The organism is Streptomyces boninensis (assembly GCF_048572725.1).
GTDB classification, from domain to species: domain Bacteria; phylum Actinomycetota; class Actinomycetes; order Streptomycetales; family Streptomycetaceae; genus Streptomyces; species Streptomyces boninensis.
This window is the reverse complement of the sequence record NZ_CP183837.1, coordinates 7,047,689-7,103,249: the sequence shown is the minus strand read 5'-3', so window position 1 is coordinate 7,103,249 and position 55,561 is coordinate 7,047,689. Positions and strand designations below refer to the sequence as shown.

Here is a 55,561-nt window from a genome sequence, read left to right as displayed (position 1 = left end):
CGTGCCCGGCCCGTACGGAACCGGTGATGGAGGCCATGGCGGGGACGGGGTGCTCGACCATGAGGCGGCCGGTGTCGCGGTCGCCGCAGACGACGTTGAAGACGCCCTTGGGGACGATCGAGCCGATGATGTCGGCGAGCACCAGGGCGGTGGAGGCCGGGGTGGTGTCGGACGGCTTGAGCACGACGGTGTTGCCCGCGGCGAGCGCCGGGGCGAACTTCCACACGGCCATCATCATCGGGTAGTTCCACGGCGCCACCTGCGCGCAGACGCCGATCGGCTCGCGGCGGACGAAGGACGTGAGGCCGTCCATGTACTCCCCCGCGGACTTGCCGTCGAGCATCCGGGCGGCGCCCGCGAAGAAGCGGATCTGGTCCAGCATCATCGGGAGCTCTTCGGAGCGGGTGAGCTCCAGCGGCTTGCCCGTATCGCGGCACTCCACCTCGAGGAGCTCGTCGGCGCGCGCCTCGAAGGCGTCGGCGATCTTCAGCAGGGCCAGCTGACGGGTGCCGGGGGTGGCGTCGCGCCAGCCCGGGAAGGCGGCCTTGGCGGCCTCCATGGCGGCGTCGACGTCGGCGGCGCCGGACAGCGGGGAGGTGGCATAGACCTCCCCGGTCGTCGGGTCGACCACATCGAGGGTGCGCCCGTCGGCGGCGTCCCGGAACTCCCCGGCGATGTAGTTGCGCAGGCGGCGCGGCTCGGTCACTTCGGACCCCTCCAAGGTTCGTGTCGCTCGTTGTGGCTCACCCTAACCGCCGGACAATCTCCCGTCACCAGGCAAAATCACCGGAAAATCTACGGGGTCCAGGCTCACCGCTCCAGGGCCTCCATCATACGGATTCCATCGAAAACTGTTGCCTCAACGACGGAATCAGTGTCAAAGTACGGGCGTGGCTAACAAGGACACGAATTCGCGACCCCAGCAGATCGACGACGTATCCCGGGCGATCATCGAGCAGCTCCAGGAGGACGGCCGCCGCCCGTACGCCGCGATCGGCAAGGCCGTGGGCCTGTCCGAGGCCGCCGTCCGGCAGCGGGTGCAGAAGCTGCTCGAACAAGGCGTGATGCAGATCGTCGCCGTCACCGACCCCCTCACCGTCGGCTTTATGCGCCAGGCGATGATCGGGATCACGGCGGAGGGCGACGTGGAGCAGATCGCCGACGCGCTCGCCGAGATCGACGAGTGCGAGTACGTCGTCGTCACCGCAGGCTCCTTCGACCTCCTGGTCGAGGTGGTCACGCACGACGACGACCACCTGCTCGAGCTGCTCAACAAGCGCATCCGCGCCCTGCCGGGCGTCCGCACCACCGAGAGCTTCGTCTATCTCAAGCTGCGCAAGCAGACCTACGCGTGGGGAGCCGATAACCGTGGGCACTGATTCTTCGAAAACTGCCTACGACCACCTCTGGATGCACTTCACCCGCATGTCGTCGTACGCGGACAGCCCCGTCCCGACGATCGTGCGCGGCGAAGGCGCCTACATCTACGACGACACCGGCAAGCGCTACCTCGACGGCCTCTCCGGCCTCTTCGTGGTCAACGCGGGCCACGGCCGCGCCGAACTGGCCGAAGCCGCGGCCAAGCAGGCGCAGCAGCTGGCGTACTTCCCGATCTGGTCGTACGCCCACCCGAGCGCGATCGAGCTGGCCGAGCGGCTCGCAGGCCACGCCCCCGGCGACCTCAACAAGGTCTTCTTCACCACCGGCGGCGGCGAGGCGGTCGAGACCGCCTGGAAGCTCGCCAAGCAGTACTTCAAGCTCCAGGGCAAGCCCGGCAAGCACAAGGTGATCTCCCGCGCGGTCGCGTACCACGGCACCCCGCAGGGCGCCCTGTCCATCACCGGCCTCCCGGCCCTGAAGGCCCCCTTCGAGCCGCTGGTCCCCGGCGCCCACAAGGTCCCGAATACCAACTTCTACCGCGCCCCGGAGCACGAAGACGACCTGGAGGCCTTCGGCCGCTGGGCCGCCGACCGGATCGAGGAGCAGATCCTCTTCGAGGGCCCGGACACGGTCGCCGCGGTCTTCCTGGAGCCGGTGCAGAACGCCGGCGGCTGCTTCCCGCCCCCGCCCGGCTACTTCCAGCGGGTCCGGGAGATCTGCGACCGCCACGACGTCCTCCTGGTCTCGGACGAGGTCATCTGCGCCTTCGGCCGCCTCGGCCACATGTTCGCGTGCGACAAGTTCGACTACGTACCGGACATGATCACCTGCGCGAAGGGCATGACCTCCGGCTACTCCCCCATCGGCGCCTGCATCATCTCCGACCGCCTGGCCGCCCCCTTCTACGAGGACGGCGTCTCCTTCCCGCACGGCTACACCTTCGGCGGCCACCCGGTCTCCGCGGCGGTGGCCCTGGCCAACCTGGACATCTTCGAGCGCGAGGGCCTCAACGCCCGCGTACTCGAACACGAGAAGTCCTTCTACGGCACCCTGCAGAAGCTCCAGGACCTGCCGATCGTCGGCGACGTCCGCGGCGACGGCTTCTTCTACGGCATCGAGCTGGTCAAGGACAAGGCGACCAAGGAGACCTTCACCGACGAGGAGTGCGAGCGCATCCTCTACGGCCACGTCTCCAAGGAGCTGTACGCGGCCGGCCTCTACTGCCGCGCCGACGACCGCGGCGACCCGGTGGTCCAGCTGGCCCCGCCGCTGATCTCGGGACAGGAGCAGTTCGACGAGGCCGAGCAGATCCTCCGCGGCGTGCTGAGCGAGGCCTGGAAGCTGCTGTAGCCCGTACGAGCGGACCCCCGGGCGAGTCCCCGCCCAGCGCACTCCGGCCTTCTTATCGTGCGAAGTGACCGAATCACTCCGCCGTCGTTCACCTCACAAGGTGAACAACCAGGTAAGACGAGGTGCTCGCGATGCTCCGCGAAGCTGATCCGCCGGACGGGGACCTGCTCGGGGGCAGGGGCCTGCACTACTCCCATGGCCCGACCCCGGCGCTCGTCGGCGTGTCCGTGGGCGCCGCCGCCAAGGAGATCGTCGCGATCACGGGCCCGCGCGGCAGCGGCAAGACCACGCTGCTGCGCTGCCTGTCCGGGCAGCTCACGCCGGACGAGGGCGAGGTGCGCTATGACGACGGCGATGTGTACGCCCTCCCGGCGGCCCGCCGGGAGCGGCTGCGGCTCGAATACTTCGGCTGGATCGACCCGAAGCCCGAGCTCGTCCCCGAGCTGTCGGTCTGGGAGAACGCCGCCCTGCCGCTCCTGCTGACCGGCGCCCCGCACCGCGAGTGCAAGCGCCGCGCGAGCGAGTGGCTGGACCGCCTCGACGCGGGCGACCTGGTCCGCGCCCGCCCGCGCTCGCTCACCACGGCGCAGGCGCAGCGGGTGTGCATCGCCCGGGCGCTGGTCATGGAGCCCGCCGTGCTCTTCGCCGACGAGCCGACCGCGGCACTGCACCGGGCCGAGGGCGTACGGGTGCTGCGCACGCTGGTGGCCGCCGCCAGGTCGCACGCCATCACCACGGTGCTGGCCAGCCATGACGCGGAGGCGCAGGAGCTGGCGGACCGCACGGTCACGCTGCTCGACGGGCGCCGTACCGGCACGGGGGTGCCGACTCCAGCGGAGTCGGCGGAGGGGTCCACCGACGGGGGCTCGACCGAGACGGAGGACTCGTGCTCGCTCTCCGTCTAGCCCGCGGCACCCGCCCCCTGGCCGCCCTGCGCCGACTGATGGTGGCCACCGCCTCAGCGGGCGTCGGCTTCCTGCTGCTGACGGCCCTGGGCCACGCTTCCGTACCCCAACTCCTCTGGTGCGCCGTCCCGATACTGGCCACGGTGCACCTGGCGGTGGCCGTCGCGCGTACGGACCCCAGCGCCAGGCCGTCGCCGGGGCTGGCGTCGGCGGGCTTCGGCCCGGTGCGCGTACCGGTCCTGGCGGCCCTGTCGACGGCGCTCACCTGCCTGCTCGGCAGCGCGGTCGCGCTGCTGGCGTTTCTGCACCTGCGCGGCGGAGTCGGGCTGCTCAGCCATCTCCCGTACGCGGGCGAGGCCGCCCGGCTGCTCGGCGGCACCCCTCCCAACGCGGCCGCCGTACCACCGGTCGGCGCGCTGACCCTGCTGATCAGCCTGCCGCTGGTGGCCGCCGCCGCGAGCGCGGTGAGCCTGCGCCCGCGGCGGGCGCTGCCCGGCAGCGCGGCGGAGTCGGCGGCGGCGGAGGCCGCGGCGCGCGCGACGACGCTGCGCGGGCAGGCGGCGGCGCCCGGGGTCCCGGCGCCGTCCGACCTCCCCTGGGGCACGGCGCTGGTGGCGACGGGCCTCGCCCTCGGCGCGTACGCCGGCGAATTCGCCGACCAGGGCAAGCTCATGAAGCTCACGCTTCCCTTCGGCATCGGCCATGCGTCACCTCCGGTGGTGGCGAGCTGGGGCGTGATCGCGATCGGCCTGGTGCTGGCGGGGCCCGGCCTGACCCACCTCTGCGGCCGCGTGCTGTCCGCCTTGCGCCCCGGCCCGCTGCGTCTGCTCGCAGGAAGGGTCCTGCAGGAGGAGTCCCGCCGGATCGGCCGCCCGCTGGGCGCTCTGTGCGCGGTGCTTGCGGGCATCCTGGTCGCCCTGACCTTGCCGGAGCAGGCCTCCGGCCGGGTGGCGCTGGGCCCGATCACGGCGCTGGGGGCGGGCTTGGTGGTGGCCTGCGCGGTGGCCACGGTGGTGACGGCGTCCCTGGAGACGAAGAAGGCCCGCGAGCATACGACGGCGGCGCTGCTGCGCTTGGGCGCCTCCCCCCGCGTCCTACGAGGTGCGGCCGCCCTGCGAGCAGCCGCGCTCCTGACCGTCTTCGCCCCGCTGTCCGCGCTCGTCGCTCAACTGGCAGCCCTGCCGCTGCGCTGACGCGGCAAGTCCCGCTCGGAGCAAGCCGCGTCGGCGGCCGCCGGAAACGTCCGGGCCCACCCGTCCCGCCATGCGGGACGCCTGCCCCCGAGAGGGGCCCCTTATGGTGGGCGGCGTGCCTACTTCACCTGACGAGATCGAGACGCTCGACGAGTTCGACCAGGTCATCAAGGACCGGTCCCTGCGCGGCTTCCGCCTCCAAGGGCTGGACCTGACGGACCCCGCGCGCACCGACGCCCTGCTCACCGCCGACGCCACCGACGCCGTCTTCCTGGGTTGCCGGCTGCAGCCCAAGGCCGCCGCCCACATCCGCGCCCAGGGCGCCCTCGTCTTCCCGCCAGTGCCGCATCTGCCGTTCGACCCGTATCGCGGCCTGCTCTACACCCCGGAAGAGCTCTTCGAAGGCCTCGGCACCGGCTACGGATCGACCCCGGACTCGCTCTCGTATTCCTGGTTCCAGCAGACCAAGCACGACGGCGACATCTTCGCGTCGATGCTGCGTTCCATCCACGACGACCACATGTCCGACGCCCTGGGTGAACTCCTCGACGGCAAGCGCGTCGTGGGCGTCATGGGCGGCCACGCCCTGAAGCGCGGCACGGAGGCGTACGCCGCCGCCGTCCGCCTCGGCCGCCAGCTCGCCCGCGAGGGCTACACCGTCGCCACCGGCGGCGGGCCCGGCGCGATGGAGGCGGCGAACCTCGGCGCATACGCCGCCCCCTTCGACGACGAGATGCTCGACGACGCCCTCGCCCTCGTAGGCAAGGTCCCCGGCTTTGACCCGAGCATCAGCGACTGGGCGCACGCCGCCTTCGCCGTCCGCGAGCGCTGGCCCGGCGGCGGCGACTCGGTCGGCATCCCGACGTGGTTCTACGGACATGAGCCGCCGAACGCCTTCGCGGGCCACATCGCCAAGTACTTCGCCAACGCCACCCGCGAAGACGGCCTGCTGGCCCGCTCCAACGCGGGCGTCGTCTTCCTCCCCGGCGCGGCAGGCACCGTCCAGGAGATCTTCGACGCGGCGACGCCGAACTACTACGAGTCCCGCGGCGAACCGGTCCCCATGATCCTGGTCGACCGCGAGCACTGGACGGAGCGGCTCCCCGCCTGGCAGCTCCTCACGTCGCTGGCGAGGGGCCGCTCGATGGAGCACCGGATCGCGCTCGTGGACGAGGTCCGCGAGGTCCCGGCGGCGCTGGCGAGGTTGTCAGCGGCGGGCTGAGCGGCAGACGGCCCCACCCGCTCCCGGCGCACCAGGCCGCGCACGGTCGCGTACCCCGCCGCCGCCACGAACACCACCGCCCCGCAGGCCCCCGCCGCCGCGGACTGGAACCACAGCAGCAGCATGACCGCCCCCACGGCGAGCACCGCCTTTGCGACGCCCGGCAGCAGTCCTGACATGGTCCTGGTCCCTTCCATCGGCGAAGACCCGGCAAGCATGCGCCATCGGGGCGTTCCTTTTTGTTAAGCCGATCGCGGCCACGCCCGACCAGAGGGCATGACCGCGACCGGTGCTGCTGCGGTAGATCAGGACTGGACGAACTGCCACATCTGCATCGGGCTGCCCTCGAAGGGCATGTTGATGAGCTGCGCGCCGGCCTTGGGCTCCGACACCGACACCACGCCGTCCGCGTACGGGAAGGCGATGCGGAACTGCCCTTCACCCACCGGCTCTATCGACCACGGCAGCGGCGTCGGCTGGACCGCGATCCGCGGCGGGAAGATGCGGATGATGCTGAGGCCGAGGAAGGCCGCGTCGCTCACCGAGCTGTTGATGATGAACTCGTTGAGGCCGTTGACCGTCGCGAACCGCCACTTCTGGTTGGGCTCCTTGGTCAGCGGAAAGCTGACGATCGGGGAGTTCGGCTCGGTACTGGAGTTGAACAGATCGACGTAGAGGTCCGCCTCGGGGTTCTTGATCAGGTATTCGCCGTCGTTCAGGATCGCCATGAAATCTCCAGGTGAGAACGGTTGTGTGGGGATTCGTTCTAGTGGAGCGCCCTCACACTAGGCGGCTTCAGATCACCTCGTAACAGACCTTTTTGGTCTTCTCAGGCTTAGGCGATATGGCCGATAAAGAGGCGAACTAGCTTGGCGATTAGGATGAGATCAGGCCAATCATGTCTATAACGGCCATGGTCGTGTCCGCAGTCGCACGATGCCTGTCAAGCCGCGCCCTGCTGCCTCAGGCCGCCCCAACGGCCGTGGCCCCGGCCGAAATCAGGTCAGGGCGCGGCGGCAGGCAGACCGTCACCACCAGCCCGCCGCCGGTCCGCGGCAGCGCGGTCACATCGCCGTCGTGGGCGCGGGCCACCGCCCGTACGATCGACAGGCCGAGCCCCGCGCCCTTGGTCGTCAGCGGCCGGTCAGGGGCGAGCCGGCGGAAGGGCTCAAAGAGCGCCGGGACCTCGTACGGCGGCACCACCCGGCCGGAGTTGGTGACCCGCAGCTCCGCGGCGCCGTCCGGACGGACGCCCGTGGTCACCTCGACCCAGCCGGCGTCGCCGCCGGTGTTGTGGCGGATGCCGTTCTCCACGAGGTTGTGCACCAGACGCTCAAGGAGCAGCGCGTCGCCCGTCGTCGGCGCCTCGCCCGCCTTCGCGGTGACCGCGACCCCCGCCGCCCGCGCCTCGGCCGCGGCCTGCCCGGCCACGTGCTCCGCCACGTCCGCGAGGTCGACCGGGCGGCGCTCGGTGACCTCGTTCTCGGAGGTGGCCAGGAGCAGCAGGCCAGTGATCAGCCGCTCGTGCCGGGAGTTGATCTGCATCAGGCCCTCGCCGAGCTGCTTGACGTCGTCGGACGCCGAGCGGCGGTTCATCGCCAGCTCCACCATGGCGCGGCCGACCGTGAGTGGCGTACGGAGCTCGTGCGAGGCATTGGCGATGAAGCGGCGCTGGCCGTCGAAGGAGTGGTCAAGCCGCTCGACCATCGTGTCGAAGGAGTCGGCGAGCTCTTTGACCTCGTCCTTCGGGCCCTTCAGGGCGATACGTTCGTGCAGCCCCCGATCGGCGGCGGGGGCTGCGGCTATGCGGCGGGCCGTGTCCGTAACGCGATGCATCGGCGCCAGCACCCGCCCCGCGACCAGCCAGCCGAACCCGGCCGCGGCCGCGCCCACCACCAGCAGCGCGAGGCCGCCCTGGGTGATGAGGGACGTGGTGGCGGCGTCGCGGACGTCGTCGCGGGCCGCCTCGAAGACCTTCTTCTGGACCCCCTCCACCTGCGGCTTGCCCGGCTCGTCGGTGGGGGCGGCGCCGATGTGGGTGGACTCGATCGAGCCGGACTTCCCGGCCTCCAGCTGCTGACTGAACAGCGCGTACGTCACGGCGAGCAGCACGACCCCGGCGGCCAGGAAGAGGCCGCCGTAGATCAGCGTCAGGCGGGTGCGCAGGCTCATGCGATCCGGTACCCCACTCCCGTGACGGTCTCCACGACCGGCGGCTCGCCGAGTTTGCGGCGCAGCTTCAGCACCGCGAGCCGGACGGCGCCGGTGAAGGGGTCGGCGTGCTCGTCCCACGCCTTCTCCAGCAGCTGCTCGGCGGATACGGCGGCCCCGCCGGCCCGCAGCAGCTCGGCGAGCACCGCGAACTCCTTGCGGGACAGCGGCACATACGCCCCTTCGCGGAAGACCTCCCGGCGGGCGGGGTCGAGCGTGATGCCGGCGCGGGTGAGCACGGGCGGCGCGGCCGGGCGGGCGCGGCGGCCGAGGGCGAGGACCCGGGCGGCCAGCTCGGGGAAGGCGAACGGCTTGGTGAGGTAGTCGTCCGCGCCCAGCGTCAGCCCCGCGACCCGGTCGGTGACGGCGGCCGCGGCCGTCAGCATCAGCACGCGCGCCTCGGCGCCCGCGGCGGCGAGCTCGCGGCATACGTCGTCGCCGTGGATGCCCGGCAGATCGCGGTCGAGCACGACGACGTCGTAGTCGTTCACTCCGGTACGTTCCAGGGCTGCCGTCCCGTCGTACGCCACATCCACGGCGTGCGTCTCGTCCCGCAGCCACTCCGCGATCGCATCGGCGAGCAGCGGCTCGTCCTCCACCACCAGCACGCGCATGGCGGCCTCCTTCCCCCTCGGCTGCAGCGTGCCGCAGCGGTCGTTTCCTCGCCGTAAGGGCTCGGCGGAAACGGCCGGGAAACGCCGCGCGGCGTTGCATCGGCTCGTACGCGAGACAAAGGAGCTGAAGCGATGACCGCGTGGAGAACTTCCGGCGCGCTGCTCGCCCTGGCCGTCGTATTGGCCGGCTGCGGGGGCGGTGGCGGCGGCAGCAACGGCGTGGCCTCCGCCGGTGACGGCAAGGGCGGCGGCGAGAGCGCGTCCCCGAGCAAGGACCCGGACGAGATGGCGCAGGCCTTCGCCAAGTGCCTGCGCAAGCACGGCCTCGACGTCGACGACCCGAAACCCGGCGAGGGCGTGAAGCTCGACATCAAAGCGGGCCCCGGCATGAAGCTGACCAAGGCCGATGTCGACAAGGCGATGGCGGCGTGCCGCAAGTACGACCCCGGCGCCCAGGGCGGGCGGCCCACGATGGACCCCAAGGCGGAGGCCCAGATGCGCAAGTACTCGCAGTGCATGCGCAAGAACGGCGTCGAGGCCTTCCCCGACCCGAAGGGCAACGGCCTGCAGATCCGCGGCGAGATCATGGAGGACCCCGACTTCAAGTCCGCCGAGAAGAAGTGCGCCCATCTGCAGGGCAAGGGCGGCGAGCTGAACTCGGAACCCGGCTGATGGCCGGACGCGCGGCCAAGGCCGCGATGACGGTGGCGGTGCTGGTGACGGGCGGCGCCGTCACCGCCGCCACCCTCGGACTGGGCGGCAGCTCCCCCGGCACGGCGGGGACCGGGGACGCGCTGCCGCCCGCCACCGCCACGGTCGCACGGCAGACCCTCAAGGACACCGAGACCGCCGACGGCGAACTCGGCTACGGCACCGCCACCGAGCTCGCCGCCCGCCGCCCCGGCACCCTCACGGCGCTGCCGGCCGCGGGCGACCGGGTACGGCGCGGCCAGGCCCTGTTCCGGGCGGACGACGAGCCGGTGCTGCTGCTGTACGGGTCCACGCCCGCGTACCGCGCCCTGAAGACGGGCAGCGAGGGCCGGGACGTGCGGCAGCTGGAGTCGAATCTGCGGACCCTCGGCTATACGGGCTTCACGGTCGACGACGAGTACTCCACCGCCACGGCCACGGCGGTGAAGTCCTGGCAGGAGGACCTCGGTCTGAAGGAGACCGGGACGGTGGACCTGGGCCGGGTGGTGTTCGCGCCGGGCGAGGTCCGTATCGACAGCGTGGCGGGGACGGCGGGCGGGGCCACCGCCCCCGGCCAGAAGGTGCTGTCCTACACCGGCACCGCGAAAGCCGTCACCGTCGAGCTGGACACCGACGACCAGCGGCTGGCGAAGAAGGGCAAAGAGGTGGAGGTGCGGCTGCCGGACGGCCGCACCGTGACCGGGAAGATCGCGAAGGTGTCCACGGTGCTGGAGCCGGCGGAGGGCGAGCGCCCGGCGGAGACGAAGGTGAAGGTGGAGGTCGCGCTGCCGGGCAAGGCGGCCCGTAAGGCGGCTGCCGGATACGGACAGGCCGCGGTGGACGTCGCCTTCACGGCCGGCACCCGCAAGGACGTCCTCACCGTCCCCGTCGCGGCGCTGGTCGCGCTGGCGGAAGGCGGCTTCGGGGTGGAGGTCGTCAAGGGCGGCGAGTCGCGGTATGTGCCCGTCACGCCGGGCCTGTTCGCGGACGGCCGGGTGGAGATATCCGGGGACGGCCTCGCCGAGGGCATGAAGGTGGGGACGCCGAAGTGATCGCGCTGCGGGATGTGACGAAGACGTATCCGGGCGGGGTGACGGCGCTCGATGCCGTATCGCTGGAGATTGAGCGCGGCGAACTGGTGGGCATTACGGGCCCGTCGGGGTCGGGGAAGTCGACGATGCTGCACGTACTCGGCACGCTGGACCGGCCGACTGCGGGCCGGGTCCGTATCGAGGGATGCGAGGTCGGGTCGCTCTCGGACGCGAAGCTGTCGGCGCTGCGGGCGCGGCGGATCGGCTTCGTCTTCCAGCAGTTCCACCTGGCGGCGGGGACGTCGGCGGTGGACAACGTCGCCGACGGCCTGCTCTATACGGGCCTGCGGGCCGCGGAGCGAAGGCGGCGGGCGGAGAGCGTGCTGCGCCGGGTCGGGCTCGGGCCGCGGATGGCGCACCGACCGCACGAGCTGTCCGGCGGCGAGCGGCAGCGGGTGGCGATCGCGCGGGCGGTGGCAGGGGATCCGCCGCTGCTGCTCGCGGACGAGCCGACGGGGGCGCTGGACTCGGCGTCCGGGGCGGAGGTGCTGGATCTGCTGCTGGAGCTGCACGCAGGCGGCACGACGGTCGTGATCATCACCCACGAGCGGGAGCTGGCGGCGAGCCTGCCGCGGCAGGTGCGGATGCGGGACGGGCGGGTGGCGGAGTGATGTCGGCTACGGACCTGAAGCCGGACCTCAAGCATCTGCGCCCCGCCCGGCTGCGCCCGGCCGACGTCCTGAAGACCGGCGCGGTGGGCCTGCGCACGCGCCCGCTGCGAGCCGTGCTGTCGGCGCTCGGGATCGCGATCGGCATCGCGGCGATGGTGGCGGTGGTCGGCATCTCGTCGTCCTCGCGGGCGGATCTGGACCGGGCGCTGGACGCGCTGGGCACCAACCTGCTGACGGTGACGCCCGGTTCGACACTCGGCGGCGATACGGCGCAGCTGCCGGCGCGTGCGGAGTCGATGGTGGGGCGGATCGGCCCGGTGCGGTCCGTATCGGCGGTGGGAAAGCTGGACGACGCGAACGTCTACCGCAACGACCGCATCCCGGAGGCCGAGACGGGCGGCATCACGGTGTACGCGGCCCGCACGGACCTGCGCGGGGCGGTGGGCGCGGGGATGCGCTCGGGGGCGTGGCTGAACGGGGCGACGAGCCGCTATCCAGCGGTGGTGCTGGGGGCGTCGGCGGCGGAGCGGCTGGGGGTGGGGCGGGCCGACGGGCAGGTGCGGGTGCTGATCGACGGCGAGTGGTTCACCGTGATCGGCGTACTGGAAAAGGCCCCGCTCGCCCCGGAGTTGGATACGGCCGCCCTGGTCGGCTGGACGGCGGCGAAGGACCGCCTGGGCTTCGACGGCCACGCCACGACGATCTACACCAGGTCGTTGGACACCCAGGTCCCCGCAGTCCAGTCGGTCCTGGGCGCGACGGCGAACCCAGAGGCCCCGAACGAGGTCGAGGTCTCGCGGCCCTCGGACGCCCTGGCGGCAAAGAAGGCCGCGGGCGAGGCCTTCACGGGCCTGCTGCTGGGCCTGGGCGCGGTGGCGCTGCTGGTGGGCGGCGTAGGGGTGGCGAACACGATGGTGATCTCAGTCCTCGAACGCCGCCCGGAAATCGGCCTCCGCAGGTCGCTGGGCGCGACGAGGGGCCAGATCCGCCTCCAGTTCCTGTCGGAGTCGCTCCTGCTGTCCGCACTGGGCGGCCTGGGCGGCGCAGTCCTGGGCACGGCGGTAACGGCGTCGTACGCCCTGTACCAGTCCTGGCCGACGGTGGTCCCGCCCTGGGCGGCGGCGGGCGGCGTGGGGGCGACGCTGCTGATCGGCGCGCTGGCGGGGCTGTATCCGGCGATACGGGCGGCGAGGCTGTCACCGACGGAGGCGTTGTCGACACCCTGACCGCGCAGCGACGGCGAAACTGTCGTGCTCAGCCAGGGGCAGTGCTCAGCGCCACCACGTCCGCCGCCGAGAAGCCGACCGACACCGTCTCCCCCACCTCCGGGGCATCCCGGAGCGCGCACGCCGCCTCCAGCGGCGGGCCGTGTTCCGGGCGGAGGAGGACGACCACGTGGTCGCCGCGGAAAGTGCGGCCCTCGACGGTGCACTTGAGTCCTTCGTCGGGAGCGGCGTCCAGATACACGCCCGTGGGGCGGATCAGGAGCGGCGCCTCGCCCTGCACCGCCCCAGCCGGCACCGGGACCTTCCCCCACTCCGTATCCGCCACGTCCCCGTGGATCGTCGCCGGTACGACATTCGCGAAGCCCAGGAAACGGGCCACGAATTCGTCCGCCGGACGCTCCCACACCTCCACCGGCGTCCCCTGCTGCGCGATGCGCCCGTCGCGCATCACCACCACCCGGTCCGCCAGCGCGAAGGCCTCCCCCTGGTCGTGCGTGACCGCCAGCACCGTCGTCCCCAGCCGGGCGAAGAGCTGCCGCAGCTCCACCACCAGGCGCTCCCGCAGCGAGCGGTCCAGCTGTCCCAGGGGCTCGTCGAGCATCAGCAGGCGCGGGCCCGGGGCCAGGGCGCGGGCGAGGGCGACGCGCTGCTGTTCGCCGCCGGAGAGGGTGGCGATCGCGCGTCGGCCCGCGCCGGGGAGGCCGACCAAGTCGAGGAGTTCGGCGACCCGTTCCGCGGCCGCCTTACGGGCCGTCCCGTGCATCTCGAGCCCGAAGGCCACATTCCCCGCCACATCCCGCTGCGGGAAGAGCTGGTGGTCCTGGAACATCAGCCCCACCTCCCGCCGGTGCACCGGCACCCCGGCCAGGTCACGGCCCTCCAGCCGCACCCGCCCCGCGTCGACCGGCTGCAGCCCCGCCACCACCCGCAGCAGCGTCGACTTCCCGCTCCCGGACGGCCCGAGCACGCACACCGTCTCGTGCTCCGCCACCTCCAGCGATACGGAATCCAGCGCCCGGTGGTCCCCGAAGCGGACCGTTACGTCGTCCAGCTGCAGCATCTAGAACTCACCCGACTTATCGACACGCACGCGCTCAAGCGCCAGCAGCGCCACCGCGCACACCACCATGAGGATCGTGGACAGCGCCATCGCCTGCCCGTAGTTGAGCTCCCCGGCGCGCCCCAGCAGCCGCGCCACCGCCACCGGCAGCGTCGGGGTATCGGCCCTCGCAATGAACACCGTCGCCCCGAACTCGCCCAGCGAGATCGCAAAGGCGAAGCCCGCCGCGACCAGCAGCGCCCGCCGTACGAGCGGTAGGTCGACCTCCCGCCAGACCCGCCACGGCGATGCGCCGAGCACGGCGGCGGCCTCGCGCAGCCGGTCGTCGATGGCGCGCAGCACCGGGAGCATGGTCCGTACGACGAAGGGGACCGCCACCAGCGCCTGGGCCAGCGGCACCAGGATCCACGAGGAGCGCAGGTCGAGCGGGGGCTTGTCCAGGGAGATCAGGAAGCCGAAGCCGACGGTCACGGCGCTGGTGCCCAGCGGCAGCATCAGCAGCGCGTCGAAGCCGCGGACCAGGCGGCCGGCCCGCCGGGTCACCGCGGCCGCCGCGAGGCCACCGACCACCAGCGCGATCGCCGTCGCCGCCACCCCGTACTGCAGGGAATTCCGCAGCGCCTCCAGCGGCGGGACAAGGAAGGTGGAGTCCGCATTCACCTTGGTCAGCGCCTCGTAGAAGACCAAGCCGTGCCCGTCGGGGCCCGCGAACGACCGCTCCACCAGCACCGCGAGCGGCAGCACCAGCAGCAGCCCGATCGACGCCAGCACCCCGGCCAGCAGCGCCCGCTGCCGCAAGCCGCGCGGCGGCCGCGCGGTCAGCTTCGGGTCCACGAGCGTCAGCGCCGTCTCCCGCCGCCGCACCGTCCACGCGTGCAGCGCGAGGATCGCCGCCACCGCCGCGAACTGCACCAGGGTGAGCACGGCCGCCGCCGGCAGGTCGAGAAAGTCGGCGGTCTGGCGGTAGATCTCCACTTCCAGCGTGGCGTAGTACGGGCCACCGAGGATCTGGATCACGCCGAAGGAGGTGAAGGTGAAGAGGAACGTCATCAGCGCCGCGGCGGCCACCGCGGGCAACAACGCCGGCAGCGTCACCCGCCGCCAGGCCGCAAACCGGCCCGCGCCCAGCACCCGCGCCGCCTCCTCCTGCCGCGGGTCGAGCTGCGCCCACAGCCCGCCCACGGTCCGTACGACGACGGCGTAGTTGAAGAAGACGTGCGCGAGGAGGATCGCCCAGACCGTGGTGTCCAGCCGTACGCCCCACGCCTCGTCGAGCAGCCCGCCCCGCCCGACCAGCGCAAGGAACGCGGAGCCGACGACCACCGTCGGCAGCACGAAGGGGATGGTCACGACGGCGCGCAGCAGCTGCTTGCCGGGGAAGTCGAAGCGCGCGAAGACGTACGCGCCGGGGAGCGCGATCAGGAGGGTGAGCGCGGTGGAGGCCGCCGCCTGCCAGGCCGTGAACCACAGCACCGACAGGATGGCCGGGTCCCCGGCCACCTCCCCGATCCGGCCGAACTGCCAGGTCCCGCCCTCGTGCAGCCCACGGGCGACGATGGCGCCGACCGGATACGCGAAGAAGAGCGCGAAGAACGCGACCGGCACGGCCATGAGGCCGAGCCGGGCCAGCGCCCTTCTGCGCGCTACTTGACGACCTGCGAGGTCCACGTCTTGATCCACTGTTCCCGGTTCTCGGTGATCTTCTCCGGGGCGAGGGTCTGCGGATCGTCGATCTTCTCGCCGTACTTCGTGTACACCTCGGGCAGCTTGGCATCCTCGCGCGCCGGGTTCACGAACATCTGCAGCGGCATGTCCTCCTGGAAGGACTTGCCCACCAGGAAGTCGATGAGCTTCTTGCCGCCCTCGGCGTTCCCCGCGTTGCTGAGCAGCCCGGCGAACTCGATCTGCCGGAAGCAGGTCCCGGTGGCGACGCCGGTCGGCGCCTCCTTGGGCTGTGGCTTCAGCTCCAGCACGCCGGCCGGCGGCGAGGAGGCGTACGAGACGACCAGGGGCTTGTCGCCCTTGCCCGCGCCGGAGAAGTTCTCGTAGTACGCCTGCTCCCAGCCGTCGACCACCTGCACGCCGTTGGCCTTGAGCTTCTTCCAGTACGACTCCCAGCCGTCGTCGCCGTACTGCGCGGCGGTGCCGAGCAGGAAGCCGAGGCCGGGGGACGAGGTGGCCGCGTTCTCGGTGACGAGGAGGTTCTTGTACTGCGGCTTGACGAGGTCCGCGAAGGTCTTCGGCGGGTCGAGCTTCTTGTCGGCGAAGTACTTGCGGTCGTAGTTGACGCAGATGTCGCCGTAGTCGACCGGCGTCGCGCGGTGCTTGTCCTTGTCGAGCTGGAGCGCGCCCGGGACCTTGTCCAGGCCCTTGGCCTCGTACGGCTGGAAGAGGCCCTGGTCGAGGCCGCGGGACAGCAGCGTGTTGTCGATGCCGAAGAAGACGTCGCCCTGGGGGTTGTCCTTGCTGAGGATCGCCTGGTTGACGGCGGAGCCCGCGTCCTTGCCCTTGAGGATCTTCAGCTTGAGGCCGGACTCCTTCTCGAACTCCTTCTGCACGGGCTTCGAAATGGCGAAGGAGTCGTGGGTGACGAGGGTGACGGTCTTGGAGTCGCCGGAGCCGCCAGACCCGCCGGACGAGCCGCACCCGGCGACGGCGGCCGTGAGGCCGAGCGCCACGGCGCAGGCTGCGGCGATACGGATGTGCTTCATGTGTGCACCAGGCTTCCTACCCAGCATGATCTGGGCGAGGTTCAGAGGGTCTGCGGCCGTCCTGCCGCACTCTCAGCGCGTGTCCGCGCTCCCCTGCCGGAATATTTGTACGAAAGTACCGTACCAGTGCCCTGACCAGCGTCAGCGCTCAGCGGCCGCCAGCTGGCCGCACGCCCCCTCGATCTCCTGGCCGCGGGTGTCCCGTACGGTCACGGGCACGCCGTGGGCCTCGATGGCCGCGACGAAGGCCTTCTCGTCCTCCGGCCGGGAGGCGGTCCACTTCGAGCCGGGGGTCGGGTTCAGCGGGATGAGGTTGACGTGCACCCGCTTGCCCTTGAGCAGCCGGCCGAGGCGGTCGCCGCGCCAGGCCTGGTCATTGATGTCCCGGATGAGGGCGTACTCGATGGACACCCGGCGCCCGGACTGCTCCGCGTACCCCCAGGCGGCGTCCAGAACCTCGCGGACCTTCCACCGGGTGTTGACGGGCACCAGCTCGTCGCGCAGCTCGTCGTCGGGGGCGTGCAGGGAGACGGCGAGGCGGCACTTCAGGCCCTCGTCGGCAAGTCGATTAATCGCCGGGACCAGCCCCACCGTGGAGACCGTGATGCCGCGCTGCGACAGCCCGAGGCCGTCCGGCTCCGGGTCCGTGAGGCGGCGGATGGCGCCGAGGACGCGGTTGTAGTTGGCGAGCGGCTCGCCCATGCCCATGAAGACGATGTTGGAGAGGCGGGCAGGACCGCCCGGGACCTCCCCGTCCCTGAGCGCCCGCATCCCGTCCATGACCTGGTGGACGATCTCGGCGGTGGAGAGATTACGGGTCAGCCCGGCCTGCCCGGTCGCGCAGAACGGGCAGTTCATGCCGCAGCCGGCCTGCGAGCTGATGCACATGGTGACCCGGTCCGGGTAGCGCATCAGCACGGACTCGACCAGGGTGCCGTCGGTCATCTTCCACAGCGTCTTGCGGGTGGTGTCGTTGTCGCAGCTCAGATGCCGTACGACCGTCATCAGCTCGGGGAAGAGCCCCTCGGCGAGCTTCGCCCGCGAACCGGCCGGGATGTCGGTCCACTGCTCGGGGTCCGTGGCGTACCGCGCGAAATAGTGCTGCGAGAGCTGCTTGGCGCGGAACGGCTTCTCACCGAGCTCCGCCACCGCCTCCTTGCGCTCGGCGGGAGTGAGATCGGCAAGGTGCCGCGGCGGCTTCGTGGCCCCGCGGGGTACGGCAAAGGTGAGCTCTCCGGGCTTTGGCATGATGTGCCCATTGTCCCACAGCGGGCCCGCTGACCTGTGCCGCAGCAATAGGCCTCAGGCCGCGGCCCCAACAGCCCTCAGGCGAGGCCCTCCCAGCCCCAGCGGGGAGTGGGCCCCGGATCGCCCAGGTCCGTGCCCGGGGCGCCCGCGGACACATCGCGGGCGATCTTGGTGCCCCAGTCGAAATACTCGGTCACCCGGCGGCGCAGCAGCTCGTCATCCGGGAGCTCCTTCTCCACGGCGCCCTTCATCAGCTCCATCCAGCGCAGCCGCTGCTCCTCGGTGATGTGCAGGCCGAGGTGGGCGGCCAGCAGCGTGTGGTGGCCGCCGAGGTCGTCCGTGAAGCGGGTGGGGCCGCTGAAGATCTCGGCCAGCCAGACGGCCACGTGATCGATGTGGGTCGGGGTGAAGTCCGCGAAGACCGGTGCCAGCACCTCGTCGGCCAGCACGGCCTCGTAGAAGGTGTTGCTCAGCCGGCGCAGTACGTCGATGCCGCCGATCGCCTCGTAAATCGTGTCCGTGTGCTCCGCCGCCATGCCGCGTCACTCCCCCTGCGCTCGCCTGTGGCGCCACCCTATGCCGGACCTCTCAGCTCCGGTTGTGCTGTGCGTGAACCAGCTCCACGGCCTCCTCGCGGGTGGCCACGGCGGGCGGGGAGCCCTTGAGCGGCTTGCCCGCGGTCTCCTTCATCGTGGAGACCGCGACGATGCCGACCACGGAGAACAGCATCATGTAGAAGGCCGGCATCAGATCGTTGCCGGTCACGCTCACCAGCGCCTCCACGGCCAGCGGCGCGGTGCCGCCGAACAGCGAAACGGAGACGTTGAAGGCGATGGCCAGCGCCCCGTACCGCAGCGCCGTCGGGAACAGCGCGGGCAGCACCGACGACATGCAGGCGAGGTAGCACAGCAGGCACAGACCGAGGATCAGCAGACCCGCGAAGACCAGCGGCCAGCTGCCCGTCTTGATCAGCATGAAGGCGGGCATCGACAGGACGAGGAAGCCGATGGAGCCGGCCATCAGCAGCGGCTTCCGGCCCACCTCGTCGGAGAGCCGGCCGACCAGGTTGATCAGCGCCATGAGGATCACCATGACGACCACGATGGCCATCAGCCCGGAGGTTCCGGAGAAGCCGAGGGTGTCCTCCAGGTACGTCGGCATGTACGACAGCAGCACATAGTCGGTGACGTTGTACGCGGCGACTAGCGCGATGCACACCGTGACGGCCCGCCACTGCCCGGCGAACCGCTGCAGGAACGGCACCTTCTCCGCCTCGTCGGCCGGCCCGCCCTCCTCCTCCAGGTGCTGGAACGCCGGCGTCTCCTCCAGCTTCAGCCGCAGATAGAGCCCCACCAGGCCGATCGGCGCGGCCACCAGGAACGGCACCCGCCAGCCCCAGGACAGCATCTGGTCGTTGCTGAGGTACGTCTGCAGCACGGTGACGAGCACCGCCGCGAGCGTGTAGCCGATCAGCGTGCCGAACTCGAGGAAGCTGCCGAAGAAGCCGCGGCGCTTGTCCGGGGCGTACTCGGCGATGAAGGTCGCCGCACCCCCGTATTCGCCGCCGGTCGAGAAGCCCTGCACCATCCGGCAGACGATCAGCAGGATCGGCGCCCACATGCCGACCGCGTTCCAGGTGGGCAGCACGCCGATGGCGAAGGTCGCCATCGACATCATGATCATGGTGAGGGCGAGGATCTTCTTACGGCCGATCCGGTCGCCCAGCGGGCCGAAGAACATCCCGCCCAAGGGGCGGACCAGGAAGGCCGCGGCGAAGGTGGCGAGGGACGACAGCGTCTGCGCGGTGTCGTTGCCGGACGGGAAGAAGACCTTGCCGATGATGACGGCGAGATAGGCGTAGACGCCGAAGTCGTACCACTCCATGGCATTGCCGAGCATGGTGGCCTTGACTGCGCGCTTCACGGACGGCTCGGGCGTCACGGTGACGTCGCTGACGCGCAGCCGCGGCTTGAGCCGGCGGAGGGCGGCGCGGCGCAGGAAGCGATGCCGCGCGGGGAGCGGCAGCCCCTCCTCTTCCGTCTCCGGCGTCTCCGTCGTCATGCGCGCTCCAACCTCTCAGGACGGCGTTACTCCCGCCCTCATGATGTTGGGTGACAGGTCAGCGCCACGCACGCCGAAAGGCCCTGATGGCCAGGACATTCATCCTTGGTGATCAGGGCCTTTGGTCCGTATCGGCGCGGACCGCTAGCCGGAGCCCACGAACGCCACCATCAGCAGCCACACGATCGGCGCCGTCGGCAGCAGCGAGTCGAGCCGGTCCATGATGCCGCCGTGCCCCGGCAGCAGCGTGCCCATGTCCTTGATGCCCAGGTCGCGCTTGATCATCGACTCGCCCAGGTCGCCGAGGGTGGCGCTGGCGGCGACGGCCAGGCCGAGCAGCAGACCCTGCCACCACTTGCCGTCGTCGATGAGGAACTGCATGCACACCGCGCCCGCCGCCATCGCGAAGAGCGCCGCCCCCAGCAGCCCCTCCCGGGTCTTGCCCGGGCTGATCCGCGGAGCCAGCTTGTGGGTGCCGAACTTGTACCCCACCGCGTACGCCCCGGTGTCGCAGGCGACCGTCAGCAGCAGGAAGGTGAAGACCCGGTACGGACCGTCGTCGTCCGCCGCCAGCATCATCGCGACGAAGGTGGCGAGGAAGGGCACGTAGATCGCGGCGAAGACGCCGGCGGTGACGTCTCGCAGGTAGTTCTCCGGCGGCTCGGTCATCCGCCACACCAGCACCGCGAGCGCGGTCAGCGCCATCGCCACCCAGGCGCCCTCGGCGCCGCGCAGATAGCCGGCGACGACCATCGCCACGCCGCCGATGGCGAGCGGCACCAGCGGCGCCTTGATCTCCTTGCGCTCGCGCAGCCGCGAGGTGAGCTCCCACAGCCCGACGACGACCGCGGCGGCGATCACGCCGACGAAGACGACCTTGTAGATGAAGAGCGCGGCGAGCACGACGGCGCCGAGGCCGAGGCCGACGCCTATGGCCGCGCCGAGGTCGCGGCCGCCGCGGCGCTTGCGCGGCGGAGGTGCGGACTCCGGGGCGGGCGCGGGCTCCGGGGCGGGTGCGGGCTCCGGGGCCGGGGCGCCGGCGGCGGCGTCCCGTACGGGCGGCGGCTCGTCCTGCGCCCCGGAGCCGTCAGCGCGGCCGTCATCGCGGAAGAGGGGCCCGGTCACCCGGGTCCCCTCCTGGTCCTCGCCGCTGCCACCGGGCACACCGTCGGGGGCGGAACCAGGACCGCCATCAGGCACTACGGGCATGGGCCGAGTCTGCGCCGCATCAGCCTCGCCGTGCACGGGACCCGCCGGAGCGGGCCCCTGGTCGGGTGGTCCCCAGTAGCCGGGACTCGAGGGAGCACCCCATCGAGAGTCGCTCATCAGACTTCGAGCAGCTCCGCTTCCTTGTGCTTGAGCAGCTCATCGATCTGCGCCGTGTACTTGTGCGTGGCGTCGTCGAGCTCCTTCTCGCCGCGGCGGCCCTCGTCCTCGCCGACGTCGCCGTCCTTGATCGCCTTGTCCATCGTCTCCTTGGCCTTGCGGCGCACGGAGCGGATGGAGACCTTGGCGTCCTCGGCCTTGGTCTTGGCGACCTTGATGTACTGCTTGCGGCGGTCCTCGGTCAGCTCCGGGAAGACCACCCGGATGATGTGGCCGTCGTTCGACGGGTTGACGCCGAGGTCGGAATCGCGGATCGCCTGCTCGATATTGCGCATCGCGCTCTTGTCGAACGGGGTCACCACGGCCATCCGCGGCTCGGGAACGGAGAACGACGCCAGCTGGTTGATGGGCGTCATGGCCCCGTAGTAGTCGGCGACGATCTTGTTGAACATCGCCGGGTGCGCACGGCCGGTGCGGATGGCGGCGAAGTCTTCCTTCGCGACCACCACGGCCTTTTCCATCTTCTCCTCGGCCTCGAGGAGGGCTTCTTCGATCACCACTGGCTCCTGGTCTCTTCAGTGAGCGTCGGGCACGCCCTTGCGCACGTGTCGTTCTCTTACGTCTGCACGGTGTCCGACCGGCAGGCGGTTGTCCATACCCCTATGGAGGGCCTAGGCGCGGGTGCCGTGGCCGCTCACCAGCGTGCCGATCTTCTCACCCTTCACGGCGCGGGCGATATTGCCCTCCGCGAGCAGCTCGAAGACGAGAATGGGCAGCTTGTTGTCGCGGCAGAGGGTGACCGCGGTCGCATCGGCGACCTTGAGATCGCGCGTGATGACCTCGCCGTACTCCAGGGCGTCGAACTTCACCGCGCCGGGGTTGGTGCGCGGGTCGGCGTCGTACACCCCGTCCACGCCGTTCTTGCCCATCAGCAGCAGCTCGGCGTCGATCTCCAGGGCGCGCTGGGCGGCGGTGGTGTCGGTGGAGAAGTACGGCATCCCCATGCCGGCGCCGAAGATGACGACGCGGCCCTTCTCCAGGTGCCGCACGGCGCGCAGCGGGATGTACGGCTCGGCGACCTGGCCCATGGTGATCGCGGTCTGCACGCGGGAGTCGATGCCCTCCTTCTCCAGGAAGTCCTGGAGGGCGAGGCAGTTCATGACCGTGCCGAGCATGCCCATGTAGTCGGAGCGGGCCCGGTCCATGCCGCGCTGCTGCAGCTCGGCGCCGCGGAAGAAGTTGCCGCCGCCGATGACGACGGCGATCTCGGCCCCGTCCCGTACGACCGAGGCGATCTCGCGGGCGATCTTGTGCACGACGTCCGGGTCGACGCCGAGGCCGCCACCGCCGGCGAAGGCCTCGCCGGACAGCTTCAGCAGAAACCGTCCTCCGCGCTTGTGCTCGCCGGTCTTGTCGTGGTCAGCGCCGTCATTCATGGGTTTCTCCTCGTGCACGTAGCAAGAAGGCCATTGCCGCGGGGTCTTGTCTCCCAAGACACCTTTTCGGCAATGGCCTCCCTGTCACTTCAGCGGCTGCCCCGACCCTAGCGGGACGGGGCAGCCTTGGCCGTACGACTCAGCCGTTTACGGCCTCGATCGCTTACGGCTGCCGGACGCTCAGGCGCCGACGCGGATACGGGCGAAGCGCTTGAGGCTCACGCCCGCCTCCTGCAGCACCTTCTCCACGGACTTCTTGTTGTCCTTGGCGAACGGCTGGCCGAGGAGGGTGACCTCCTTGAAGAAGCCGTTGAGGCGACCCTCAACGATCTTCGGCAGGGCGGCCTCCGGCTTGCCCTCGGCGCGGGTGGTCTCCTCGGCGACGCGGCGCTCGGCCTCGACGACCTCGGCCGGGACGTCGTCCTTGGTGAGGTACTTCGGCGCGAAGGCGGCGATGTGCTGCGCGACGTCCTTGGCGACCTCGGCGTTCTCCTTGTCGAGCTCGACGAGGACGCCGACCTGCGGCGGCAGGTCCGGGGAGGTGCGGTGCATGTACGCGGCCACGTAACCGTCGCTGAACTGCGCGAAGCGGTCCAGGACGATCTTCTCGCCGAGGGTGGCGTTGGCCTCGTCCACGTACGCCTGGACGGTCTTGCCGGCCTCGATCTCGGAGGCGAGCAGCGCGTCGAGGTCGGCCGGGGAGGTCTTCGCCACGTGCGCGGCGAGGGCGTCGGCGACGGTCACGAACTTGTCGCCCTTGGCGACGAAGTCGGTCTCGCACTTCAGCTCGAGCAGCACACCGGTCGAGTGGTCGTCGGCGATGAGGGAGACGACGGCGCCGTTCTCGGCGCTGCGGCCCTCACGCTTGGCGACACCCTTCTGGCCCTTGATGCGGAGCGCCTCGACGGCCTTGTCGACGTCGCCACCGGCCTCGTCGAGCGCCTTCTTGCAGTCCATCATGCCGGCACCGGTGAGCTCACGGAGCTTCTTGACGTCGGCGGCGGTGAAGTTCGCCATGATTCCTGGAGTTCTCTTCTTCTCGAAGGTCTGTTACGGGAAAAGGTTGACGAAAGCCCTGGTCAGGGCCGGGTCCTGGTCAGGACACCGGGTCCTGACCAGGTCCGGGCTCTGGTCAGGCCTGCTCGCCGGCCGGGGCCTCGGCGGCGGGCGCCTCGGGGGCGGCCTCGGCGGCGGGGGCCTCCGGAGCGGCCTCGGCGGCGGGGGCCTCGGCAGCGGGCGCCTCAGCGGCGGCCGGAGCCTCGGTCGCGGCAGCCTCTGCCGGCTTCTCGTCGGCCTTCTCCTCGGCCTTCTTCTCACCCTCGAGCAGGTCGCGCTCCCACTCGGCCAGCGGCTCGCCGGAGCCCTTCTCGGCCTTCTGGTCGCCCTGCGCGGCACCGGAACGGGCGATGAGGCCCTCGGCGACGGCGTCGGCGATCACGCGGGTGAGCAGGGTGACGGAGCGGATGGCGTCGTCGTTGCCCGGGATCTTGTAGTCGACCTCGTCCGGGTCGCAGTTGGTGTCGAGGATCGCGACGACCGGGATGCGCAGCTTGCGCGCCTCGCCGACGGCGATGTGCTCCTTCTTGGTGTCCACGATCCAGACGGCGCTCGGCACCTTCTGCATCTCGCGGATACCGCCGAGGGTCTTCTCGAGCTTCGCCTTCTCACGGGAGAGGACGAGCAGCTCCTTCTTGGTGAGGCCGGAGGCGGCCACATCCTCGAAGTCGATCTGCTCGAGCTCCTTGAGGCGCTGCAGACGCTTGTAGACGGTGGAGAAGTTGGTGAGCATGCCGCCCAGCCAGCGCTGGTTCACGTAGGGCATGCCGACGCGGGTGGCCTGCTCGGCGATGGCCTCCTGCGCCTGCTTCTTCGTGCCGATGAACATCACGGTGCCGCCGTGCGCGACGGTCTCCTTGACGAACTCGTAGGCGCGGTCGATGTACGACAGCGACTGCAGCAGGTCGATGATGTAGATGCCGTTGCGCTCCGTGAAGATGAAACGCTTCATCTTCGGGTTCCAACGACGGGTCTGGTGACCGAAGTGGACGCCGCTCTCAAGCAGCTCCCGCATCGTGACGACGGCCATGGCCGTACTCCTCATGTACTCGGTTTACGCGCGCGGCCGGTCGGCCGGCGCTGTCCTGACACCCCGACGCGAGTGCCGCTGCCACGAGGACAGTGGACCGAGAGTCGCGGCCACGGATGAACCTGGCGGTTGGCTGTGCCTTTGCCTGGTCCGGCCGGTGGCGGGGTGTGCGAAGTCGACCCGGCTCAGCCGAGTCGCCATAAAGATTGTACGGGACTGGGGAAGGGGTTCTGACCGGCGCCTATCCGCCCGCCCATCCGCCCCCGCCCGTCCCTCGTCGAGGGTGATGGGATTCTCCCCAACCGAGGAGTTATCCACAGCCGGCTACCAAGATCCCCGCGGTGGACCTCCGGCAGGACAGTCTGCCGGGCATGAACCATCGCAGGCCACGTCACCGACACCCTTCGTGCTCTGCTGAGCGAGGGGAGAGAGGGGTGGTGGGACGGGTGGGCGCAGGGCTGGCCGGGCGGCTGGGCGCAGGCGTGGCGGGGCGGCTGGGCGCGGGCCTGGCGGGACGGCTACGGGCAGAGCGCCGATCAGATCGTCGGCGGCTGCTCGCTGCCGCCCTGGCGATGGCGCTGCTGACCGCCACCGCCACAGCCACCACCACCACCGCCGCAGCCACCGCGGCCATCACAGCCACCGTGGCCACCACGGCCACCACGGCCACCGCGGCTCCGCCCCGCACGGGGGTGGGGGCGGAGCCGAGCGGTGGGGCGGGCGGGCCGGCAGCTTCGGCCAGGCCGGGTGGGCAGCCGGCCGGCTGGGATCGGCCCGGGGACCGGATCGGGCCCGCCGGCGGGCGGGCCTGGCCGTTGGACGGAGGCACACCAGGCGCCCGCCCCACCCTCGCGCGCAGCTTCGAGCCTCCCCGGACGGCATACGGACCGGGCCACCGAGGTGTGGACCTGATCGCCGGCCCTGGCTCCCCGGTGCGCGCCGCAGCAGCGGGGCAGGTGGCCTTCGCAGGCCAGGTGGCGGGCCGAGGCGTGCTCGCCATCGACCTCACCGGTTCAGGCAAGCCACCCTTGCGCATCACGTACCAACCGGTCAGGCCCACGGTAGCCAAGGGCGACCGCGTGGCAGCAGGCGAGCTGGTGGGCATCCTCCAGCCCGTCCCCTCCCACTGCCCGCAGGGCTGCCTGCACTGGGGCCTACGCCGAGGCAAGACCTACCTCAACCCGCTGGCACTCCTACCGGCGGACATACTCAGCGGAGGCCATTCCCGCTTGCTGCCGGTGCTCGGGATCCCAACCCCACCCAGCTCTCCCCGCCCCCCGAAGCACCGAACCGCGGCCCGGCAGGCCCGGCCGAGCGGCAGGTCCGCCCGGGGCGGCAGGTCCAGCACTGGGACGGGGCCAAACCCCACAGCGCGACCGCGGCGTCGGTCAGCTGCCGCGCACCCCTCGCAGCGCCATCGCCACCGCCGCCTCCGCGACCGTCTCTGCGGGCTCGGCGCCGAGCTCAATCCTGCGGACTGCTGCGTCCACGACGCCCTGGAGGAGCATGGCTGCCAGCCGCGGCTCCGCGTGGCCGAGGGCGCTCAGGGCCTCGACCACCATCGCGACGAGACCTCCGTGCGCGGCGCGGATCTTCTCCCGGGAGGAGTCGTCGAGCTCGAGCGCCGAAATGGCGACCACGGCCCGGTGCCGGCGGTCGCCGACCAGCGAGAGCTGGCTGCGGACGTAGGCCTCCACCTGTGCCGCGGGGCCCGCGGCAGCGGCTGTGGCCATGGCCGTCTCGACCTCGGCCGCCCATACGGGGAAGTCGACGGCGCACAGCTCCTCGACCACGGCCGCGCGGCTGCGGAAGTACTCGTAGACGGACGACCGCGCCAGGCCGGTCCGCTCGGCGAGGGCGGGGAAGGTCAGCGCCTCCGTGCCGCCCTCGGACAGGAGTGATCGGGCCGCCTCCAGCAAGGCGTCCCGCTGCATCGTCCGGTGCTCGGCCACCGAGGCCGCTCGAATCCTGGGCACACATCCACTGTATTGCCCGGACGCCTCGACAGGCACCGGATACCGCCCAGCGGGCAGCCGCAGGGAACGATTCAGCGCCCCGAATCAGCCAGCTTCGCCCGCAGCTGCAGCACCGACTTGGTGTGGATCTGGCTGACCCGGCTCTCGGTGACCCCCAGCACCTGACCGATCTCGGCGAGCGTGAGCCCCTCGTAGTAATACAGCGTGACCACGGTCTTTTCGCGATCGGGCAAGGTATTCACCGCCCGCGCCAGCAGCCTCCGCAGCTCGCGGTCCTCCGCGACCTCCACCGGATTGTCGGCGGCGGTGTCCTCGAGGGTGTCCATCAGGCTGAGCCGGTCGCCGCTCTCGGAGCTGACGTGCAGCAGCTCCTCCAGGGCGACCACATTCGCGAAGGACAGCTGACTGAAGACGCCGTGCAGCTCCTCCAGGCTGATGTCCATCTCCGTGGCCACCTCGGCCTCGGAGGGCGTGCGGTGCAGCGCCGTCTCCAGCGTCCCGTAGGCGCGCTCCACGGCCTTGGCCTTCTGCCGTACGGAACGGGGGATCCAGTCCAGCGCCCGCAGCTCGTCGATCATCGCGCCACGGATCCGGGTGATGGCGTATGTCTCGAACTTGATCGACCGCTCCGGGTCGAACTTCTCGATCGCGTCGATCAGCCCGAAGACTCCCGACGAGACGAAGTCGGCCTGCTCCACATTGGCCGGCAGTCCTACGCTCACCCGGCCCGCCACGTACTTCACCAGCGGCGAGTAGTGCAGGATCAGCTGCTCCCGCAGCCGCCCGTCCCCGCTCTCCTTGTAGGAGCGCCACAGCTCCTCCAGTGAGGCAGGCGCCGCCGGACGCACGGGGTCCGGTGCCGCGTCAGGCGCGGCGGCGTGCTCGGACCCGTAGATGTGCTGGGGCATGCGTCGTTCAGTGCCGTTCTGGGGAGGGTGCAGCGGGAGCGGGGGGTCCCCGCCGAGCGGGGCGGGGGGTCGGTGGGGCGGGGGAGGACCACGTGAGCGTAGCGTGACCGGCGCATCGCGGAGGGCGACCGAGGCCGGTTGATCGGTGCGAAGATACGTTCCGCCGACCGCACCCCAGGGTTACCGTCGCGGCGGCGGAGTGCTCTCGCGTACGCGGGGCGTGGAGTCCGAACTCTGGCATCACCTCCACCTTTTCACCCGATCGCCCCAGATCAAGGACCGCCTCACCACCCGATGGGGTGCCCTCACCCCACCCTGGTCAACCTCCATTGATCGCCCACACGTTCCACGTATCCGAGTGACAGCAGCTCATAAAGTCTGCCCAGCACTTCCTGGCGCCGCGCGCCCGAACTCCGCGCGATGGCCCCGCAGTCCGCGCTCCCCCGCGCGGGCAGCGCTTCCAGCACCCGCGCCGCGACGGCCGGCAGCAGGTCGCGGCCGACCACCGGACCCCGCCGCGCCGGCGCGAGGTCGGCACCGATCCGCCCGACGAGCTCCACCACCTCGTCCGCGTCGGTCACCACCACGCCCTCGCCGCGCAGCAGCTCATGCACCCCCGCGGACAGCCCGGACGTGACCGGCCCCGGCACGCCGCCCGTCACCCGGCCGAGGCGCTGCGCCCACCGGGCCGTCGAGAGCGCCCCGCTGCGGTGCTCGGCCTCGACCACGACGGTGCCGCGGGTGAGCGCGGCGATGACGCGATTGCGGAGGATGAAGCGGGCGCGGGTGGGGTGGGTGCCGGGTGCCAGCTCGCCGATCAGCAGGCCCTGCTCCGCGATGCGCTCTACGAGCTCGGTGTGGCCGGGTGGGTAGCAGCGGTCGAGGCCGCAGGCCAGGACGGCCGCGGTGGCGCCGTTCGCGGCCAGGGCGCCGCGGTGGGCGGCGCCGTCGATGCCGTACGCGGCTCCGGACACGACGACCCAGCCGCGCCGGGCGAGGCCCGCGCCCAGCTCGGCGGCGACGTGGGCGCCGTACTCGGTGCAGGCGCGGGCGCCGACGACGGCGACCGAGGAGAGCGCCCACAGTCGCAGGTCGGGGCGGCCGCGCACGTACAGCCCCAGGGGGGCGGCGTCGCCCAGGTCGTCGAGCTGGTGGGGCCATTCACGGTCGCCCGGGCACACGAAGCGCCCGCCGAGCGACTCGATTCTGGCCAGGTCGTCCGCGGGGTCGTACGCAGCCGCCCGGGCCCGTGCATTCACCGCCCGCCGCTCCCCCACCCACTCCGGCACCGCCCCCGGCCCCGCCAGCGCCCGCCACACCACCCCGGCCCCACGCTCCCGCACCATCCGCCCGGCCCCTTCATCCCCAGGCTCCACCAACCGCGCCAGCCCCACCCGCGCGAGCAGCTCCTCTCCCCCTGTCACGGCCGGACCGCCATCGTCACGCCCCGGGCCACGCCCGTACGCATCTCCAGCGCGAAATTCACGTCCTCGGCCGTGGGCCGGTCGCGCTCGGCGAGGTCGGCGGACGTCCATGCAACGCGCAGCACCCGGTCGAGGCCGCGGGCGGTGAGCAGCCCGCGCTCCAGGTCGCACTCCGCCTCGTACAGCGCGCCGGAAGCGACCGGCCAGCGGGTGCGCAGCTCATGCCCGGGCACCTCCCCATTCGTCATCCAAGGAGTGCCCAGATAGCGGGTGGCAGCGCGGGAGCGGGCCTCGAGCACCCGCTCGCCGACAACCGCGCTGGACTCTCCCCGTGTGCCATCACCCGTGAGATCGGCACGGGAGACCGGCTGGACGGTGACCCGCAGGTCGATGCGGTCCATCAGCGGCCCGGAGAGGCGGGCGGCATACCTTCGGACCGACTGCGGGCGGCACTCGCAGCCCTCGGCGTCCAGGCCATGCCTGCCGCACGGACACGGATTCGCCGCCAGCAGCAGCTGGAACCGGGCGGGCATCCGCATCATCCCCGCGGCCCTGGCCACGATCACATGGCCGGACTCCAGCGGCTGCCGCATCGCGTCGAGCACCTGCGGCCGGTACTCGGGGGCCTCGTCCATGAACAGCACGCCCTGGTGGGCAAGCGAGACCGCTCCGGGGCGGGGGAACCCCGTGCCGCCGCCGACGATCGCTGCCATGGATGCGGAATGGTGGGGTGCGCAGTACGGCGCCCGATCCATCAGCGGCTGCCCGGCGGGGAGCGTGCCGGCGACCGAGTGCACCGCCGTCACCTCGAGCGACTGCTTTTCCGTCAGCGGCGGGAGGATGCCGACGAGCCTCTCGGCAAGCAGCGTCTTCCCTGCGCCCGGCGGTCCCTTCAAGAAGAGGTGATGACCACCGGCGGCTGCCACCTCCAGCGCCCTCCGCGCCGTGTGCTGCCCGGCCACGTCGGCCAGGTCAGGCGTCGGCTCGTCAGCCGGGAGTCCGGCACCGATGCCGAGCGCGGGCACCGCGAGCCCGGCCAGCAGCGGATCGGGAGCGCCGGGCTCGGGCCCGTCCTCCGGCTCCTCTTCCGGCGGCGACTCGTCATTCAGCACGGCGATCAGCTGCCGCAGGCTCCGCACACCCAGCACCGAAATGCCCGGCACCAGACCCGCCTCGGTGGCCGTCCGTTCCGGCACCACCACCTGCCGATATCCGGCGTCGGCCGCGGCCAGGACCGAGGGGAGCACGCCGCGGACCGGCCGCACTCTGCCGTCCAGACCCAGCTCGCCCACCATGACCAGGTCCGTCAGGACCCGGGGATCCACCCGCCCCGCCGCCCCCAGCACCGCACAAGCAACCGCCAGGTCGAACCCGCTCCCACCCTTCGGCACCGCCGCCGGGCTCAACCCCACCGTCAGCTTCTTCTGCGGCCACTCGGCGCCCGAATTGATCACCGCGGCCCGCACCCGGTCGCGGCTCTCCACCAAGCTGCGGTCGGGGAGGCCGACCAAGGCAAAGTTGGCGACCCCTGGCTCCAGGTCGGCCTGGACCTCGACCACCACCCCCTCCACACCGACCAGGGCCACGGAGCACGTACGCGCGAAGCCCATCAGGCCACCCCCCGGACGTGCTCGACCACCGGGGCGCCCCGGTCGGGGATCACGATGCCGATCAGGTCGATGCGGACGCCGCCCGCCGGTGGGCCGCCATTGCGGGCCAGCCACTCCTCCGCGAGGCGGCGCAGCCGCGCGGCCTTTTCCGGGGTGATGGCTGCTATCGGGTGCTCGTACGCCGTGGCCTTGCGGGTCTTGACCTCGCAGAGGACCAGGGTGTCGGCGTCCTGCGCCACCAGGTCGACCTCGCCGGCCCGGCAGCGCCAGTTCCGCTCCAGGATCGTCATCCCGGCCGCGGTCAGGCGGCGCTCCGCCAGCCGCTCCCCGTACTGCCCGATCGCCTGCCGTGCGTTCGGCATCGGCCTCACCTCCGGCGATGACTCTGCCGGGGTGCGTAATCAGCTAGTCGATCTTGGGCCGTTCCGGTGGATTACCCGTCGGTTGTGGAAAACTCCGTCACCCGAGACCTCACCCGCCGAGCTCCTCCGACGGCATCTCCAGATCCGCCTTATTCAGCTCCTCGATATTCACGTCCTTGAACGTGAGCACCCGCACCTGCTTGACGAACCGCGCCGGCCGATACATGTCCCACACCCACGCATCCGCCATCGAGACCTCGAAGAAGACCTCACCCTGCACCGAGTGCACCTGCATCTCGTAGTCATTGGTGAGGTAGAAGCGCCGCTCCGTCTCGATCACGTACTTGAACAGCCCGACCACATCGCGGTACTCCCGGTAGAGCTTGAGCTCCATCTCGGTCTCGTACTTCTCGAGGTCTTCGGCGCTCATCGGCTGTTCCCCTTCCGCCGTACGTGCCCCCATTGTGCGTCAGACCCGCTCCGTCTCGAGGAGCACTGGACTGATCGGAGGTCCTTCTTCCAGCAGCTGCCCCAGCAGGGCGGCCAGCTTGGTGGGGTACACGGTCTCACGGGTGGCGGACAGTTCCGCGTACGTCCACCAGCGCAATCCCGTCACGCTGCGCCGCTCGAGCTCGGTCAGGCCCTCGCCGGCGCCGTCGCCACCCACCGCCACGGCAGCTGCGACCAACCGGTCACACCGTGCCAGGTAGTACCACTCGTCCTGATCCCAGCGCCGCTCGGCGAAGGGAAAGGAGCAGATCCGCCGCCACAGCAGCGGGCCCAGCTCGACGCCGCTGACGCCCGTCTCCTCCGCCAGCTCGCGCAGCGCGGCCTGCTCGCGGGTCTCGTCGCCCTCGACACCGCCACCCGGCGTGAACCACCAGTCGTCGGACGGGTCCGCCGGCTCGCAGCCGTGCAGCAGCAGGATCCGGTCATCCGGGTCCAGCAGGATCACCCGCGCCACCCTGCGCAGCTCAGCCTCGGCCTCAGCCACCGGTCACCCTCACCTCCCGCGGATCCGCCGGGCGACCGGCCCGTACGCCGCGCCACCCAGGATCATCACTGCCCCGCCGAAGACGGCCCACACGATCAATCGCAGCGGCCCCCGCTCCGTCACCCCGCCGGGCAGCCCCGCGAAGCCCTCCGCGGGCTCGAGCGTCCCGGCGCCGCCGAGCGGCCACACCGTGCCCTCGACCCGGCCGCGGACCGCGTCCCGCGCCACCGAGCCCTTCGCCGCGTTCGACAGGTGTTCGCGTGAGTCCAGCGAGTCCGCGCGGTGGTCGCCGAGGAGGAAGAGCTTCCCCTCGGGCACCTTCACCGCCGGGAAGCCGTCCTGGCCTTCGCGCTGCGCGCCGTCGACGTACGGCTCGGTTATCGCCTTGCCGTTGACCTTGATGCGCTGCTGCTTGTCGCAGCAGGTCACGGTGTCGCCGCCGATGGCGACCACCCGCTTGACCATGGGCAGGTCGCCCCACGCCTTGTCCTTGAAGACCACCACGTCGCCGCGGCGCACGTCAGCGCCGTCCGTACGCTCCGCCAGCACCCGGTCGCCCGCGCCCACGGTCGGGGCCATCGAGTCGGTCGGGACCGTATACGGCTGGTACGTGATCGCGCCCCAGGCGAAGCCGCCCAGGAAGAGCAGGCAGCCGAGCGCGACCGCGATGCCGGACACCACGCTGTCGGTGCGGTGGTCACGTCTTCTCGCCGCTCCCGCGGAAGAAGGCGTACGACCTGCGCGTGCTGTCCTGCTGCTGCTCATGGAACCGCACCCTACCCAGGGGTATCGGCGGCGTCAGCCCTTCATGACTGCATCGTGATCAGCCTTCACATGATCGACCACATTGACCTGGGCCCGCGTCTTCGCCAGCAGCCGCCGCCTGCGCAGCAGCACCAGCGGTACGGCCCCGGCCAGACCCAGCGCCGCCGGCCCGGCGGCACCCGCGGCCGCGCTCGGGACCTGCTCGAAGGTGCTGGGGATGGACAGCCAGTCCCAGCGGTTCACCGGCCAGGCCACCGCGAAGGCGCGGCCGACGACCAGGTCCTCGTCGACGAAGCCCTTGTCGGGCGACTGCTCGTGGTAGCGGGAGTCGAGGGAGTCCTGACGGTGGTCGCCCATGACCCAGATCATCCCGTCGGGGACCTTGACCGGGCCGAAGGGCTTGTCGCTGCAGGGGGTGTTGCCGGGGAAGATGTAGTCGGTCTCGTCCAGCGCCTTGCCATTGACCTTGACCTGGCCGGTGCCCTTGCACTCGACCGTGTCGCCGCCGGTGGCGATGACCCGCTTGATCAGGTCCTGCTCCTCGGCGGAGGGCATCAGGCCGACGAAGCTGAGCACCTTCTGGATGCCGCCGACGACGCCGCCGGGGGCCTCGGGCGCCTCCTCGCCGTTCAGCCAGTCGCCCGGGTCATGGAAGACGACGACCTCGCCGCGCTCCGGCTTGGAGCCGAACCAGGGGGTGAGCTTGTCGACCAGGACGCGGTCGCCGCGCTGCAGGGTGTTCTGCATGGAGTCGGACGGGATCGAGAAGGCCTGGACCAGGAAGGTCTTGATCAGCAGCGCCAGGACGAGGGCGATGCCGATCAGGATCGGGAGTTCCTTCCAGAACGAGCGTTCCTTCTTCTTCACCTTGTTCTTTCCGCCGCTGGGAGACCCGTCTTTGTGCTGGTCGCCGACGTGCTGATCACCGGCGTGCTGGTCACCGGCGTCCTCGGGCTCGCCATGTCCGGACCGGGCGCCGACTGCCACGTCCCCCACATCCACTCCTCAAGTCTCGCCACTGCCTGCCCCGCCACCGGTGCAGGCCCACCACTCCGATAACGAGCGGGAGTTCCGCAGGAGTCGGGAGGGGGACGTTCTCTTGCGTTGTATCCGTCGATTTCTTCAAGGACACACTATGTGCCCCGGCGACCGGATCCGGCACAGACGCGTAGGTGTCCCGCTGCTGGAGGCCGCGCCAGTGACCGAACGGCCAGGCGATGGCCATGGCCTTGCCGACCACGTTCTCCTCGGGAACCGTCCCCTCGTAGCCGTCGGTCCGGTGATAGCGGGAGTCGGCGGAATTGCTGCGGTGGTCGCCCATGACGAACAGCCGGTTGGACGGGACCGTGACGTCGAAGGACTCCTGCGACGGCTTGTCGTCGGGATAGAGGTACGGCTCGGTGATCGCCGTGCCGTTCACGGTGACCCGGCCGCTGCTGTCGCAGCACTTGACCCGGTCCCCTTCCGTACCGACGACCCGCTTGATCAGGTCCTGGTCGCGGTCGGACGGCAGCAGCCCGATGAAGGTGAGGCCCGCCTTGGCCTGCTTGATGCCCGGGGGGTCGTTGTTCTGGCTCTGCTGGGCCGCGGGGTCGCGCTGCAGCCACTTGCCGGGGTCCTTGAAGACGACGACGTCCCCGCGCTCGGGCTTCGACCCGAACCACGGGGAGAGCTTGTCCACGACCACCCGGTCGCCGATCTTGATCGTCTGCTCCATGGACCCGGACGGGATCACAAAGGCCTGGAGGAGAAATGTCTTTATCGCCAAAGCGATGATCAGGGCGACCCCGACGATCAGCGGGATCTCCTTGATCGCGGACCGCCTGCGCTTCCGCTTGACCTTACGGGCCAGCCGGCGCCGGTCCGCCCTGCCGGTGTACGCGGGCGCGCGGCCACGCGAGCGCTTCGGCCTGGCGTGACTACCCATGCCTGCCCTGCCCCACGGCGCTCCAGCGCCCAAGGGGCCAGCCGATCCAGTCGGCCCTGCCGATCACCCGGTCCACGGGCACCATCCCCCCGCCGGGTGCCCCGAGCAGATCGCGCGAGTCACGCGAATCGCTGCGGTGATCGCCCATCACCCACAGCTTCCCGGTCGGCACCACAACATCGAAACGTACTCGCGACGGCGTATCACCGGGATAAAGGTACGCCCTCTCGTCCACCGGACGTCCGTTCACGGTGATACGCAGCTGCTTGTCGCAGCAGGTGACGCGGTCGCCGCCGACGCCCATGACGCGCTTGACGTAGTCGGTCTCGGCGGGCTCGGCGAGACCGGCCGCCGAGGCGGCCTTGCGGAGCATCCCGGTCACCGGATTGCCTTGCGGCTGCTCCTCGCTGAAGGTGCCGGTCCCGTCGAAGACGACGACGTCGCCGCGCTTCGGCCCGGCATCGCCGAATCGATACGCCAGCTTGTTGACCAGAATCCGGTCCCCCGGCCGCAGGGTGCCCTCCATCGACCCGCTGGGGATCAGGAACGGCTGCACCACGAACGCGCTGACCAGCAGCACCACGACGACGCACACGCCCCCGATCGCCGACACCCGCCGCCACGGAAAACGCAACCGCCGCTCCGCCCCCTCGAGGCCGGAGCGGTGCTCGCGCTCCGCAATGTGTACGTCCATCGAGCAATGAGCCTAACCGCCCGGACGGCCATACATGCGAAGAGCCCCGCGGCACCTGCCGCGGGGCTCTTCGAAGAATGCCGGCGCGAGGCCGGGCGCGATCAGTTCTCGCGCTTCTCCTTGATCTTGGCGGCCTTGCCGCGCAGGTCGCGGAGGTAGTACAGCTTGGCGCGGCGGACGTCACCCTTGGTCACGAGCTCGATCTTCTCGACGACCGGCGTGTGCACCGGGAAGGTGCGCTCGACGCCGACGGAGAAGCTGACCTTGCGGACGGTGAAGGTCTCGCGCACGCCCGCACCCTGGCGGCGGATGACGACGCCCTTGAACTGCTGCACACGGGAGCGGTTGCCCTCGATGACGCGCACGTGGACGTTGACGGTGTCACCCGGGCGGAAGGACGGGATGTCGGTGCGCAGCGATGCGGAGTCGACGCTGTCGAGGAGGTGCGACATATGTTCTGCTTTCTTCGCCCATGCCACAGGTCATCGGCGGATACGTAAGTGGGTGTTCGGTGGCTGGCGCGTCGTACGGGCGTCGTATCCCCCTGTGGCAGGGGCGCACGTCGGACGGCGAACAGCCTGGCTATTCTTCCACGACCTGCCCCGGACGCCAAAATCGGCCGTCCTCGCCCTCGGCCCAGCCCAGCTCCGCCAAGGCCTGCCGGTCCTTCTTGCCGAAGCTCGCGGCCTCGGAGCCGGCGATCAGCTCGGGCCGGTTCTCGGTCGTACGGGCCAGGGCCTGGTCGCGCCGCCACCGGGCGATCTTGCCGTGGTGCCCGCTGACCAGCACCTCCGGGATCTCCCGGCCGCGCCATTCGGGCGGCTTGGTGTAGACGGGCCCCTCCAGCAGGTTCGCCATCTCGCCCGGGGCGAAGGAGTCGTCCTGGTGCGAGGCAGCGTTGCCGAGCACGCCGGGCAGCAGCCGGGCGACGGCCTCGACCATCACCAGCACCGGCGCCTCGCCGCCGGCGAGCACGTAGTCCCCGATGGAGACCTCGCGCACGTCGCAGCGCTCGCCGTACTCCTCGATCACCCGCCGGTCGATGCCCTCGTAGCGGGCAGGCGTGAAGACCAGCCAGGGCTTGCCGGAGAGCTCGACGGCGAGCTCCTGGGTGAAGGGGCGGCCGCTGGGGGTGGGCACGACGATGACGGGCTCTTCTGCGCCACTTCCGATGATCTCGTCCAGCGCCTCGCCCCACGGGTCCGGCTTCATGACCATGCCGGGCCCGCCGCCGTACGGGGTGTCATCCACCGTGTTGTGCCGGTCGTGGGTCCATTCCCGCAGGTCATGGACGCGAACGTCCAGCTGACCGCGCGCCCGCGCCTTCCCCACGAGGGAGACGTTCAGCGGCTCCAGGTACTCCGGGAAGATCGTGACGACGTCGAGCCTCACAGCAGCCCTTCCGGCGGTGTGATCACGACCCGCTGCTCCTCGAGGTCGATCTCGGGCACGATCTCGTTGACGAACGGGATCAGCACCTCGGAGTCGTCGGGCCGCTTCACCACCAGCAGGTCCTGCCCCGGGGTGTGCGCGATCTCCTCGATCCGCCCGACCGCGGTCCCGTCGGCGGTCACCACGTCGAGGTCGACGAGCTGGTGGTCGTAGAACTCCTCGGGGTCCTCGGGCGTCTCGTCCGGATCCACGTCGGCGATGAGAAGGGTGTTACGCAGCTCCTCCGCCCCGGTCCGGTCGCTCACCCCGTCGAAGCGCAGCAGCAGCCGCCCGCTGTGCACGCGGCCGGTGGCGATCGTCAGCGGCCCGCGGGAGGCCGGATCCGTGGCCAACACGGCTCCGGGCCCGAGCCGCAGCTCCGGCTCGTCAGTGCGCACCTCGACGGTGACCTCGCCTTTGATCCCGTGAGCGCGCCCGATGCGCGCGACGACGAGCTGCACGAATTCCTCCGGAGGTACGAACGAAGCCCGGCCCGCCGGGCATCCCCATTGTCACCGAGCCGACGATCCCCTGCTGCACGCGGCAACGGGCGGGTGGGCGGGAAAACAACGGACCGGAGAGACCCGCAAAGGTCTCCCCGGTCCAACGCGATGCGCTCGCGTCAGCGAATTTCGTCCACGTCGACCAGGTCGACGCGGATCCCGCGCCCGCCGATCGCGCCCACGACGGTGCGCAGCGACCGCGCGGTCCGGCCATTGCGGCCGATGACCTTGCCGAGGTCCTCGGGGTGCACCCGGACCTCGAGCACGCTGCCGCGGCGCAGGTTGCGGCGTTCGACCTGCACCTCGTCGGGGTTGTCGACGATGCCCTTCACCAGGTGCTCGAGGGCTTCCTCGAGCATCCTCAGGCCTCGGTCGACTCGGCGGCGGGCGCCTCGGCCTCAGCGGCGTCGGCCTTCTTCTCAGCCTTCTTCTTCGGCGTCACGGCCTCGCCCTTGGACGAGTCCTCGCCGGAGGACTTCGCGGCGGCCTCGAAGAGGGCGCGCTTGTCGGCCTTCGGCTCGGCGACCTTCATCGGCTCCGGGGCCGGCAGGCCCTTGAACTTCTGCCAGTCGCCGGTGACCTTGAGGATGGCCTCGACCGGCTCGGTCGGCTGCGCGCCGACGCCCAGCCAGTACTGGACACGCTCGGAGTCGACCTCGATGCGCGAGGGGTTCTGCACCGGGTGGTACAGACCGATCTCCTCGATGGCCCGGCCGTCACGGCGGGTACGGGAGTCGGCGACGACGATGCGGTAGTGCGGCGACCGGATCTTGCCCAGACGCTTCAGCTTGATCTTGACTGCCACGGGAGTGGTGTCTCCTGAACTTGACGTGGTTGAGCCCTGCGAGTGTGCCGCGTGGGGTTGCGGTACCCGAGTGCCCGATGGACGCGTCAGCCGGAGGAGAGAGGGGTCCTGTGCGACTGTCGAGTACAGCTAGCCATTGTGCCACACGTTTGCAGCAGCCCCGTACGCAGGCTGCCGCAGCAGCCCGTACCGAACCGTGACCGCCAGAATCCCGATCAGACCTCCGCAACCAAGGCCCGCTCGGATCAGGCCACCGCGGCCGCCTCCACCTCCGGAATCCGGAAGGGCTTTCCGCATCCGCCGCAGACGATCGGCGCCTGGGCGAGCACGGACGGCACGACCCGGACATTGCGTCCGCAGTCGCACACCGCCTTCACCCGCACCCCGCCGCCGGACGAGCCATGCCGCGCGGCGGGTCCGCGGAAGGACCGTGCCGTGTCGGAGGCCGTGGCCGCGGTGTGCGCCTTCAGCGCGCGCTGGAGTCTCTCGATCGCGGGTCGATACCGCTTCCGGGTCTCCGGGGTGAGGGTCACGAGCGAGAACCCGCTGGACGGGTGCGGCTCGTCGGAGTGCTCCAGACCCATTTCCTCGGCGATCGAGAGGAAGCGGCGGTTGTGGTAACGGCCGGCCCGCGAGGTGTCGCGGACGCCGCGAGCTGCGGCGATGCCGTGGACAGCTTCGTGCAGGAGCCGTTCGAAGGAGAGCTCGGATCCGCAGGCGGACGAGGACTCTCCGATCAGTGCTTCGGGCGCGGCTAGATCCGGCAGCTCCGAGTGGTGCCGTTGGATCTCGGCCCACGCGTGTGCCAGTTCTGCGGCGAGAACAGGTGGTGTCGTGCTCACGTCGTGTCCAACGAGCGAAGGCGCCATAGTGTTCCGATTCCGGGACGTCCCGATTAATTTGCTCCTACCTGCCAGTACCCGCTCATGCGTGGTGAGCAGGGGCGGGTGCGTTGATCTGCGTAGATCTGCAAACAAGTTGCGCAGTTAACAACAAGCCCGCACATACCCGGCGTGTACGCCCCAGCGCGAGCAATTCCGTACGCGCCCGGTCGCCCCGCTTAGACGGGGCAGCCCCGCGGTCGGTTCCCGCCCGCCGGCCGCGGCCCCTGACAGGTGGGGGTGTCCCTCAGTAGGCGCGGCCCACGATCGCCACCGTACCGGGTGCGTCATCGGCCTCCGGCACCGACCCGTCCTCGGCGATCAGGCAGCGCACGCTGACCGCCTGCTGCGCCAGCTTGTCCTCGCCCTCGGGGCCGAGGTCGGCCCACGGGATCCGGGCCCAGCCGCCGGCGGCGGCCGCCTCGGCAGCCTCCTCCAGCGTCCGGACGTCGCTCGTACGGGCCTCGCGGCGCTCCCGCGACTCGCGCAGCAGCAGCTCCTGGTCCTCCTCCAGGACCTTCGGCAGCAGCGCCGCCAGCTCGTCGAGCTGTACGGGCGTCTTGCCGCCGGGGATGCGCCTGGCGAGCATCGCGGTGCCGTTCTCCAGGTCGCGCGGGCCGATCTCGACCCGTACCGGAACGCCCTTGAGCTCCCAGTCGACCGCCCGGCGGCCGAAGGGGGTGTCGATGCGGTCGTCCACCTGGACGCGCAGGCCCGCGGCCTTGAGCTGGTCGCCGAGCTCGCGGACCTTGGCCACCGCCTCGTCGCCCTTGATGGCCATGACCACGACCTGGACGTGTGCGAGGCGCGGCGGGACGCGGAGGCCGTTGTCGTCGCCGTGGGACATGATCAGGCCGCCGACCATGCGGGTCGAGGAGCCCCAGGAGGTCTGCCAGACCATCTCCTGCTTGCCCTCCTTCGACAGGTACGACGTGTCGAAGGCCTTGGCGAAGTTGGTGCCGAGCTCGTGGCTGGTGCCCATCTGCAGGGCCTTGCCGTCGCGCATCATGCCCTCGAGGGTGAGGGTGTTGATGGCGCCGGCGAAGCGCTCCTTGGGGGTCTTGCGGCCGAGGACCACGTCGATGCCGAGGACATTGATCATGAAGTCCGCGTAGACGTTCTTGTGGATGTGCGCGGCATAGTCGCGCGCGTCCTCGTAGGTGGCGTGGGCGGTGTGGCCCTCCTGCCAGAGGAATTCGGTCGTACGGAGGAAGACCCGGGGCCGCATCTCCCAGCGGACCACATTCGCCCACTGGTTGATGAGCAGGGGCAGGTCGCGGTAGCTCTGCACCCACTTCGAGAAGTAGTCGTTGATGATCGTCTCGGAGGTGGGCCGGACGACCACCGGCTCGTCGAGGTCCTTGCCGCCGCCGTGCGTGACGACGGCGAGCTCGGGGGCGAAGCCCTCGACGTGCTCCGCCTCCTTGGTCAGGAAGGACTGCGGGATAAAGAGCGGGAAGTACGCGTTCTGCGCCCCCGCGTCCTTGATCCGCGCGTCCATCTCCTGCTGCATCCGCTCCCAGAGCCCGTACCCGTACGGTCGGATGACCATGGTGCCGCGCACCGGCCCGTTGTCGGCCAGCTCGGCTTTGTTGATCAGGTCCTGGTACCAGCGCGGGAAGTCGTCCGCCTGGGGGGTGAGAACGGGAGCCTTAGCCATGGCGCAGAGCATAAAGGGGCGGCGGGGGCAGACGGTAATCGGCTGTGGACGGGCCGTGCGGATGCGACTGCGGGGGCCGAATTGACGCCATTCAGGCAAGCCTTGGCAATCGGCGCCGGTGCCCTCTGGACGGCGGCGGCAATCCGCAGTTCCCTGGCATACGGGGGAATCGAAAAAGGCGCATCGGGGGCGGAACCAGGCGGATGATCTCGGCGAACAGGGGCATACGGCTATGGCACATACCCTCGTACGGCAGCACCACCACACACCCTCACTCCCCACTCCCCTCCCGGCCGAGCCGCCTTCGCGGGTGCGGGACTGGGCGGAGATCCAGGAACGGATGCTGGTGCCGCTCTATGAGGCCGTATACGACCGCCTGGCCGTCGGCCCCGGCACCCGCCTCCTGGGCCTCGACTGCGGGGCGGGACTCGCCCTGCTGCTGGCCGCGGCGCGCGGCGCCGAGGTGAGCGGCGTGGAGGGCGACCCGGCGCGGCTGGCGCTGGCGCGGGAGCGGCTGGCGCCGCAGGGCTCGGCGGCGGTCGCGGCGGAGCCGGCGGCAGCCCCGGAGCCGTACACCATGCTGACCGCCTTCACGCCCCCGGCCGCCCGCGACCTGGCCGAGGCGGCGGCGCTCGCCGGGCGCGGCAGCCCGGTGGTGCTCGCGGACTGGGGGCCCGCCGAGCGGTGCGCCTCGGCGGCGGCGCTGCGGGTGGCCTCGCGGCTGGCGGATCCCACGGCGGCGGGCGGCTGCTGGCGGCCTTCGGGCCGTGACGACCTGGACGACCTGGCGCTGTCCGCGGGGCTGCGGCCTGATGGCTCGGGGCGGGTGGCGTGCCCGTTCGGGTACGCGGATGTGCCTAGCGCGGTGCGCGGGCTGGTGTCGACGGGCTACTTCGACGCGGCGATGGCGGCTACGGACGAGGCGCAGGTGCTCAAGGAGCTGACGGAGGCGATCCACCCGTACCGGCGCACGGACGGCACGGTGTGGATGCCGAATGTCTTCCGGTACGTGGTGGCGCGCACGCGCTAGCTACCGGGCTCAGCCCATGAATTTCTTGAACTCGTCCGGCAGCTCGAAGTTCTGCGGGTCCTGACCCGCGCCCTGCCCGAAGGCGCCGCCCTGCGCCCGGCGCTCCGCCGCGGCCTGCTCGTCGGCCTTGCGCTTCATCGGGTTGCCGGAGCGCTGCTTGCCCTTGGCCTTCTTCTGCTGCTTGGCCTTCTTCTTCGTGGCGCCGCCGCCCATGCCGGGCATCCCCGGCATCCCGGGCATGCCGCCGCCCTGCGCCATCTTCGACATCATCTTGCGGGCCTCGAAGAACCGCTCCACCAGGTTCTTCACCGCGGAGACGTCGACGCCGGAGCCGCGTGCGATACGGGCCCGCCGCGACCCGTTGATGATGACCGGATCCTGCCGCTCCCCCGGCGTCATCGACTTGATGATGGCCGCCGTACGGTCGACGTCCTTCTCATCGAGGTTGTTGATCTGCTCCTTCATCTGGCCCATGCCGGGCATCATCCCGAGCAGCTTCGAGATGGAGCCCATCTTCCTGACCTGCTCCATCTGCGCCAGGAAGTCGTCGAGCGTGAACTCCTTGGGGCCCTTCGCCAGCTTCTTGGCCATTTCCTCGGCCTCTTGCTGGTCAAAGGTCTGCTCGGCCTTCTCGATGAGCGACATCACGTCGCCCATGCCGAGGATGCGCGAGGCCATCCGGTCCGGGTGGAAGGCGTCGAAGTCGTCGAGCTTCTCACCGTTGGACGCGAACATGATCTGCTTGCCGGTGACCTGCGCCACCGACAGCGCGGCACCGCCGCGCGCGTCGCCGTCGAGCTTGGAGAGCACCACGCCGTCGAAGCCGACGCCGTCGCGGAAGGCCTCGGCGGTGGTGACCGCGTCCTGGCCGATCATCGCGTCGACGACGAAGAGGATCTCGTCGGGGCTGACGGCGTCGCGGATGTCCGCGGCCTGCTGCATCAGCTCCTGGTCGATGCCGAGGCGGCCGGCGGTGTCGACAATGACGACGTCGTGCTGCTTGTCACGGGCGTAGGTGATGGAGTCCTTCGCGACCTTCACCGGGTCGCCGACGCCGTTACCCGGCTCGGGCGCGAAGACCGCGACGCCGGCGCGCTCGGCGACGACCGACAGCTGGTTCACCGCGTTCGGGCGCTGCAGGTCGGCCGCGACCAGGATCGGGGTGTGGCCCTGCTTCTGCAGCCAGAGGCCGAGCTTGCCGGCGAGGGTGGTCTTACCGGCACCCTGCAGACCGGCGAGCATGATGACCGTCGGCGGGTGCTTGGCGAAGCGCAGCGTGCGGGTCTCGCCGCCGAGGATGGTGACAAGCTCCTCGTTGACGATCTTGACGACCTGCTGGCCGGGGTTAAGCGCCTTGGAGACCTCGGCCCCGAGCGCCCGCTCCTTGATCTGCTTGATGAAGGTACGGACAACCGGCAGCGCGACATCCGCCTCCAGCAGCGCGACACGAATCTCGCGCGCGGTGGTGTCGATGTCCGCCTCGGAAAGTCGGCCCTTGCCCCGAAGGGACTTGAAGGCTGCTTCGAGGCGATCGGAAAGAGTGTCGAACACGGCGGTCGCATTCCTTAACGGGTCAGCAGCAGGTATCGGCTCCCCAGGGTATCCCGGGCGCGGGGGAAGCAGTCCGGGAGTGGGATACCCACAGGCTCGGCCGCCACCCGGTGCGTGCGGGGGCGGTGTGTGGGCTCAGCCCAGCGCGCCCTCCACCCCCTTGGCGACCTCCGCCGCCTCCAGCTCCCCCAGCGGTCCGCCCTCGAGCCCGGTCACGTAAAAGGCGTCCACCGCATTCGCCCCCAGCGTCGACACATGCGCGCTCCGGACCAGCACGCCCGTCTCCTCCAGCGCCCGACCGATCCGGTGCAGCAGCCCCGGCGCGTCCTGTGCGCGGACCTCCAGCACCGTCGCCAGCTGCGAGCTGCCCGGTGCCACCGTGACCCGCGGCGGCGGCGCGGGTGCGCCCCTGCGGCGGCGCGGGCGGTAGGCCTTCTCGCGCTCCGCGAGGCGCGCCGGGATGTCGAGCGAGCCCTCCAGGGTTCGTACGAGATCGGCCCGCAGCCGCCCCGCCTCGGGCAGCGAGCCGAACTCCGCCGCCACCCGCCAGCTCAGCAGGAGCACCGTCCGGTCGCCGCCGACGTCCGGCAGCTCCACCGGGCGCAGCTCCGCCGACCGGACCGCGAGGCGGTGCAGGGCCAGCACCCCGGCCACCGAGGCGAGCACGCCGGGCTGGTCGGGCAGGGCGATCCGCAGTTCGACGCCGACCGGCTCCTCCGTCTCGTCCGCCGCGACCGGGCCTTCGGTACGGGCCCGCAGCGCCAGCGTCGGCCCGCCCGTGCGCAGCGCCTCAATGGCCAGCCGCTCCTCCTCCGCCGTCGGCGCCGCGGCCGGCGCCTCCTCGGGCGGCCCGTCGCCCACCAGCGCCGCGGCCGCCCGCTTGACCAGCTCGTCGACGAGCGAGCCGCGCCAGGCCGACCAGGCGGCGGGGCCGGTGGCGAGCGCGTCGGCCTCGGTGAGGGCGTGCAGCAGCTCCAGGGTGCCGGTGGTGCCGACCGCCTCGGCGATGACCCGGACCGTCGCCGGGTCGTCCAGGTCGCGCCGGGTGGCCGTGCGGACCAGGAGCAGATGCTGTCGTACGAGCGTGGCCAGCACCTCCGCGTCCGCCGCGTCGAAGCCGATGCGCCTGGCCATGTCGCGGGCGATGGTCTCGCCGACCACCGAGTGGTCGCCGGGCCAGCCCTTGCCGATGTCGTGCAGCAGCGCGGCGACCAGCAGCAGGTCGGGGCGGCCGACCCGGCGCGTGAGCGCCGACGCCTGCACGGCCGTCTCCACCAGGTGCCGGTCCACCGTCCACCGGTGCACGGCATTGCGCTGCGGCCGGCAACGCACCCGCTCCCAGTCCGGCAGCAGCCGGGTGATCAGCCCCTCGGCCTCCAGCGCCTCCCACACCTCGACCGTGGACTCGCCCGCGCCCAGCAGCGTCACCAGCTGCTCGCGCGCCTCCGCGGGCCACGGCACCGGCAGCGGCTTCACCGAGGCCGCGAGCCGCCGCACGGCGTGCAGCGACATCGGCAGCCCGGCCTGCGCCCCGGCGGCCGCGGCGCGCAGCAGCAGCACCGGGTCGCGGTCGGGGCGCGCGGACAGCGCCAGCACCACCTCGCCGTCCTGCTCCACGACGCCCTCGGCGAGCGGGGTGCGTTCCGCGGCGTTACGGGTCTGCCCCTGCCGCCCGCCGAGCAGCCCGCGCAGCCGCGGCCGGGAGCTGCGCGACCGCAGCACCCGGTCGACCTCGCGCCAGGTGACATCGGCGGCATACGAGACGGTCCGTGCCGCCTCGTACACCTCCCGCAGCAGCGTGTCCGCGTCCAGCAGCCCCAGGTCCCCCGCCACCTGGTCCTGCTCCTGCAGCGCCAGCCGGTCGGTGGCGCGCCCGGTGGCGAGGTGGAGCGCGTCCCGTACGTCCAGCAGGCAGGTCCGCGCCCGCTCCAGGCCCTCGCGCGGGGCGTCGGCGAGCCACGACGCGGCGACGGCCCGCAGCGCCGTGATGTCGCGCAGCCCGCCGCGCGCCTCCTTCAGGTCGGGCTCCAGCAGGAACTGCAGCTCACCATGGCGCTCCGCCCGCTCCTGCGTCAGCTCGCGCAGCTCCGGCAGCCTTTTCGCGGCCTGGTTGCGCCACCCGGCCAGCACGCCCGTACGCAACCCGGCGGTCAGACCCGCGTCCCCGGCGAGGTGCCGGGCGTCGAGCAGCCCGAGCTGCACCTTGAGGTCGTCGCCCGCGGTGGACATCGCCTCCGATGTCGTACGGACCGAGTGGTCGAGGGCCAGGCCCAGGTCCCACACCGGGTACCAGATCCGGTCCGCGAGCGCCGCCAGCTCGCCCTTGCCGAGCGAGCCGTCGTGGAGCAGCAGCAGGTCGAGGTCGCTGCGCGGCGACAGCTCGCCGCGCCCGTAACCGCCGACGGCCACCAGCGAGACGCCGCGCACCGCGCCGTCCCCGTCAGCGCTCCCGGCCGCCTCGTGCACCAGCGCCGCCAGCCACCGGTCGGTAAGGCCCGCGAGGGCCGCGCGCCGCGGCGGCCCGGCCTGCGCCTCCCCGGAATCGGTGAGGAGCCGCAGCCGGGCCGCCGCATAACTCTCGGGGGCGGACTCGCCGTCCTGTGCGTGCTGTTCGGTTACCGCCACCCGATCTCCTATCTCAGAGCGCGTCCGGCCCGCGCTCGCCCGTACGTACCCGGACCGCCGTGTCCACGGGGACGGCCCAGACCTTGCCATCCCCGATCTTGCCGGTACGGGCCGCCTTGACCACGACATCCACGAGCTGTTCGGCGTCGTCGTCCTCCACCAGGACCTCGATGCGCACCTTCGGCACCAGGTCGACGGTGTATTCGGCGCCGCGGTAGACCTCGGTGTGGCCGCGCTGCCGGCCGTAGCCGCTGGCCTCCGTGACCGTCAGGCCCTGGACGCCGAAGGCCTGCAGCGCCTCCTTCACCTCGTCGAGGCGGTGCGGCTTGATGACCGCGGTGATGAGCTTCATGCGTCAACCTTCTTCCCCGGCTTGGCGGACTTGTCCTCCTTGGCCGGCGGGGCCGGCACGCTGCTCGCCGAGCGGCCGCCGCCCGCACCGCTGAAGTCGTACGCGGTCTCGGCGTGCTCCGCCTGGTCGATGCCGGAGACCTCGTCGTCCTCGCTGACCCGCATGCCCATGGTCTTGTCGATGATGAGGGCCAGGATGGCAGACATGATCAGGGAGTACGCCAGGGTGGCGAAGACGCCCGCGGCCTGCTTGCCGAGCTGGTCGAGCCCGCCGCCGTAGAACAGCCCCTGCGCGTCGGACTGCACGCCGCCGGTGGCGAAGAAGCCGACCAGCAGGGAGCCGGCGACGCCGCCGACCAGGTGGACGCCGACGACGTCGAGGGAGTCGTCGTAGCCGAACTTGTACTTCAGCCCCACCGCCATGGCGCACAGCACACCCGCGATGGCACCGACCGCGATCGCGCCGAGCGGCGATACAGACCCGCCCGCCGGGGTGATCGCGACCAGACCCGCGACCGCGCCGGAGGCGGCGCCCAGGGTCGTAAAGGCACCGTGCTTGATCTTCTCGTACGCCAGCCAGGCCAGCATCGCGGCGGCCGTGGCGACCTGCGTGTTGACGAACATGACCGCGCCCACGCCGTCGTCATTGCCGAGCCAGGAGCCTGCGTTGAAGCCGAACCAGCCGAACCACAGCAGCGCCGCGCCCAGCATCACCAGCGGCAGGCTGTGCGGCCGCATCGGGTCGCGGCCGAAGCCGACCCGCTTTCCGATGACCAGGATGACGCCGAGCGCCGCGGCACCCGCGTTGATGTGCACGGCCGTACCGCCGGCGAAGTCGATCACGCCGAGCTCGAAGGCCCAGCCGCCCGCGCCCCACACCCAGTGGGCGACGGGGAAGTAGACCACGGTGGCCCACAGCGCGATGAACAGCGCCCAGGCGGTGAACTTCACCCGGTCCGCGAGTGCGCCGCTGATCAGCGCGGGGGTGATGATGGCGAACATCAGCTGGAACACGGCGAAGACATACACCGGAATGGTGTAGCCGTCCCAGAGCTGGGTGATCCCCAGGCCGCTCAGGCCCAGGAAGTCGTTCTCCCAGCCGATGACCGACCCGTGGTCGGTCCCGAAGGCCATGCTGAAGCCGTACAGCACCCACAGGATGGTCACGATGCCCAGGCTGATGAAGGACATCATCAGCATGTTCAGCGCGCTCTTGACCCGGACCATGCCTCCGTAGAAGAAGGCGAGGCCCGGCGTCATGATCATCACCAGGGCGGAACAGATCAGCATGAAGCCCGTGTTGGCGGCGGACAGCTTGGGTGCCTCTGCGGCAAGCGTCACGATGCCTGAGGACATCGGCATCTCCTCGTCGTCGGTGCGGCCCGTGCGGGTAATCCCGATGAGGGGTGGGATAGGGCCTCGCCTGGGCAAGGCTCTGTGGGGCCGGGGTTGCGAAGAGGTTTCCGCAGGGCGGTTTCAGCCGGTGCCCCACCATGTTTCGCCACCGTGACGAAGGCGCACGCGGTGTTACGACGACATGAACTGCCGCGCGCCGGGTGTGGGGCCGCCGTACTCTCCAGTCCGATCGCGGTCCGCGCAGGAGAGCAGTGACCGGCCGCGGCGGTGACCCTGATGACCTGGCGTGGGGGTGCCGAGTCGGGCTGTCGGGGCCGGCCGCCGCGGCCGGAGTTCTGGTTAGACCGCCTCCGCGGTCTCGGGGAGGTCGCGGGCCAGCTGGTCGGCGAGTTTGCCGATGGCGCCGACGTCGCCGTAGTCCCGTATGGCGGTGCCGACGGTCTTGCGCAGCCGGGTGTTGACCCGCTCGGAACGGACGCTCTTCGCTATCCCGATCGCCTGCGTGGCAAAGGCGGCGGCCTGCTCGGGCTCACGCTCCAGCAGGTGCACGGTGGCCATTCCGACGAGGTTCAGCGCATACGACCGCTGGTGCTCGCGGTCGTCCGCGAAGAGGTCGACGGCCCGCTCCATGACAGGACGGGCGAGTGCCGCATACGTCGGACTGCGCCCGGCCACATAGGCCAGGTCGCGGTAGGAGTGGGAATTCTCCCCGTTGAGCTCGGCCTCGGAGAAGAACCGGATCCAGTCCGGATCCTGGTCCGCGGAGCCGATGTCCGAGAAGGCGTCCTCTGCCATCCGCACCGCGCGGTGGCATTTGTCGGGCTGGCCCATATTCGCGTACGCCCGGGCCTCCATCGCATACAGCATCGCCTGCGTACGGGCGGTGGCGCAGTCGCGGCTGCCGTACTGCCCGAGGTGGATCAGCTCAAGGGCATCGTCCGGCCGCCCCAGATGGATCATCTGGCGGCTCATGGAGGACAGGATGTACGACCCGAGGGACCGGTCGCCGGCCTCCTTCGCGGCATGCAGCGCCAGCACGAAGTACTTCTGCGCGGTGGGCTGCAGCCCGACGTCATAGCTCATCCATCCGGCGAGCTCGGCCAGTTCACCGGCGGCGCGGAACAGCCGCCGCTCGACGGCGGCCGGCTGCGGCTCCTGCAGCAGGTCGGTCACCTCGTGCAGCTGGCCGACGACGGCCTTGCGCCGCAGCCCGCCGCCGCACTGCGCGTCCCACTGCCGGAACATCACGGTGGTGGACTCGAGCAGATCGAGCTCGGGCGCGGACAGCTTGTGCGGCCGGGTGTCCGCGGCCGGCGCTCCTACGGGCCCGGCCGTCGGGGTGGGCACGAGCCACCGCTGCATCGGCTCGATGAGCGCGGGCCCGGCGGACAGCGCGAGGGAGGTCCCGAGGAACCCGCGCCGGGCGAGCATCAGATCGCTGCGCGAGAACTCGCTGATCATCTGGATGGTCTGCGGACCGGCCCACGGCAGGTCGACGCCCTGCCCGGACGGGGTGGGCCGCGCGGACCGCAGCCCTAACTCTTCGACGCTGACGACGCATCCGAACCGCTCGGAGAAGAGCTCGGAGAGAATCCGCGGAATCGGCTCCCGGGGCTGCTCGCCGTCGAGCCAGCGCCGCACCCGGGACGTATCGGTGGAAATGTGATGGGCGCCCAACTGCCGCGCCCGTCGGTTGACTTGCCGCGCCAGCTCGCCCTTGGACCAGCCACTGCGCATGAACCAGGAGGTCAGCTGCTCGTTCGGGCGCTTGTCAGCGCCGCTGTGGCTGCTGCTCGCGTCGCCCACTCGTCACGCCCCCATTCCGGTTCAACTCCGGCTCGGACCCCGCCACCCGCATCGATCGAGGGTGCCGCGGGCATATCCACCTGACGCATACCGCCCGGGCCTGTGCACTGAAAGTAATCCTACGATCACCTCTCCCGCGAGCGCGATCCCGGAAACGCCACCATTCGCCACCCCTACGAGTGAACACCCGGGCGGGAACGCGCGGTTGACTTGACGAGCAGCAATGGAAAGCCGGGTGGGCTGAGGCAAGGAATAGGCGCACTTCCCGCCACGCGCCACCCCTTTGCGCCACTTCGCGCCGCCGGACTGACTCCCCGACGACGCTGAGTTACCGAGACACTGCTATGAGTAAGGCCGGTGCAGTAACCACCGGCAGCGGAGACCCGTTGGAGGGGGCATGGGCTTCACGATCGGCGGCATCCGGGGCACCTCAGCCAGAAAGAGCCTGACGGACCGGCGCCCCACCCGGCGCGCCCGCGCGTCCGAATGCACCGCGGTGGCCGAGTACACCGGCCTGTGGGGGTGGGACGTCCAGGCGGGCGCCCGCCTGCTGCGCGGCGAGTGCTCCTGCGAGCGCTCCGACTGCGAGTCCCCCGGCGACCACCCGCTGGACTACGCCCCGGCGGTGAAGGCGGGCACCACCCTCGACGATGTCACGACGGCGTGGACGCAGACCCCGGGCGCAACCCTGCTGCTCCCGGCGGGCGAGCACTTCGACGTCCTCGATGTCGCCGCCCCCGCCGGCCACCGCGCGCTGGTCCGCCTTGAGCGGATGGGCCTCCCGCTGGGCCCGGTGACGGCGACCCCGGACGGCCGCGCGCATTTCTTCGTCGCCCCCGGCGCGGCCAAGGACCTCCCCCAGCTGCTGTACCGCACGGGCTGGGACGACGCGGAGCTCGACCTCCGCTGCCTCGGCCCTGGCGACCATGTCACCGCGCCGCCCTCGGAGGTGGCCGGCCGCGGCCCGGTCCGCTGGATGCGCCCGCCGACGCTGGAGACGGCGGGACGGCCGCCGCATGCGCGACTGCTGCTGGGGACCCTTGCGTACGTGTGCCACCGGTCGGCGGCGGCATGACAGAACGGGCTTGACGGCAGCGCTGGGCACCGCGTCAAGCCCGTCCTGAGGAGTTGCCGCTCAGTCGCCGATCAGCGCGTCCACGAAGGCCTCGGGCTCGAAGGGCGCCAGGTCGTCCGCGCCCTCCCCCAGCCCGACGAGCTTCACCGGCACGCCCAGCTCCCGCTGGACCTGGACCACGATGCCGCCCTTGGCCGTGCCGTCCAGCTTCGTGAGGACGATGCCCGTGATGTCCACGACCTCGGCGAAGACCCGCGCCTGGACCAGGCCGTTCTGGCCGGTCGTGGCGTCCAGGACCAGGAGCACCTCGCCCACCGGGCCGAGCTTCTCCACGACCCGCTTCACCTTGCCCAGCTCGTCCATGAGCCCGGTCTTGGTGTGCAGCCGCCCGGCCGTGTCGAGGAGGACGACATCGGCGGGCGCCGCGATGCCCTCCTTCACCGCGTCGTACGCGACCGACGCCGGGTCGCCGCCCTCGGGCCCGCGGACCGTACGCGCGCCGACCCGCTCGCCCCACGTCTGCAGCTGATCGGCCGCCGCCGCGCGGAAGGTGTCGGCCGCGCCGAGCACCACGGACCGCCCGTCCGCGACCAGCACGCGCGCGAGCTTGCCGGTGGTCGTGGTCTTGCCGGTGCCGTTGACGCCGACGACGAGGACCACGCCGGGCAGCTCCTCGCCGTCCGCGGAGACGCCACCCTCCGTGGCGACCGCCCGCTCCATGTCGGGCCCGACCAGCGCGATCAGCTCCTCGCGCAGCAGCCCGCGCAGGTCCTCGGGCGTCCGCGTGCCCAGCACCGCCACGCGCTCGCGCAGCCGCTCCACGAGCTCCTGCGTCGGCGCCACGCCGATGTCGGCGCCGAGGAGGGTGTCCTCGATCTCCTCCCAGGTGTCGTCGTCGAGGTGGTCACGCGACAGCAGCGTGAGCAGCCCCTTGCCGAGGGCGTTCTGGGAGCGGGCGAGCCGGGCCCGGAGCCGTACGAGACGGCCCGCGGTCGGCTCGGGCACCTCGATCTCGGGTGCGGCGGGCGCGGCCGGCGGCTCGGCGACAGCGGTGCCGGTGCCGCCGCCGTCCGGCAGATCCACCTCCTCGATGGTCCGCCGCGGCCCCTCGGCGCCCTCCCCGGCCTCTTCACCGACTGCCGGTTCGGCCGGCTTCGGCTCAGAGATCGATGGCGCCTCGGGAGGCGGCGGCAGCTGCTTCTTCCGGCGCGAGCCGACGACGAGGCCGGTCGCGCCCCCGACGGCGAGCACGGCAATGACAATGGCGATGATGAGGATGTCCATAACGCGACCCAGTATCGCCCGCCCATGGACTCTTCGCGGAACGGCGGCTACCTTCCGCGCCGTGACTGCCCCACTGAGCACCCTTCGCCTTAATCTGACCTACCCCGACGAGCCCTCCCCCGCCGAGCTGTCGGACCGCTACAAGGCCGCGGTCGACCTCGCGGAGTACGCGGACACCCACGGCTTCATCACCGCCCAGGTGGAGGAACACCACGGCGCCACCAACGGCTGGCTGCCCGCGCCGCTCACCCTCGCCGGCCTGATCCTCGGCCGTACGAAGAAGATCCAGGTGATGTCGAGCGCGATCATCGGCCCGCTCTACGACCCGCTGCGTCTCGCCGAGGACCTCGCCGTCCTGGACCTGGCGAGCGGCGGCCGCACCATGACGGTCGCCGGCATCGGCTACCGGCCCGAGGAGTACGAGCAGCACGGCGTCAGCTGGAAGGACCGCGGCGCCGCCCAGGACGAGGTCCTGGAGACCCTCCTCAAGGCCTGGACCGGGGAGCCCTTCGAATACCGCGGCCGTACGGTCCGCGTCACCCCGCGCCCGTACACCCGCCCGCACCCGCTCCTCCTGGTCGGCGGCACCTCGAAGCCCGCCGCCCGCCGGGCCGCCCGCCTGGGGCTGCCCTTCTTCCCGTCCTCGCACCAGCCCGCGCTGCAGGACTACTACGAGGAGAAGTGCGCCGAGTACGGCACCGAGGGCTGGGTGCTGATGCCGCCGGAGCGGATCCCGCTGCTGCACGTAACGGAGGATCCGGACAAGGCCTGGGCCGAGCTCGGGCATCACTTCCTGCACGAGGCGACGATGTACGCCTCCTGGCAGACCTCGGACATCAAGTCCGCGGTGAAGTCGCAGGCCGTCACCAAGGACGAGCTGCGCGCCGAGGGCGTCTACCGCTTCGTCACGCCCGACCAGGCGGTCGAGGAAGCGCAGGCCGGCGCGATCGTGCTGCACCCGCTGTGCGGCGGCATGCCGATCGACGAGGCGTGGCGCTCGCTGCACCTGTACGCGGAAAAGGTGCTGCCCCGGTTCGAGTAGCGAACCGGGGCAGCGGGGTGGTGCGAGGAGATGAGCCGCGGGGACTTAGCCCATCTCCTCCAGCGCCTTGCCCTTGGTCTCCGGCACCCACTTGAGGATGAAGGGGATCGAGAGCACGGCGAAGACCGTGTAGATCACGTACGCACCCGACAGGTTCCAGTCCGACAGGGACGGGAAGCTGACGGTGATCGCCCAGTTGGCGATCCACTGGGCGCCGGCGGCGACGCCGAGGGCGGCGGCGCGGATGCGGTTCGGGAAGATCTCGCCGAGCATCACCCAGACCACGACACCCCAGCTGAGGGCGAAGAAGAGGACGAAGGAGTGGGCGGCGACGAGGGCGATGGTGCCCTCGGTGTGCGGCATCGAGATGTTGTCGCCGGTGCCGGTCTTCGCGGAGAACGCCCAGGCGGCGAGGCCGAGGGAGACCGCCATGCCCGCCGAGCCGATGAGGGCGAGGGGCTTGCGGCCGATGCGGTCGACGAAGAGCATCGCGATCACGGTGCCGATGATGTTGATGATCGACGTCGTGAAGGAGTAGAAGAACGAGCTGTTCGGGTCGATGCCGACCGACTGCCACAGCGAGGAGCTGTAGTAAAAGATCACGTTGATGCCGACGAGCTGCTGGAAGACCGAGAGCCCGATGCCGATCCAGACGATGGGCAGCAGCCCGGACTTGCCGATCAGGTCGCGGAAGGTCGACTTGTGCTCGCTGTGCATCTGGGCGTCGATCTCGGCGACCTTGGCGTCGAGGTCCGTACCCGGGGCCTCGACCTGCGCGAGGACGGCCTGCGCGTCGGCGATCCGGCCCTGCTGGATGAGCCAGCGCGGCGACTCGGGGATGCGGAAGCTGAGGATGCCGTAGGCGAGCGCCGGGAGGACGCAGACGCCGAGCATGATCTGCCAGACCTCGAGGCCGAGCAGGTGGCCGCGCTGGTCGTCGCCGGCGGCGTTGAGCAGGCCCCAGTTGACGAGCTGCGAGATGGCGATGCCGAGGACGATCGCGCCCTGCTGGAAGGAGGCGAGCCGGCCGCGGTATTCGGCGGGGGCGATCTCGGCGATGTACGCCGGGGCGATCACGGAGGCCATGCCGATGGCGACGCCGCCGAGGAACCGCCAGGCGGCGAGGTCCCAGAGCGCGAACGGCAGCATGGAGCCGACGGCGCTGATGGCGAAGAGGATGGCGCCGATGTGCATGACGCGGATGCGGCCGAGGCGGTCGGCGAGCCGGCCCGCGATGGCGGCGCCGAGCGCGGCGCCGATCAGTGCGGCGGCGATGACCTGGGCGAGCAGCCCGGAGCCGACGTCGAATTTGCCGCGGATGCCCTCGACGGCGCCGTTGATCACGGAGCTGTCGTAGCCGAAGAGGAAGCCGCCGAGGGCGGCCACGCCGGCGAGGAAGATTACGTGGCGGAGGTGGGCGGGGCGCCCGCCGCCGGAGGCGGACGGGCCGGAGGTCCGCGATATGTCTACAGCGCTGGTCACCGTTGACTCCTGGAACATGAAGACGACGTTGCACAGACTATGCCTTCAAGTTTCGAAGTCAATAGGCCTTATGAAACAGAAATCATGCCCCGAGCGGTGCCTTTGTGTTCATTAGTTGAACGAATGCGGCGTCCGGCCGTCAGCTGAGCCGCTGACTGATCACCTTCGAGACGCCGTCGCCCTGCATCGAGACGCCGTAGAGCGCGTCCGCGACCTCCATGGTCCGCTTCTGGTGCGTGATCACGATGAGCTGCGAGGCCTCCTGCAGCTCCTTCATGATCCGGATCAGCCGCTGCAGGTTGGTGTCGTCCAGCGCGGCCTCGACCTCGTCCATCACGTAGAAGGGCGAGGGCCGGGCCTTGAAGATCGACACCAGCATGGCCACGGCGGTCAGCGACCGCTCGCCACCGGACAGCAGCGACAGCCGCTTCACCTTCTTGCCCGGCGGCCGCGCCTCGACATCGACGCCCGTATTGAGCATGTCCTCCGGGTCGGTGAGGATCAGCCGCCCCTCACCGCCGGGGAAGAGCCGCGAGAAGACGCCCTCGAACTGCCGCGCCGTGTCATGGAAGGCCTCGGTGAAGACCTGCTCCACCCGCTCGTCGACCTCCTTGACGACCTGCAGCAGATCGGCGCGCGTCTTCTTGAGGTCTTCGAGCTGCTCGGTGAGGAACTTGTGCCGCTCCTCCAGCGCCGCGAACTCCTCCAGCGCGAGCGGGTTCACCTTCCCCAGCTGCTGATACGCCCGCTCCGCGGACTTCAGCCGCTTCTCCTGCGCGGCCCGTACGAACGCCACCGGCTTATTGCGCGGATGCTCCGGATCCTCGGGAAGGGTCTCCCCCTCGGCGGGCGGCGACGGCGGCACCAGCTGGTCGGGCCCGTACTCGGCGACCAGCGCGCCCGGCTCCACGCCGAGCTCCTCCAGGGCCCGCCCCTCCAACTGCTCGATCCGCATCCGCTTCTCGGCGCCCAGCACCTCGCCGCGGTGCACGGAGTCGGTGAGCTTGTCGAGCTCCTGCCCCAGCTGCCGGGCGGTGTTGCGCTGCGCGGTCAGCTCCTGCTCGCGTGCGCCCCGGGCGCGCTCGGCCGCGGCGCGCTCCTCCTCGGCGCGGGCGAGGGACACCTCGACGTGCCGCAGCAGCTGCCGGGCGCCGTCGGCGACGGCGGTGGCGACGGCGGCCTCGTGCCGCGCGCGGGCGCGGCGCTGCTCGGCGCGGGCGCGGGCCTCGCGCTCGGCGCGGGCGGCCCGCTCAAGGCCGTCGGCGCGACCCGCGAGGCCCTTGACGCGCTCCTCGTTCGTACGGACCTGGAGCCGGGCCTCCATCTCCGTCTGCCGGGCGTTGGCGCCGTCGGCGGACAGCCGGTCGCGTACGGACGTGTCGGGCTCCTCCTCGGCCGGCAGCGCTTCGAGCGCCTCCAGCTTGGCTTCGAGCTCCTCGGCCTCCTCGGTGGACTTGGCGAGGGCCTCCTCGGCCTTCCCGACCGCGGCGGCGGACCGCTCGGCCTCACCGGCGGCGGCGCGGGCGGCGCCGCCGAGCCGGCCGAGCTCGGAGGCGGTCTGCGAACGCTCCCGGTCGGCGGCGCTGCGCTGCGCGGCG

At 71.1% G+C, this 55,561-nt stretch carries 53 protein-coding genes, 1 pseudogene and 1 riboswitch (2 of these 55 cut by a window edge); of the genes and pseudogenes, 13 read left to right on the top strand and 41 right to left on the bottom strand.

Translation table 11 applies throughout. The annotated features are described in order from the left end of the window. Positions 1–706: the 5' portion of a gamma-aminobutyraldehyde dehydrogenase gene (locus tag ACNNMR_RS32535; protein WP_419998267.1), read on the bottom strand. It extends 725 nt beyond the left edge of the window; 706 of the gene's 1,431 nt are visible here — the first part of the coding sequence; the start codon lies at positions 704–706; the stop codon falls past the left edge of the window. 184 nt (positions 707–890) lie between these two features. Between ACNNMR_RS32535 and ACNNMR_RS32530 the strand changes: the two genes are divergently transcribed. The 5 genes from ACNNMR_RS32530 to ACNNMR_RS32510 all read left to right on the top strand — a co-directional run bounded on the left by ACNNMR_RS32530 (position 891) and on the right by ACNNMR_RS32510 (position 6,050). Beyond that, the gene (locus ACNNMR_RS32530; RefSeq protein ID WP_419998266.1) at positions 891–1,379 is read left to right on the top strand and encodes an Lrp/AsnC family transcriptional regulator; all 489 of its coding nucleotides are present in this window, start codon (positions 891–893) and stop codon (positions 1,377–1,379) included. A gap of 31 nt (positions 1,380–1,410) precedes the next feature. After that, positions 1,411–2,730, top strand: a complete 1,320-nt coding sequence (locus ACNNMR_RS32525; RefSeq protein WP_420000558.1) for an aspartate aminotransferase family protein — start codon at positions 1,411–1,413, stop codon at positions 2,728–2,730. 131 nt (positions 2,731–2,861) lie between these two features. Continuing rightward, the gene (locus tag ACNNMR_RS32520; protein ID WP_419998265.1) at positions 2,862–3,635 is read left to right on the top strand and encodes an ABC transporter ATP-binding protein; all 774 of its coding nucleotides are present in this window, start codon (positions 2,862–2,864) and stop codon (positions 3,633–3,635) included. Continuing rightward, complete coding sequence (locus tag ACNNMR_RS32515; RefSeq protein ID WP_419998264.1) at positions 3,617–4,828, top strand: hypothetical protein; 1,212 nt, start codon at positions 3,617–3,619, stop codon at positions 4,826–4,828. The genes ACNNMR_RS32520 and ACNNMR_RS32515 overlap by 19 nt, the downstream gene beginning before the upstream one ends. A 103-nt stretch (positions 4,829–4,931) precedes the next feature. Beyond that, the gene (locus tag ACNNMR_RS32510) at positions 4,932–6,050 is read left to right on the top strand and encodes an LOG family protein (RefSeq protein ID WP_419998263.1); all 1,119 of its coding nucleotides are present in this window, start codon (positions 4,932–4,934) and stop codon (positions 6,048–6,050) included. Between the two features lie 305 nt (positions 6,051–6,355). Here ACNNMR_RS32510 and ACNNMR_RS32505 read toward each other — a convergent pair whose 3' ends face one another. The 3 genes from ACNNMR_RS32505 to ACNNMR_RS32495 all read right to left on the bottom strand — a co-directional run bounded on the left by ACNNMR_RS32505 (position 6,356) and on the right by ACNNMR_RS32495 (position 8,875). Then, entirely contained in the window at positions 6,356–6,778 is a 423-nt protein-coding gene (locus ACNNMR_RS32505; protein ID WP_419998262.1) for a hypothetical protein, read from the bottom strand. Positions 6,779–7,013: 235 nt separating this feature from the next. Further along, the gene (locus ACNNMR_RS32500; RefSeq protein ID WP_419998261.1) at positions 7,014–8,222 is read right to left on the bottom strand and encodes a sensor histidine kinase; all 1,209 of its coding nucleotides are present in this window, start codon (positions 8,220–8,222) and stop codon (positions 7,014–7,016) included. Then, complete coding sequence (locus ACNNMR_RS32495) at positions 8,219–8,875, bottom strand: response regulator transcription factor (RefSeq protein ID WP_419998260.1); 657 nt, start codon at positions 8,873–8,875, stop codon at positions 8,219–8,221. Before ACNNMR_RS32495 ends, ACNNMR_RS32500 begins: the two co-directional genes overlap by 4 nt. A gap of 132 nt (positions 8,876–9,007) precedes the next feature. Here ACNNMR_RS32495 and ACNNMR_RS32490 point away from each other — a divergent pair, with 132 nt between their 5' ends. The 4 genes from ACNNMR_RS32490 to ACNNMR_RS32475 are packed head-to-tail and all read left to right on the top strand — an operon-like array spanning position 9,008 to position 12,493. Then, on the top strand, positions 9,008–9,547 hold the full coding sequence (locus ACNNMR_RS32490) for a hypothetical protein (RefSeq protein ID WP_419998259.1): 540 nt from the start codon (positions 9,008–9,010) through the stop codon (positions 9,545–9,547). Next, entirely contained in the window at positions 9,547–10,617 is a 1,071-nt protein-coding gene (locus ACNNMR_RS32485; protein WP_419998258.1) for an efflux RND transporter periplasmic adaptor subunit, read from the top strand. Before ACNNMR_RS32490 ends, ACNNMR_RS32485 begins: the two co-directional genes overlap by 1 nt. Continuing rightward, complete coding sequence (locus ACNNMR_RS32480; RefSeq protein ID WP_419998257.1) at positions 10,614–11,267, top strand: ABC transporter ATP-binding protein; 654 nt, start codon at positions 10,614–10,616, stop codon at positions 11,265–11,267. The genes ACNNMR_RS32485 and ACNNMR_RS32480 overlap by 4 nt, the downstream gene beginning before the upstream one ends. After that, positions 11,267–12,493 (top strand): ABC transporter permease, encoded by a 1,227-nt coding sequence (locus tag ACNNMR_RS32475; RefSeq protein WP_419998256.1) that lies wholly within the window; start codon positions 11,267–11,269, stop codon positions 12,491–12,493. Before ACNNMR_RS32480 ends, ACNNMR_RS32475 begins: the two co-directional genes overlap by 1 nt. Before the next feature lie 28 nt (positions 12,494–12,521). Here ACNNMR_RS32475 and ACNNMR_RS32470 read toward each other — a convergent pair whose 3' ends face one another. The 11 genes from ACNNMR_RS32470 to rpsB form a co-directional block, all read right to left on the bottom strand. Next, the gene (locus ACNNMR_RS32470) at positions 12,522–13,553 is read right to left on the bottom strand and encodes an ABC transporter ATP-binding protein (protein WP_419998255.1); all 1,032 of its coding nucleotides are present in this window, start codon (positions 13,551–13,553) and stop codon (positions 12,522–12,524) included. After that, complete coding sequence (locus ACNNMR_RS32465) at positions 13,554–15,164, bottom strand: ABC transporter permease (RefSeq protein WP_419998254.1); 1,611 nt, start codon at positions 15,162–15,164, stop codon at positions 13,554–13,556. 32 nt (positions 15,165–15,196) lie between these two features. Beyond that, on the bottom strand, positions 15,197–16,264 hold the full coding sequence (locus ACNNMR_RS32460) for a thiamine ABC transporter substrate-binding protein (RefSeq protein WP_419998253.1): 1,068 nt from the start codon (positions 16,262–16,264) through the stop codon (positions 15,197–15,199). Next, positions 16,261–16,369, bottom strand: a riboswitch (TPP riboswitch). Its footprint overlaps the gene before it by 4 nt. 36 nt (positions 16,370–16,405) lie before the next feature. Then, on the bottom strand, positions 16,406–17,512 hold the full coding sequence (rlmN, locus tag ACNNMR_RS32455) for a 23S rRNA (adenine(2503)-C(2))-methyltransferase RlmN (protein ID WP_419998252.1): 1,107 nt from the start codon (positions 17,510–17,512) through the stop codon (positions 16,406–16,408). Positions 17,513–17,589: 77 nt separating this feature from the next. Beyond that, the gene (locus tag ACNNMR_RS32450; protein ID WP_419998251.1) at positions 17,590–18,048 is read right to left on the bottom strand and encodes a group II truncated hemoglobin; all 459 of its coding nucleotides are present in this window, start codon (positions 18,046–18,048) and stop codon (positions 17,590–17,592) included. Between the two features lie 52 nt (positions 18,049–18,100). Then, complete coding sequence (gene proP / locus ACNNMR_RS32445) at positions 18,101–19,573, bottom strand: glycine betaine/L-proline transporter ProP (protein WP_419998250.1); 1,473 nt, start codon at positions 19,571–19,573, stop codon at positions 18,101–18,103. 144 nt (positions 19,574–19,717) lie between these two features. After that, positions 19,718–20,899, bottom strand: a complete 1,182-nt coding sequence (locus tag ACNNMR_RS32440; protein WP_419998249.1) for a phosphatidate cytidylyltransferase — start codon at positions 20,897–20,899, stop codon at positions 19,718–19,720. Continuing rightward, the gene (frr, locus tag ACNNMR_RS32435) at positions 20,899–21,456 is read right to left on the bottom strand and encodes a ribosome recycling factor (RefSeq protein ID WP_419998248.1); all 558 of its coding nucleotides are present in this window, start codon (positions 21,454–21,456) and stop codon (positions 20,899–20,901) included. Before frr ends, ACNNMR_RS32440 begins: the two co-directional genes overlap by 1 nt. Before the next feature lie 114 nt (positions 21,457–21,570). Next, positions 21,571–22,335, bottom strand: coding sequence for a UMP kinase (pyrH, locus tag ACNNMR_RS32430; protein WP_419998247.1), 765 nt, complete (start codon positions 22,333–22,335; stop codon positions 21,571–21,573). Between the two features lie 180 nt (positions 22,336–22,515). Continuing rightward, positions 22,516–23,352: a translation elongation factor Ts gene (gene tsf / locus ACNNMR_RS32425; RefSeq protein WP_419998246.1), complete on the bottom strand. Its 837-nt coding sequence runs from the start codon at positions 23,350–23,352 to the stop codon at positions 22,516–22,518. 115 nt (positions 23,353–23,467) lie between these two features. Continuing rightward, positions 23,468–24,421, bottom strand: coding sequence for a 30S ribosomal protein S2 (rpsB, locus tag ACNNMR_RS32420; protein WP_419998245.1), 954 nt, complete (start codon positions 24,419–24,421; stop codon positions 23,468–23,470). A gap of 371 nt (positions 24,422–24,792) precedes the next feature. On the opposite strand from rpsB, the pseudogene ACNNMR_RS32415 reads away from it, so the two are divergent. Then, positions 24,793–25,545, top strand: a pseudogene (locus ACNNMR_RS32415) (peptidoglycan DD-metalloendopeptidase family protein); the annotation flags it as partial. A 264-nt stretch (positions 25,546–25,809) separates the two neighbouring features. On the opposite strand, the gene ACNNMR_RS32410 reads toward ACNNMR_RS32415, so the two are convergent. The 18 genes from ACNNMR_RS32410 to proS form a co-directional block, all read right to left on the bottom strand. Next, a complete protein-coding gene (locus tag ACNNMR_RS32410) occupies positions 25,810–26,373 on the bottom strand; it encodes a TetR/AcrR family transcriptional regulator (RefSeq protein ID WP_420000557.1) in 564 nt (187 codons plus the stop codon). A gap of 95 nt (positions 26,374–26,468) precedes the next feature. After that, positions 26,469–27,305 carry an RNA polymerase sigma factor WhiG gene (whiG, locus tag ACNNMR_RS32405; RefSeq protein ID WP_419998244.1) on the bottom strand — a complete coding sequence of 279 codons (837 nt, stop codon included), beginning with the start codon at positions 27,303–27,305 and terminating at the stop codon, positions 26,469–26,471. Positions 27,306–27,610: 305 nt separating this feature from the next. Further along, entirely contained in the window at positions 27,611–28,840 is a 1,230-nt protein-coding gene (gene dprA, locus ACNNMR_RS32400) for a DNA-processing protein DprA (RefSeq protein WP_419998243.1), read from the bottom strand. Beyond that, on the bottom strand, positions 28,726–30,339 hold the full coding sequence (locus ACNNMR_RS32395; RefSeq protein ID WP_419998242.1) for a YifB family Mg chelatase-like AAA ATPase: 1,614 nt from the start codon (positions 30,337–30,339) through the stop codon (positions 28,726–28,728). The genes dprA and ACNNMR_RS32395 overlap by 115 nt, the downstream gene beginning before the upstream one ends. Continuing rightward, on the bottom strand, positions 30,339–30,701 hold the full coding sequence (locus tag ACNNMR_RS32390; RefSeq protein ID WP_419998241.1) for a YraN family protein: 363 nt from the start codon (positions 30,699–30,701) through the stop codon (positions 30,339–30,341). The genes ACNNMR_RS32395 and ACNNMR_RS32390 overlap by 1 nt, the downstream gene beginning before the upstream one ends. A gap of 109 nt (positions 30,702–30,810) precedes the next feature. Beyond that, complete coding sequence (locus ACNNMR_RS32385; protein WP_419998240.1) at positions 30,811–31,131, bottom strand: DUF2469 domain-containing protein; 321 nt, start codon at positions 31,129–31,131, stop codon at positions 30,811–30,813. A 39-nt stretch (positions 31,132–31,170) separates the two neighbouring features. Then, the gene (locus ACNNMR_RS32380) at positions 31,171–31,695 is read right to left on the bottom strand and encodes an NUDIX hydrolase (RefSeq protein ID WP_419998239.1); all 525 of its coding nucleotides are present in this window, start codon (positions 31,693–31,695) and stop codon (positions 31,171–31,173) included. A gap of 9 nt (positions 31,696–31,704) precedes the next feature. Then, the gene (lepB, locus tag ACNNMR_RS32375; RefSeq protein WP_419998238.1) at positions 31,705–32,460 is read right to left on the bottom strand and encodes a signal peptidase I; all 756 of its coding nucleotides are present in this window, start codon (positions 32,458–32,460) and stop codon (positions 31,705–31,707) included. Between the two features lie 33 nt (positions 32,461–32,493). Then, positions 32,494–33,447 carry a signal peptidase I gene (gene lepB / locus ACNNMR_RS32370; RefSeq protein ID WP_420000556.1) on the bottom strand — a complete coding sequence of 318 codons (954 nt, stop codon included), beginning with the start codon at positions 33,445–33,447 and terminating at the stop codon, positions 32,494–32,496. Then, positions 33,398–34,387, bottom strand: coding sequence for a signal peptidase I (gene lepB, locus ACNNMR_RS32365; RefSeq protein WP_419998237.1), 990 nt, complete (start codon positions 34,385–34,387; stop codon positions 33,398–33,400). The genes lepB (ACNNMR_RS32370) and lepB (ACNNMR_RS32365) overlap by 50 nt, the downstream gene beginning before the upstream one ends. Beyond that, entirely contained in the window at positions 34,380–35,081 is a 702-nt protein-coding gene (lepB, locus tag ACNNMR_RS32360) for a signal peptidase I (RefSeq protein WP_419998236.1), read from the bottom strand. The genes lepB (ACNNMR_RS32365) and lepB (ACNNMR_RS32360) overlap by 8 nt, the downstream gene beginning before the upstream one ends. 101 nt (positions 35,082–35,182) lie before the next feature. Continuing rightward, the gene (rplS, locus tag ACNNMR_RS32355) at positions 35,183–35,533 is read right to left on the bottom strand and encodes a 50S ribosomal protein L19 (RefSeq protein WP_419998235.1); all 351 of its coding nucleotides are present in this window, start codon (positions 35,531–35,533) and stop codon (positions 35,183–35,185) included. Between the two features lie 130 nt (positions 35,534–35,663). Next, entirely contained in the window at positions 35,664–36,473 is an 810-nt protein-coding gene (gene trmD, locus ACNNMR_RS32350; RefSeq protein WP_419998234.1) for a tRNA (guanosine(37)-N1)-methyltransferase TrmD, read from the bottom strand. Then, positions 36,470–36,973 (bottom strand): ribosome maturation factor RimM, encoded by a 504-nt coding sequence (gene rimM, locus ACNNMR_RS32345; protein WP_419998233.1) that lies wholly within the window; start codon positions 36,971–36,973, stop codon positions 36,470–36,472. The genes trmD and rimM overlap by 4 nt, the downstream gene beginning before the upstream one ends. A 161-nt stretch (positions 36,974–37,134) precedes the next feature. After that, the gene (locus tag ACNNMR_RS32340; RefSeq protein WP_419998232.1) at positions 37,135–37,374 is read right to left on the bottom strand and encodes an RNA-binding protein; all 240 of its coding nucleotides are present in this window, start codon (positions 37,372–37,374) and stop codon (positions 37,135–37,137) included. 2 nt (positions 37,375–37,376) lie between these two features. Continuing rightward, positions 37,377–37,820: a 30S ribosomal protein S16 gene (gene rpsP / locus ACNNMR_RS32335; protein WP_419998231.1), complete on the bottom strand. Its 444-nt coding sequence runs from the start codon at positions 37,818–37,820 to the stop codon at positions 37,377–37,379. Between the two features lie 245 nt (positions 37,821–38,065). Then, a complete protein-coding gene (locus ACNNMR_RS32330; protein WP_419998230.1) occupies positions 38,066–38,689 on the bottom strand; it encodes a hypothetical protein in 624 nt (207 codons plus the stop codon). 259 nt (positions 38,690–38,948) lie between these two features. After that, on the bottom strand, positions 38,949–40,361 hold the full coding sequence (gene proS, locus ACNNMR_RS32325) for a proline--tRNA ligase (RefSeq protein ID WP_419998229.1): 1,413 nt from the start codon (positions 40,359–40,361) through the stop codon (positions 38,949–38,951). 232 nt (positions 40,362–40,593) lie between these two features. Here proS and ACNNMR_RS32320 point away from each other — a divergent pair, with 232 nt between their 5' ends. Beyond that, positions 40,594–41,391: an SAM-dependent methyltransferase gene (locus ACNNMR_RS32320; RefSeq protein WP_419998228.1), complete on the top strand. Its 798-nt coding sequence runs from the start codon at positions 40,594–40,596 to the stop codon at positions 41,389–41,391. A gap of 9 nt (positions 41,392–41,400) precedes the next feature. On the opposite strand, the gene ffh is transcribed toward ACNNMR_RS32320, so the two are convergent. The 5 genes from ffh to ACNNMR_RS32295 form a co-directional block, all read right to left on the bottom strand. Continuing rightward, a complete protein-coding gene (ffh, locus tag ACNNMR_RS32315; RefSeq protein WP_419998227.1) occupies positions 41,401–42,942 on the bottom strand; it encodes a signal recognition particle protein in 1,542 nt (513 codons plus the stop codon). Between the two features lie 135 nt (positions 42,943–43,077). After that, complete coding sequence (locus ACNNMR_RS32310) at positions 43,078–45,567, bottom strand: [protein-PII] uridylyltransferase (RefSeq protein WP_419998226.1); 2,490 nt, start codon at positions 45,565–45,567, stop codon at positions 43,078–43,080. A gap of 13 nt (positions 45,568–45,580) precedes the next feature. Further along, a complete protein-coding gene (locus ACNNMR_RS32305; protein ID WP_419998225.1) occupies positions 45,581–45,919 on the bottom strand; it encodes a P-II family nitrogen regulator in 339 nt (112 codons plus the stop codon). Beyond that, positions 45,916–47,274 carry an ammonium transporter gene (locus ACNNMR_RS32300; RefSeq protein ID WP_419998224.1) on the bottom strand — a complete coding sequence of 453 codons (1,359 nt, stop codon included), beginning with the start codon at positions 47,272–47,274 and terminating at the stop codon, positions 45,916–45,918. The genes ACNNMR_RS32305 and ACNNMR_RS32300 overlap by 4 nt, the downstream gene beginning before the upstream one ends. 339 nt (positions 47,275–47,613) lie before the next feature. Continuing rightward, complete coding sequence (locus tag ACNNMR_RS32295) at positions 47,614–49,011, bottom strand: hypothetical protein (protein ID WP_420000555.1); 1,398 nt, start codon at positions 49,009–49,011, stop codon at positions 47,614–47,616. 466 nt (positions 49,012–49,477) lie between these two features. On the opposite strand from ACNNMR_RS32295, the gene ACNNMR_RS32290 reads away from it, so the two are divergent. Continuing rightward, entirely contained in the window at positions 49,478–50,155 is a 678-nt protein-coding gene (locus tag ACNNMR_RS32290; protein ID WP_419998223.1) for a bifunctional DNA primase/polymerase, read from the top strand. Positions 50,156–50,215: 60 nt separating this feature from the next. On the opposite strand, the gene ftsY is transcribed toward ACNNMR_RS32290, so the two are convergent. Continuing rightward, positions 50,216–51,439: a signal recognition particle-docking protein FtsY gene (gene ftsY, locus ACNNMR_RS32285; protein WP_419998222.1), complete on the bottom strand. Its 1,224-nt coding sequence runs from the start codon at positions 51,437–51,439 to the stop codon at positions 50,216–50,218. Positions 51,440–51,500: 61 nt separating this feature from the next. Here ftsY and ACNNMR_RS32280 point away from each other — a divergent pair, with 61 nt between their 5' ends. After that, positions 51,501–52,481, top strand: coding sequence for an LLM class flavin-dependent oxidoreductase (locus ACNNMR_RS32280; protein WP_419998221.1), 981 nt, complete (start codon positions 51,501–51,503; stop codon positions 52,479–52,481). Positions 52,482–52,526: 45 nt separating this feature from the next. Here ACNNMR_RS32280 and ACNNMR_RS32275 read toward each other — a convergent pair whose 3' ends face one another. Both ACNNMR_RS32275 and smc read right to left on the bottom strand, forming a co-directional pair. Further along, the gene (locus ACNNMR_RS32275; protein WP_419998220.1) at positions 52,527–53,981 is read right to left on the bottom strand and encodes a sugar porter family MFS transporter; all 1,455 of its coding nucleotides are present in this window, start codon (positions 53,979–53,981) and stop codon (positions 52,527–52,529) included. A gap of 121 nt (positions 53,982–54,102) precedes the next feature. Beyond that, a protein-coding gene (gene smc / locus ACNNMR_RS32270) for a chromosome segregation protein SMC (protein ID WP_419998219.1) crosses the window boundary here: on the bottom strand, positions 54,103–55,561 show its 3' portion. It continues 2,099 nt past the right edge of the window; 1,459 of the gene's 3,558 nt are visible here — the last part of the coding sequence; its start codon lies off the right edge, out of view — the gene reads right to left on this strand; it ends in the stop codon at positions 54,103–54,105.

What these genes read in the sequence shown, in the direction of transcription:
- ACNNMR_RS32525 (WP_420000558.1), top strand. Translation starts at nt 1,411, where the DNA reads ATGCACTTCACCCGCATGTCGTCGTACGCGGACAGCCCCGTCCCGACG.
- ACNNMR_RS32520 (WP_419998265.1), top strand. Translation starts at nt 2,862, where the DNA reads ATGCTCCGCGAAGCTGATCCGCCGGACGGGGACCTGCTCGGGGGCAGG.
- ACNNMR_RS32510 (WP_419998263.1), top strand. Translation starts at nt 4,932, where the DNA reads ATGGTGGGCGGCGTGCCTACTTCACCTGACGAGATCGAGACGCTCGAC.
- ACNNMR_RS32505 (WP_419998262.1), bottom strand. Translation starts at nt 6,778, where the DNA reads ATGGCGATCCTGAACGACGGCGAATACCTGATCAAGAACCCCGAGGCG.
- ACNNMR_RS32500 (WP_419998261.1), bottom strand. Translation starts at nt 8,222, where the DNA reads ATGAGCCTGCGCACCCGCCTGACGCTGATCTACGGCGGCCTCTTCCTG.
- ACNNMR_RS32495 (WP_419998260.1), bottom strand. Translation starts at nt 8,875, where the DNA reads ATGCGCGTGCTGGTGGTGGAGGACGAGCCGCTGCTCGCCGATGCGATC.
- ACNNMR_RS32490 (WP_419998259.1), top strand. Translation starts at nt 9,008, where the DNA reads ATGACCGCGTGGAGAACTTCCGGCGCGCTGCTCGCCCTGGCCGTCGTA.
- ACNNMR_RS32485 (WP_419998258.1), top strand. Translation starts at nt 9,547, where the DNA reads ATGGCCGGACGCGCGGCCAAGGCCGCGATGACGGTGGCGGTGCTGGTG.
- ACNNMR_RS32475 (WP_419998256.1), top strand. Translation starts at nt 11,267, where the DNA reads ATGTCGGCTACGGACCTGAAGCCGGACCTCAAGCATCTGCGCCCCGCC.
- ACNNMR_RS32470 (WP_419998255.1), bottom strand. Translation starts at nt 13,553, where the DNA reads ATGCTGCAGCTGGACGACGTAACGGTCCGCTTCGGGGACCACCGGGCG.
- ACNNMR_RS32465 (WP_419998254.1), bottom strand. Translation starts at nt 15,164, where the DNA reads ATGGCCGTGCCGGTCGCGTTCTTCGCGCTCTTCTTCGCGTATCCGGTC.
- ACNNMR_RS32460 (WP_419998253.1), bottom strand. Translation starts at nt 16,264, where the DNA reads ATGAAGCACATCCGTATCGCCGCAGCCTGCGCCGTGGCGCTCGGCCTC.
- rlmN (WP_419998252.1), bottom strand. Translation starts at nt 17,512, where the DNA reads ATGCCAAAGCCCGGAGAGCTCACCTTTGCCGTACCCCGCGGGGCCACG.
- ACNNMR_RS32450 (WP_419998251.1), bottom strand. Translation starts at nt 18,048, where the DNA reads ATGGCGGCGGAGCACACGGACACGATTTACGAGGCGATCGGCGGCATC.
- proP (WP_419998250.1), bottom strand. Translation starts at nt 19,573, where the DNA reads ATGACGACGGAGACGCCGGAGACGGAAGAGGAGGGGCTGCCGCTCCCC.
- ACNNMR_RS32440 (WP_419998249.1), bottom strand. Translation starts at nt 20,899, where the DNA reads ATGAGCGACTCTCGATGGGGTGCTCCCTCGAGTCCCGGCTACTGGGGA.
- pyrH (WP_419998247.1), bottom strand. Translation starts at nt 22,335, where the DNA reads ATGAATGACGGCGCTGACCACGACAAGACCGGCGAGCACAAGCGCGGA.
- tsf (WP_419998246.1), bottom strand. Translation starts at nt 23,352, where the DNA reads ATGGCGAACTTCACCGCCGCCGACGTCAAGAAGCTCCGTGAGCTCACC.
- rpsB (WP_419998245.1), bottom strand. Translation starts at nt 24,421, where the DNA reads ATGGCCGTCGTCACGATGCGGGAGCTGCTTGAGAGCGGCGTCCACTTC.
- whiG (WP_419998244.1), bottom strand. Translation starts at nt 27,305, where the DNA reads ATGCCCCAGCACATCTACGGGTCCGAGCACGCCGCCGCGCCTGACGCG.
- dprA (WP_419998243.1), bottom strand. Translation starts at nt 28,840, where the DNA reads ATGGACGTCCGCCGACCTCGCCGAGCGCGACCGGCCCACGGCCGAGGA.
- ACNNMR_RS32395 (WP_419998242.1), bottom strand. Translation starts at nt 30,339, where the DNA reads ATGGGCTTCGCGCGTACGTGCTCCGTGGCCCTGGTCGGTGTGGAGGGG.
- ACNNMR_RS32390 (WP_419998241.1), bottom strand. Translation starts at nt 30,701, where the DNA reads ATGCCGAACGCACGGCAGGCGATCGGGCAGTACGGGGAGCGGCTGGCG.
- ACNNMR_RS32385 (WP_419998240.1), bottom strand. Translation starts at nt 31,131, where the DNA reads ATGAGCGCCGAAGACCTCGAGAAGTACGAGACCGAGATGGAGCTCAAG.
- lepB (WP_419998238.1), bottom strand. Translation starts at nt 32,460, where the DNA reads ATGAGCAGCAGCAGGACAGCACGCGCAGGTCGTACGCCTTCTTCCGCG.
- lepB (WP_419998237.1), bottom strand. Translation starts at nt 34,387, where the DNA reads ATGGGTAGTCACGCCAGGCCGAAGCGCTCGCGTGGCCGCGCGCCCGCG.
- lepB (WP_419998236.1), bottom strand. Translation starts at nt 35,081, where the DNA reads ATGGACGTACACATTGCGGAGCGCGAGCACCGCTCCGGCCTCGAGGGG.
- rplS (WP_419998235.1), bottom strand. Translation starts at nt 35,533, where the DNA reads ATGTCGCACCTCCTCGACAGCGTCGACTCCGCATCGCTGCGCACCGAC.
- ACNNMR_RS32340 (WP_419998232.1), bottom strand. Translation starts at nt 37,374, where the DNA reads ATGCTCGAGGAAGCCCTCGAGCACCTGGTGAAGGGCATCGTCGACAAC.
- ACNNMR_RS32330 (WP_419998230.1), bottom strand. Translation starts at nt 38,689, where the DNA reads ATGGCGCCTTCGCTCGTTGGACACGACGTGAGCACGACACCACCTGTT.
- proS (WP_419998229.1), bottom strand. Translation starts at nt 40,361, where the DNA reads ATGGCTAAGGCTCCCGTTCTCACCCCCCAGGCGGACGACTTCCCGCGC.
- ACNNMR_RS32320 (WP_419998228.1), top strand. Translation starts at nt 40,594, where the DNA reads ATGGCACATACCCTCGTACGGCAGCACCACCACACACCCTCACTCCCC.
- ACNNMR_RS32305 (WP_419998225.1), bottom strand. Translation starts at nt 45,919, where the DNA reads ATGAAGCTCATCACCGCGGTCATCAAGCCGCACCGCCTCGACGAGGTG.
- ACNNMR_RS32300 (WP_419998224.1), bottom strand. Translation starts at nt 47,274, where the DNA reads ATGTCCTCAGGCATCGTGACGCTTGCCGCAGAGGCACCCAAGCTGTCC.
- ACNNMR_RS32295 (WP_420000555.1), bottom strand. Translation starts at nt 49,011, where the DNA reads ATGCGCAGTGGCTGGTCCAAGGGCGAGCTGGCGCGGCAAGTCAACCGA.
- ACNNMR_RS32290 (WP_419998223.1), top strand. Translation starts at nt 49,478, where the DNA reads ATGGGCTTCACGATCGGCGGCATCCGGGGCACCTCAGCCAGAAAGAGC.
- ftsY (WP_419998222.1), bottom strand. Translation starts at nt 51,439, where the DNA reads ATGGACATCCTCATCATCGCCATTGTCATTGCCGTGCTCGCCGTCGGG.
- ACNNMR_RS32275 (WP_419998220.1), bottom strand. Translation starts at nt 53,981, where the DNA reads ATGTTCCAGGAGTCAACGGTGACCAGCGCTGTAGACATATCGCGGACC.